49 protein-coding genes (2 of these 49 cut by a window edge) are annotated in these 56,863 nt (G+C 73.4%); 17 read left to right on the top strand and 32 right to left on the bottom strand.

The window, feature by feature from the left end:
* Positions 1-1,419: the 5' portion of a sensor histidine kinase gene (locus ACFYMO_RS18415; protein ID WP_388547396.1), read on the bottom strand. 306 nt of this gene lie to the left of the window's left edge; only the first 1,419 of its 1,725 coding nucleotides appear in the window; its start codon is at positions 1,417-1,419; its stop codon lies off the left edge, out of view.
* A gap of 110 nt (positions 1,420-1,529) precedes the next feature.
* Here ACFYMO_RS18415 and ACFYMO_RS18410 point away from each other — a divergent pair, with 110 nt between their 5' ends.
* On the top strand, positions 1,530-2,264 hold the full coding sequence (locus ACFYMO_RS18410) for a DedA family protein (protein WP_366773821.1): 735 nt from the start codon (positions 1,530-1,532) through the stop codon (positions 2,262-2,264).
* On the opposite strand, the gene proC is transcribed toward ACFYMO_RS18410, so the two are convergent.
* From proC to ACFYMO_RS18355, 11 genes are all read right to left on the bottom strand, one after another.
* Positions 2,261-3,064, bottom strand: coding sequence for a pyrroline-5-carboxylate reductase (gene proC / locus ACFYMO_RS18405; RefSeq protein WP_360300593.1), 804 nt, complete (start codon positions 3,062-3,064; stop codon positions 2,261-2,263). The genes ACFYMO_RS18410 and proC overlap by 4 nt on opposite strands.
* A gap of 159 nt (positions 3,065-3,223) precedes the next feature.
* Positions 3,224-3,961, bottom strand: a complete 738-nt coding sequence (locus ACFYMO_RS18400) for an ABC transporter permease (protein WP_366773822.1) — start codon at positions 3,959-3,961, stop codon at positions 3,224-3,226.
* Complete coding sequence (locus ACFYMO_RS18395) at positions 3,958-4,770, bottom strand: ABC transporter ATP-binding protein (protein WP_366773882.1); 813 nt, start codon at positions 4,768-4,770, stop codon at positions 3,958-3,960. The genes ACFYMO_RS18400 and ACFYMO_RS18395 overlap by 4 nt, the downstream gene beginning before the upstream one ends.
* Before the next feature lie 150 nt (positions 4,771-4,920).
* Positions 4,921-7,134 carry an MMPL family transporter gene (locus ACFYMO_RS18390; RefSeq protein ID WP_366773823.1) on the bottom strand — a complete coding sequence of 738 codons (2,214 nt, stop codon included), beginning with the start codon at positions 7,132-7,134 and terminating at the stop codon, positions 4,921-4,923.
* A 191-nt stretch (positions 7,135-7,325) separates the two neighbouring features.
* Entirely contained in the window at positions 7,326-7,616 is a 291-nt protein-coding gene (locus ACFYMO_RS18385) for a hypothetical protein (RefSeq protein WP_366773825.1), read from the bottom strand.
* A complete protein-coding gene (locus ACFYMO_RS18380; protein ID WP_366773826.1) occupies positions 7,613-8,029 on the bottom strand; it encodes a winged helix-turn-helix domain-containing protein in 417 nt (138 codons plus the stop codon). Before ACFYMO_RS18380 ends, ACFYMO_RS18385 begins: the two co-directional genes overlap by 4 nt.
* A 201-nt stretch (positions 8,030-8,230) precedes the next feature.
* On the bottom strand, positions 8,231-8,731 hold the full coding sequence (locus ACFYMO_RS18375; protein ID WP_366773827.1) for a hypothetical protein: 501 nt from the start codon (positions 8,729-8,731) through the stop codon (positions 8,231-8,233).
* A gap of 135 nt (positions 8,732-8,866) precedes the next feature.
* Entirely contained in the window at positions 8,867-10,720 is a 1,854-nt protein-coding gene (gene ilvD, locus ACFYMO_RS18370) for a dihydroxy-acid dehydratase (protein WP_360298942.1), read from the bottom strand.
* A gap of 185 nt (positions 10,721-10,905) precedes the next feature.
* Complete coding sequence (locus ACFYMO_RS18365) at positions 10,906-11,595, bottom strand: TetR family transcriptional regulator (protein WP_366773828.1); 690 nt, start codon at positions 11,593-11,595, stop codon at positions 10,906-10,908.
* Complete coding sequence (locus ACFYMO_RS18360; protein WP_366773829.1) at positions 11,592-12,482, bottom strand: sugar phosphate isomerase/epimerase; 891 nt, start codon at positions 12,480-12,482, stop codon at positions 11,592-11,594. Before ACFYMO_RS18360 ends, ACFYMO_RS18365 begins: the two co-directional genes overlap by 4 nt.
* Positions 12,483-12,577: 95 nt before the next feature.
* Positions 12,578-13,510 (bottom strand): Ppx/GppA phosphatase family protein, encoded by a 933-nt coding sequence (locus tag ACFYMO_RS18355; RefSeq protein WP_366773830.1) that lies wholly within the window; start codon positions 13,508-13,510, stop codon positions 12,578-12,580.
* Positions 13,511-13,729: 219 nt separating this feature from the next.
* Here ACFYMO_RS18355 and ACFYMO_RS18350 point away from each other — a divergent pair, with 219 nt between their 5' ends.
* On the top strand, positions 13,730-14,701 hold the full coding sequence (locus tag ACFYMO_RS18350; RefSeq protein WP_366773831.1) for a hypothetical protein: 972 nt from the start codon (positions 13,730-13,732) through the stop codon (positions 14,699-14,701).
* A 67-nt stretch (positions 14,702-14,768) separates the two neighbouring features.
* Here the strand turns inward: ACFYMO_RS18350 and ACFYMO_RS18345 are convergent, their stop codons facing one another.
* A complete protein-coding gene (locus ACFYMO_RS18345) occupies positions 14,769-16,406 on the bottom strand; it encodes a hypothetical protein (protein WP_366773883.1) in 1,638 nt (545 codons plus the stop codon).
* 289 nt (positions 16,407-16,695) lie between these two features.
* Between ACFYMO_RS18345 and radA the strand changes: the two genes are divergently transcribed.
* Positions 16,696-18,084, top strand: a complete 1,389-nt coding sequence (gene radA / locus ACFYMO_RS18340) for a DNA repair protein RadA (protein ID WP_366773832.1) — start codon at positions 16,696-16,698, stop codon at positions 18,082-18,084.
* 202 nt (positions 18,085-18,286) lie between these two features.
* Positions 18,287-19,408 carry a DNA integrity scanning diadenylate cyclase DisA gene (gene disA, locus ACFYMO_RS18335; RefSeq protein WP_360298960.1) on the top strand — a complete coding sequence of 374 codons (1,122 nt, stop codon included), beginning with the start codon at positions 18,287-18,289 and terminating at the stop codon, positions 19,406-19,408.
* A 150-nt stretch (positions 19,409-19,558) separates the two neighbouring features.
* Here disA and ACFYMO_RS18330 read toward each other — a convergent pair whose 3' ends face one another.
* Entirely contained in the window at positions 19,559-20,425 is an 867-nt protein-coding gene (locus tag ACFYMO_RS18330; protein WP_366773833.1) for a hypothetical protein, read from the bottom strand.
* Between the two features lie 302 nt (positions 20,426-20,727).
* Here ACFYMO_RS18330 and ACFYMO_RS18325 point away from each other — a divergent pair, with 302 nt between their 5' ends.
* A complete protein-coding gene (locus ACFYMO_RS18325; protein ID WP_366773834.1) occupies positions 20,728-21,699 on the top strand; it encodes an A/G-specific adenine glycosylase in 972 nt (323 codons plus the stop codon).
* 210 nt (positions 21,700-21,909) lie between these two features.
* Here ACFYMO_RS18325 and ACFYMO_RS18320 read toward each other — a convergent pair whose 3' ends face one another.
* Positions 21,910-23,640, bottom strand: coding sequence for an MDR family MFS transporter (locus ACFYMO_RS18320; protein ID WP_366773835.1), 1,731 nt, complete (start codon positions 23,638-23,640; stop codon positions 21,910-21,912).
* A 110-nt stretch (positions 23,641-23,750) separates the two neighbouring features.
* On the opposite strand from ACFYMO_RS18320, the gene ACFYMO_RS18315 reads away from it, so the two are divergent.
* Complete coding sequence (locus ACFYMO_RS18315) at positions 23,751-24,356, top strand: TetR/AcrR family transcriptional regulator (protein ID WP_366773836.1); 606 nt, start codon at positions 23,751-23,753, stop codon at positions 24,354-24,356.
* A 117-nt stretch (positions 24,357-24,473) separates the two neighbouring features.
* Here ACFYMO_RS18315 and ACFYMO_RS18310 read toward each other — a convergent pair whose 3' ends face one another.
* Positions 24,474-25,190, bottom strand: a complete 717-nt coding sequence (locus ACFYMO_RS18310) for a M23 family metallopeptidase (protein ID WP_388547426.1) — start codon at positions 25,188-25,190, stop codon at positions 24,474-24,476.
* A 410-nt stretch (positions 25,191-25,600) separates the two neighbouring features.
* Between ACFYMO_RS18310 and ACFYMO_RS18305 the strand changes: the two genes are divergently transcribed.
* Together ACFYMO_RS18305 and ACFYMO_RS18300 are read left to right on the top strand one after the other, a co-directional pair.
* Positions 25,601-28,801, top strand: coding sequence for an NACHT domain-containing protein (locus tag ACFYMO_RS18305; protein ID WP_366773838.1), 3,201 nt, complete (start codon positions 25,601-25,603; stop codon positions 28,799-28,801).
* 150 nt (positions 28,802-28,951) lie between these two features.
* Complete coding sequence (locus ACFYMO_RS18300) at positions 28,952-31,528, top strand: NACHT domain-containing protein (protein WP_366773839.1); 2,577 nt, start codon at positions 28,952-28,954, stop codon at positions 31,526-31,528.
* Between the two features lie 147 nt (positions 31,529-31,675).
* Here the strand turns inward: ACFYMO_RS18300 and ACFYMO_RS18295 are convergent, their stop codons facing one another.
* From ACFYMO_RS18295 to ACFYMO_RS18240, 12 genes are all read right to left on the bottom strand, one after another.
* Positions 31,676-34,201, bottom strand: coding sequence for an ATP-dependent Clp protease ATP-binding subunit (locus ACFYMO_RS18295; RefSeq protein ID WP_276478461.1), 2,526 nt, complete (start codon positions 34,199-34,201; stop codon positions 31,676-31,678).
* 610 nt (positions 34,202-34,811) lie between these two features.
* Positions 34,812-35,150: an Lsr2 family protein gene (locus ACFYMO_RS18290; RefSeq protein ID WP_388547379.1), complete on the bottom strand. Its 339-nt coding sequence runs from the start codon at positions 35,148-35,150 to the stop codon at positions 34,812-34,814.
* 159 nt (positions 35,151-35,309) lie between these two features.
* On the bottom strand, positions 35,310-35,834 hold the full coding sequence (locus ACFYMO_RS18285; protein ID WP_027761346.1) for an amino-acid N-acetyltransferase: 525 nt from the start codon (positions 35,832-35,834) through the stop codon (positions 35,310-35,312).
* 9 nt (positions 35,835-35,843) lie between these two features.
* Positions 35,844-36,254: a BlaI/MecI/CopY family transcriptional regulator gene (locus ACFYMO_RS18280; protein WP_366773840.1), complete on the bottom strand. Its 411-nt coding sequence runs from the start codon at positions 36,252-36,254 to the stop codon at positions 35,844-35,846.
* A 98-nt stretch (positions 36,255-36,352) separates the two neighbouring features.
* Positions 36,353-36,520: a hypothetical protein gene (locus ACFYMO_RS18275; protein ID WP_366773841.1), complete on the bottom strand. Its 168-nt coding sequence runs from the start codon at positions 36,518-36,520 to the stop codon at positions 36,353-36,355.
* Positions 36,521-36,667: 147 nt separating this feature from the next.
* On the bottom strand, positions 36,668-37,396 hold the full coding sequence (locus ACFYMO_RS18270; protein ID WP_388547374.1) for a hypothetical protein: 729 nt from the start codon (positions 37,394-37,396) through the stop codon (positions 36,668-36,670).
* Positions 37,397-37,546: 150 nt separating this feature from the next.
* Complete coding sequence (locus tag ACFYMO_RS18265) at positions 37,547-38,344, bottom strand: type III pantothenate kinase (RefSeq protein WP_019355666.1); 798 nt, start codon at positions 38,342-38,344, stop codon at positions 37,547-37,549.
* A complete protein-coding gene (nadC, locus tag ACFYMO_RS18260) occupies positions 38,344-39,360 on the bottom strand; it encodes a carboxylating nicotinate-nucleotide diphosphorylase (RefSeq protein ID WP_366773843.1) in 1,017 nt (338 codons plus the stop codon). The genes ACFYMO_RS18265 and nadC overlap by 1 nt, the downstream gene beginning before the upstream one ends.
* Complete coding sequence (locus ACFYMO_RS18255; RefSeq protein WP_366773844.1) at positions 39,357-41,186, bottom strand: L-aspartate oxidase; 1,830 nt, start codon at positions 41,184-41,186, stop codon at positions 39,357-39,359. Before ACFYMO_RS18255 ends, nadC begins: the two co-directional genes overlap by 4 nt.
* Positions 41,183-42,091 (bottom strand): pantoate--beta-alanine ligase, encoded by a 909-nt coding sequence (gene panC, locus ACFYMO_RS18250; protein ID WP_366773845.1) that lies wholly within the window; start codon positions 42,089-42,091, stop codon positions 41,183-41,185. Before panC ends, ACFYMO_RS18255 begins: the two co-directional genes overlap by 4 nt.
* Positions 42,088-43,101, bottom strand: coding sequence for a Rossmann-like and DUF2520 domain-containing protein (locus tag ACFYMO_RS18245; RefSeq protein WP_388547423.1), 1,014 nt, complete (start codon positions 43,099-43,101; stop codon positions 42,088-42,090). The genes panC and ACFYMO_RS18245 overlap by 4 nt, the downstream gene beginning before the upstream one ends.
* Positions 43,102-43,280: 179 nt before the next feature.
* Positions 43,281-43,553, bottom strand: coding sequence for a hypothetical protein (locus ACFYMO_RS18240; protein WP_366773847.1), 273 nt, complete (start codon positions 43,551-43,553; stop codon positions 43,281-43,283).
* A 163-nt stretch (positions 43,554-43,716) separates the two neighbouring features.
* Between ACFYMO_RS18240 and ACFYMO_RS18235 the strand changes: the two genes are divergently transcribed.
* Positions 43,717-44,838 (top strand): DUF5937 family protein, encoded by a 1,122-nt coding sequence (locus tag ACFYMO_RS18235; protein ID WP_366773848.1) that lies wholly within the window; start codon positions 43,717-43,719, stop codon positions 44,836-44,838.
* Positions 44,839-44,868: 30 nt separating this feature from the next.
* On the opposite strand, the gene ACFYMO_RS18230 is transcribed toward ACFYMO_RS18235, so the two are convergent.
* Complete coding sequence (locus ACFYMO_RS18230) at positions 44,869-45,549, bottom strand: response regulator transcription factor (protein ID WP_366773849.1); 681 nt, start codon at positions 45,547-45,549, stop codon at positions 44,869-44,871.
* Positions 45,550-45,678: 129 nt separating this feature from the next.
* Entirely contained in the window at positions 45,679-46,920 is a 1,242-nt protein-coding gene (locus ACFYMO_RS18225) for a sensor histidine kinase (RefSeq protein WP_366773850.1), read from the bottom strand.
* 300 nt (positions 46,921-47,220) lie between these two features.
* Here ACFYMO_RS18225 and ACFYMO_RS18220 point away from each other — a divergent pair, with 300 nt between their 5' ends.
* Positions 47,221-48,228, top strand: coding sequence for an SAM-dependent methyltransferase (locus ACFYMO_RS18220; protein WP_366773851.1), 1,008 nt, complete (start codon positions 47,221-47,223; stop codon positions 48,226-48,228).
* A 245-nt stretch (positions 48,229-48,473) separates the two neighbouring features.
* A complete protein-coding gene (locus ACFYMO_RS18215) occupies positions 48,474-49,865 on the top strand; it encodes a dihydrolipoyl dehydrogenase family protein (protein WP_388547366.1) in 1,392 nt (463 codons plus the stop codon).
* A gap of 59 nt (positions 49,866-49,924) precedes the next feature.
* Here the strand turns inward: ACFYMO_RS18215 and ACFYMO_RS18210 are convergent, their stop codons facing one another.
* Positions 49,925-51,106, bottom strand: coding sequence for a betaine/proline/choline family ABC transporter ATP-binding protein (locus tag ACFYMO_RS18210; protein ID WP_366773853.1), 1,182 nt, complete (start codon positions 51,104-51,106; stop codon positions 49,925-49,927).
* A 297-nt stretch (positions 51,107-51,403) separates the two neighbouring features.
* Between ACFYMO_RS18210 and ACFYMO_RS18205 the strand changes: the two genes are divergently transcribed.
* The 4 genes from ACFYMO_RS18205 to ACFYMO_RS18190 are packed head-to-tail and all read left to right on the top strand — an operon-like array spanning position 51,404 to position 54,857.
* Entirely contained in the window at positions 51,404-52,165 is a 762-nt protein-coding gene (locus tag ACFYMO_RS18205) for an ABC transporter permease (RefSeq protein WP_388547362.1), read from the top strand.
* A 4-nt stretch (positions 52,166-52,169) separates the two neighbouring features.
* Positions 52,170-52,859 (top strand): ABC transporter permease, encoded by a 690-nt coding sequence (locus ACFYMO_RS18200; protein WP_019355652.1) that lies wholly within the window; start codon positions 52,170-52,172, stop codon positions 52,857-52,859.
* 36 nt (positions 52,860-52,895) lie between these two features.
* Positions 52,896-53,891: an ABC transporter substrate-binding protein gene (locus tag ACFYMO_RS18195; RefSeq protein ID WP_366773855.1), complete on the top strand. Its 996-nt coding sequence runs from the start codon at positions 52,896-52,898 to the stop codon at positions 53,889-53,891.
* Between the two features lie 51 nt (positions 53,892-53,942).
* Positions 53,943-54,857, top strand: coding sequence for a hypothetical protein (locus ACFYMO_RS18190; RefSeq protein WP_366773856.1), 915 nt, complete (start codon positions 53,943-53,945; stop codon positions 54,855-54,857).
* Positions 54,858-54,944: 87 nt separating this feature from the next.
* On the opposite strand, the gene ACFYMO_RS18185 is transcribed toward ACFYMO_RS18190, so the two are convergent.
* Positions 54,945-56,093 carry an NADH-quinone oxidoreductase subunit D gene (locus ACFYMO_RS18185; protein ID WP_388547357.1) on the bottom strand — a complete coding sequence of 383 codons (1,149 nt, stop codon included), beginning with the start codon at positions 56,091-56,093 and terminating at the stop codon, positions 54,945-54,947.
* Positions 56,094-56,163: 70 nt separating this feature from the next.
* Here ACFYMO_RS18185 and ACFYMO_RS18180 point away from each other — a divergent pair, with 70 nt between their 5' ends.
* Both ACFYMO_RS18180 and ACFYMO_RS18175 read left to right on the top strand, forming a co-directional pair.
* A complete protein-coding gene (locus tag ACFYMO_RS18180) occupies positions 56,164-56,775 on the top strand; it encodes a PH domain-containing protein (RefSeq protein ID WP_388547354.1) in 612 nt (203 codons plus the stop codon).
* A protein-coding gene (locus ACFYMO_RS18175; RefSeq protein WP_388547351.1) for a PH domain-containing protein crosses the window boundary here: on the top strand, positions 56,772-56,863 show its 5' portion. It continues 1,378 nt past the right edge of the window; 92 of the gene's 1,470 nt are visible here — the first part of the coding sequence; it begins with the start codon at positions 56,772-56,774; the stop codon falls past the right edge of the window. Before ACFYMO_RS18180 ends, ACFYMO_RS18175 begins: the two co-directional genes overlap by 4 nt.

Genomic DNA, 56,863 nt, shown 5'->3' with positions numbered 1-56,863 from the left:
AACCGCCAGCGCCGCGGTGGCGGCTGCCGGGATCCAGAGCACGTTGACCACGCCGCGGTGTACGCGTCTGCGGGCCTGGGCCAGTTCCTCCTGTGAGCGGGACGGGCCGATCAGCGCGTCCGAGGGGGCACGCGGGAGCGGCCCGGGGGTGAGCGGGAGGCGGGCCGCCACTTCGAAGCCGTCCCGGGTGGGACGGGCCCGGAAGGTGCCGCCGAGCTGGCGGACGCGTTCGTCCAGACTGATCAGGCCGGTGCCGGAGCCGCTCTCCGGCACCGGCGGCACAGCGTCCGGCGGCACAGCGTCCGGCGGCGTGTCCGCCGCCGGGGAGTCGCGCACGCGAACGCTCAGGCAGTCGTCGTCCCGGCGCAGTTCGACGGCGATGCGGGACCCGGGCGCGTGCTTCGTCGCGTTGGTCACCGCTTCCTGCACCACCCGGTGGACGGCCCGGTCGACCATCGGGGGCAGCGGGGCGGACCGGCCTCCGGACGCTTCCGGCGGCGCGTCGGTGCCGTGCCGGTGGAGGACGATGTCGACTCCGGAGGCGGCGGTGCGCCCTACCAGTTCCGGGACGGTCTCGGAGGTGATCTCGGGGGCGTCCTGCGGGAGCCCGGTGGTGTCCTGGCGGAGGAGGCCGATGATCCGGTGGAGGCGTTCGGTGGCGTCGGCGGCGGCCTGCCGGAGTTCGGCGGCCGAGGCGCGAGCATCCTCGTCCACCCCCCGGGAGACCTGAAGCCCGGCGGCACGGACGGCGATGAGGCTGAGGTCGTGCCCGAGGGAGTCGTGCATGTCCCCCGCGATCCGGGAGCGTTCGCGCAGCCGGGTGCGCTCCGCGACCAGCTGCTGTTCCCGCTCCATGCGCGCGGCCAGCTCCCAGCCCGCGCTCTGGAGTTCGTACTGCTGGCGGCGGAAGCGGCCCAGCAGCCACGGCAGGACCGCGGCGAAGACGACCGTCGTGACCAGGGTGAACCAGTCCCACAGATCGCCGCCCGGCAGTGTGAGCGCGGAGACGAGTCCTGCCGCGCACAGCACTGCGGCGGCGACGATCGAGGGCCGCACGTGCTCCGCGCGGCGGCCGAGCAGAAAGCTGAGCGCGACCAGAGCCGGGCAGAAGGTGCTGGTGAACAGTTCTGGTGTGGCGGCGAGGCTGAGCGCGGCGGGTACGGCCGCGGCCGCGAGGGGGGCCCGACGGCTGAGGGCTGCCGCGAGCGCGAGCAGCGGGGCGGCCGGCACGCGGAGCAGGAGCGGGACGTCGTGCACCGTGGCCAGGGGCCAGGCCATGAGCAGCCACAGGGCGGCATCGTGCAAGGCCGCGCGGGCCCCGGGGCGGCGCAGGGTCGCACGCACACCCGCGCCGGGTCCCTTGCGTCCGGCCTTCCGCAGCCGGTCCAGGCGGCGGGGGACACGTGCGGGAGAGTTCACGCCGGTCACGGTACGCGGCGGGTGGGGAGCGCGCCTCTGTCGAAAGTGCAGGGCATCCGGCGACGATCGTGCGCTGCGGGCCGGCGGTGCCGCTCCGTACGTTCCGGGCCATGAATGACGCGATAGTGCATGCGGTCGAGGGGTTCGTCAGCACGCCGTGGGTGTATGTGGCGCTGTTCGGGATCGCGATGCTGGACGGGTTCTTCCCCGTGGTGCCGAGCGAGACGCTGGTGATCACGCTGGGGGTGTTCGCCGCGGCACAGGGCGAGCCGGCGCTGGCGCCGGTGATCCTGGTGGCGGCGCTCGGTGCGTTCGCCGGGGACCACGTCTCGTATGCGATCGGACGGCGCTCGGGGGCACGGGTGCAGGCGCGGTTGCAGGAGGGGAGCCGGGCGTGGCGGGTGTACGAGCGGGTGGGGCGGATGCCGGCCGAGCGGGGCGGGCTCGTGCTGGTGGCGGCGCGCTACATCCCGGGAGGGCGGACGGCCGCCACCCTCATCACCGGCGCGACGGGGTTCCCGCGCCGGTCGTTCACCCGGTACGCCGCCGTCGCAACGGTGAGCTGGGCGGTCTACTCGGCCTGTCTGGGGTATGCGGGCGGCGCGGCCTTCGAGGAGACGCCACTGTACGGGGTGGCGCTGGGGCTGGCCCTCGCGTTCACGATCACGCTGGTGCACGAGGGGGCCCGCACCGTCCGGCTGCGGCGCCGGGCTCGCACGTCCGCTCCCGGGGAGCCGGGGCCGGGACGGGCGGATCCGGGCCCGGCGCGGGCGCCGGGCCCGGGGGACAGCGCTGCTAGCCGCCTGCGGCCTGCCTCCGCCGGAGCCGGCCGGCGCCCGGGCTAGCCGCCGAGTTCGCGGCTGCGGTCGCGGGCGGCCTCGATGGCGTCGATGAAGGCGGCGCGGACGCGGTGGTTCTCCAGTTCGCGGATGGCGTTGATGGTGGTGCCGCCGGGCGAGGTGACGTTCTCGCGGAGGGTGACGGGGTGTTCGCCGCTGTCCCGGAGCATGGTGGCGGCGCCGACGGCGGCCTGGACGATCAGCTCGTGCGCCTTGTCGCGCGGGAGGCCGAGCTGGATGCCCGCGTCGGTCATGGCCTCGACCAGGAAGAAGAAGTAGGCGGGGCCGGAGCCGGAGAGGGCGGTGGCCGCGTCCTGCTGGTTCTCCGGGAGGCGGAGGGTCTTGCCGACGCCGCCGAAGATCTCGTCGGCGAGCTTGAGATGGTCCTCGGTGGCGTGGGTGCCGGGGGAGATGACGGACATGGCCTCGTCGACCAGGGCCGGGGTGTTGGCCATCACGCGGATGACCGGGGTGCCCTCGGCCAGGCGCTGCTCCAGGGAGCGGGTGGTGATGCCGGCCGCGCCGCTGATCACCAGGCGGTCCGCGGGGACGTGCGGGGCGAGTTCGTCCAGCAGTGCGGCCATGTCCTGCGGTTTGGGGGTGAGGATGAGGGTGTCGGCGCGCGCGGCGGCTTCGGCGTTGCCGACGGTCTCCACCTCGTAGCGTCGGCGCAGTTCCGCGGCGCGCTCCGGGCGGCGGGCGGTGACCAGCAGACGGGCGGGTGACCAGCCGCCCCTGAGCATGCCGGAGAGCAGCGCTTCGCCGATCTTGCCGGTGCCGAGGACCGCGACGTTCTGGGGGGTCATGGGTGCTTCACCTCGTGCCTCGTTGCGCGCGTCGGGCGGGCCCGTCTGCGTCCGCCCTGTCCACGTTCGTGGACGCGGTGCCCATCCTCGCACCGGCTCGCGCTCCGTAGCGGGGCCGTTCCACAGCGCGGACCCGCCCCGGCGGCCGGGCGGCCCGGGTCAGGTCGTGCGGCGGCGGAGGGTGGCGGCGCCGAGGAAGAGAACGAGGAGGGCGCAGCCGGCGACGACGGCCACGTCGCGGACGAAGTCCCCGGTGGCGTCGGGGTGTTTGAGCACCTCCGTCATGCCGTCGACGGCGTAGGACATGGGCAGCACGTCGGAGACCGCCTCCAGGGCCGGCTGCATGCTGCTGCGGGGTGCGAACAGGCCACAGAGCAGGAGCTGCGGGAAGATCACCGCGGGCATGAACTGGACCACCTGGAACTCGGACGCGGCGAACGCGGAGACGAAGAGCCCGAGCGCCGTGCCGAGCAGCGCGTCGAGCAGGGCGACGAGCAGCAGCAGCCAGGGCGAGCCGGCGATGTCGAGGTCCAGCAGCCCGACCGCGACGCCGGTGGCGGCGGACGCCTGGACGACGGCGAGGGCGCCGAAGGCCAGGGCGTAGCCGAGGATCAGGTCGGCCTTGCCCAGGGGCATCGACAGCAGCCGCTCCAGGGTGCCGGAGGTGCGCTCGCGCAGTGTGGCGATGGAGGTGACCAGGAACATCGTCACCAGCGGGAAGATGCCCAGCAGCGAGGCCCCGATGCTGTCGAAGGAGCGCCGGTCGGCGTCGAAGACGTAGTAGAGCAGGACCAGCAGCAGGACCGGGACGAGCAGCAGCAGTGCGATGGTGCGCGGGTCGTGGGCGAGTTGGCGCAGGACCCGGCGTGCGGTGGCGAAGGTACGGGCGGCGTTCACGGGGTGCCTCGCAGGGGGTGGTCGGCCGGCTCGGTGCGGGCGGATTCGACGAGTCGGAGGAAGGCGTCCTCGACGGTGTCGCTGCCGGTGGCCTCGCGGAGTGCCTGCGGGGTGTCGGCGGCGAGCAGGGTGCCGTCCCGGACGAGGAGCAGGTGTTCGCAGCGGTCGGCCTCGTCCATCACGTGCGAGGAGATCAGCAGGGTGGTGCCGTGTGCGGCCAGGCGGTGGAAGAGGTTCCACAGGTCGCGGCGGAGCACGGGGTCGAGGCCGACGGTGGGTTCGTCCAGGACGAGCAGTTCGGGGGTGCCGAGCAGGGCGACGGCGAGGGAGACGCGGGAGGACTGGCCGCCGGAGAGGTTGCCCGTCAGGTCGTCGGCGTGGGAGGTGAGGTCGACGTCGGTGAGGGCCCGGGTGACGGCGGTGGCGCGGTCGGCGCGCGGGATGCCGAGGACCGCGGCGTAGTAGTCGAGGTTCTGCCGGGCGGTCAGGTCCGCGTAGACGGAGGGGGACTGGGTGACGTAGCCGACGCGGGAGCGCAGCGGCGCGGAGCCCGCGGGCCTGCCCAGGACGTCGAGGGTGCCGGTGACCTTGGCCTGGGTGCCGACGACGGCCCGGATGAGGGTGGATTTGCCGCTGCCGGAGGGCCCGAGGAGGCCGGTGACGGTGCCGGGGGCGATGTCGAAGGAGAGCTGGTCGAGGACGCGGCGGTGGCCGCGGAGCACGGTGAGGCCGCGGGCGTGGACGGCGGGCGGGTCCGCGGCCGGGCCGGCGGTGGGCGGCTCGGCGGAGCCGGGCGGAGTTTTATTCATCACGCGATGAATTATGTGGTCGGTGGGACGGGAGCGTCAAGCGGCCGGACCGAAATCAAACGGCGGTGCCGGAGCCCCTGCGTGGCAGCAGGGGCTCCGGCACCGCCGATGGGACGGACGCGGCGCTCTCGGCCGGCGAATCCGGTCCGGTCAGACGCGCTCCAGCGCACGGCCTCCCGGGCCGCCGGGGCTCCCGGTTTCCCCGGCATCGCCCTCCTCCGGGCTGCCGGGCCCGGCAGCCGGCTGCGGGGCGCGGCCCAGCCGGCTCGGCCACCAGATACGGGCCCCGATGTCGAGTGCCAGCGACGGCACCAGCACGGTGCGGACCAGGAAGGTGTCCAACAGGACGCCGATCCCGACCAGCACCCCGAGCTGGGCCATCGACACCAGCGGCATCGAGGCGATGACCGCGAAGGTGGCCGCCAGCACGATGCCCGCCGAGGTGATCACACCGCCCGTGGAGCTGAGCCCGGTCAGCACGCCCGCGCGGTGGCCGCGCAAGGCCACCTCCTCGCGGACCCGGGTCATCAGGAAGATGTTGTAGTCGATGCCCAGCGCCACCAGGAACACGAAGCCCATCAGCGGGAGGGAGTTGTCCACGGCGGGGAAGTCCAGCAGGTACGCGAAGACCAGATGCGAGGCCCCCAGCGCGCCGAAGTAGGACAGCACCACCGTGGCCAGCAGCACCAGCGGCGCGAGCAGCGAGCGCAGCAGCGCCACCAGGACGAGCAGGACGACGGCGAGCACGACCGGGATGACGACCTTCAGATCGCTCTCCGCCGCACGCCGGGTGTCCAGCGACTCCGCCGTCGTACCGCCCACCAGGGCCTCGGCCCCGTCCACCCGGTGCACCGCGGTACGCAGCCGGTCGACGGTGCGCTCGGCGGCCGTGCTGTCCGGCGCGTCCCGCAGGACGACCGACAGGGAGGTCAGCGACCCGTCGGCGGTGCGGTCGGCGGTCTCGACGGACTCCACCCCGGGGACCGCGGCGGCGGCCCGCTCGGTCTCGGCCCGCTCCGCCGTCCGCACGACCACGGTGGCCGGGTCGGAGGAGCCGGACGGGTAGTGCGCGGAGAGCTTCTCCTGGGCGACCACCGACTCCGGCTTGTCCTGGAACATCTCCGCGTTCGTCAGGCCCATCGTGATCCCGGTCGCGCTCAGCGCCAGCACGGCGGTGACGGCCACGGACATCAGCCACGACCAGCGCGGACGGCGATCCAGCAGTGCACCGATCCGGGTCCAGACGGTGCGAGGGCCGGCGTCCTGCCCGGACTCCTCCCCCGCCGGAGCCCCGGTGCAGCGCGGGACGAACGGCCAGAACACCCAGCGGCCCGTCACCACCAGCAGCGCGGGCAGCACGGTGATCATCGCCAGCAGGGCGCAGACCACACCGACCGCTCCGACCAGGCCCAGCGAACGCGAGGAGTTGATGTCCGCGAACGCCAGGCAGGCGAGCCCGACGGCGATGGTGCCGGCCGAGGCCACGATCGCCGGGCCGGAGCGGCGCAGCGCCAGCCGCATCGCGTCGTGCCGGTCCTCGTGGCGGTGCAGCTCCTCCCGGTAGCGGGCGATGAGCAGCAGTGCGTAGTCGGTACCGACCCCGAAGACCAGCACCATGAGGATGCCCGCGCTCTGCGGATCGACGGGCAGCGCGGCGTACTTGGCCAGCGCGAAGGTGGCGACCTGGGTGAGGACCGCGGCGAAGCCGACCGACAGCACCGGGACGAGCCACAGCAGCGGACTGCGGTAGGTGAGCAGGAGCAGCAGCGTGACGACGGCGCCGGTGGCCAGCATCAGCGTGGAGTCGAGGTTGTCGAAGACCTCGATGCTGTCGATCAGCGACCCGGCCGGGCCGCCGACCTCGACATCCAGGCCGGGCGGCGCGTTGGCCGCCGCTACCGAGCGGACCTTCTCCACGTCACCGGTGACGTCGTCCCCGGCGGTGGAGAGCGGCACCACCAGCATCAACGCCTTGCCGTCCGCGGACGGGACCGGCCCGCTGATCTGCTCGCCGCGGGCCGCCAGCGGAGCGAAGGCGGCGCGGTCGGCGCGGGCCTCGGCGGCGTCGGCCGGAGTGGTGGCGGACCCGCGGGAGTAGACGACCACGGCGGGGATGATCTCGTCCTCGCCGCGGAACTTCTCCAGTTCGGTGTTGACCTGGGCCGACTCGGCGCTGCCGGGCAGGAACGCGTTGGAGCTGCTGTCCTCGACCTCGCCGAGCTTGCCGGCCAGCGGGCCGAGGGCCGCGACGAGGATCAGCCAGGCCGCGAGGACCAGCCACTTGGCGCGCCTGCCGCCGGGGGCCGTGGCCAGCCGGCGCGGCACGGGGGTTCTCCCGGCCGGGGGTCGGGGGCGGGCAGGCATGGGTAACCTCCATGGGTGTGGGTGCGGGACGCGAGGGGTTCGCGGAATGCTCGCGCTCACAGGTACGGCCGGGAGTTGCCGCTCCCGGCCGTACGAGCGCCGGTGGCCGCCGGGATGCGGCGGATGTGACGTCGTACGGGGCCGTACGGGCCCTGGAGTCCCTGGAAGTCCGTACGGGGTGCTGCAGGGGTCTACTCGACTTCGCGCATCAGCTTCTCCATCGAGGCGATCGACTGCCGGGCCTGCGTCAGCTCGTCCAGGGTGCGGCGGTGCAGCTCGACGTTGTCCTCCAGGAGCTGCGCGTACTTGTCGGTCAGCGCCTTGTACTGGTCCTCGCGGGCGGCCAGCATGCGGGCCCGCCAGGTGGCGGCGATCTGCCAGACGATGACGATCAGCAGGACGAAGACGCCTCCGGTGCCGAGCGCCGCCGCCCAGATCCCGGCCGGATCGACCTCTGCCGCGGTCATGAGCTGCTCGTTCACTGCGTTTCCTCTTTCTCGTCCGGGGCTGTCCCGTCCTGCGCTGTCCCGTCCTGCGCTCCACCGCCGCCCGGGGGTGCGGCGGTTCTCCCGTCCGGTGCCCGGTCCGTGAGGGTGCGCGCCGCCTCCGCGACGGCCTGCGGGGTCAGGGCGTAGCCGAACGGCGCCACCTCGAAGAACTTCATCGCCTTGCCGCTGTCCGAGAGCTCCAGCGTGCCGACCACGAGGCCGGCGGCCTCCAGCCGCTGGAGGTGCATGTGCAGCAGCGGACGGCTCATGCCGATCTCGCGGGCGAGTCCGCTGACGTAGTTGCGGCCCCCGGCCAGTGCCGCGACGATCCGCATCCGGTGCGGATTGCCGAGCGCCGCCAGGACCTTCAGCAGCTCGTCTCCGGAAGGGGCCTCGATCGCGCCCACCGCGGCCCCTCTCCCTCGGGTGTGTAAGAAGAATCTGACACGTGGCGGAACGGCGTGTCGAGCCCAACCGCCCGCAGTCCGGGGCAGTTCAGGGTTCCCCCTGAGACGGCTGCGGGAGGACCCTCGGGGTCCTCCCGCAATCAGGAAGCGTCAGGGAGAGTGCCGGGAAGCGCCGGAGTGCTTCGGGCCGTCGGCACGGGCTCAGCGCTTGCCCTTCCGGCGGCGTGCGGCGGGGTTCCCGGTGCGGGCGCTGCGCTGCCGTTCGTGGCGGGCGCGGGCCGCCTCGTACTCGGCGCGGTGCAGCTTCTCGCCGGGGGCCTCGACGCAGCTGCGCAGCGCGTAGGCGAGCAGCACCCCGATGAAGCCGATGAGCCGGATGCTGCGCATCGAGGACTCGGCCGCCGCGTCGCGCTCGTCGGGGCGGCGGCTGTAGGAGGTGAGGGTGCGGGAGAACGCCAGCGCGCTGCACACCGCGAACGCGGCGACCAGCAGCAGGCTCGCCCAGCTGCCGATGTCGGCCAGCACCACGCCCTGGTACGCGAAGCGCAGCACGACCGCGCCCGCGGCGGCCGCCAGCACCGCGCCCACCCCCGATGCGGCGCGGCGCAGCGCGTAGCCGCCGGAGTGGTCGACCCACGTGGTGCCGTAGAAGCGGAGCGGTTCGGGGGCCGGTGCGTCGGGGTTTCCGTGTTCCTGGGGCACGTCTCGATTATGGCCCGGGGGCGGCGGCGCGCTCCCGGGCCCCTCCGGCCCGCGGCCCGGCACTCCTCCGGGCCGCCGTCCCCCGGGCCGCTGTCTCCGGGGCCGCTGTCTCCGGGGCCGCCGTTCCTCGGGAGGTCAGCGCTCCAGCTGGGTCACGTCGCGGACGGCACCCCGGTCGGCGCTGGTGGCCATCGCCGCGTAGGCGCGCAGTGCGGTGGAGACCTTGCGCTCGCGGGCGACGGGCGCGTACCGGCCGGCCAGCGCCTCGCGGCGGGCGGCGAGCGTCTCCTCGGGGACGTCCAGGCGCAGCTGCCGTTCGGGGATGTCGATGACGACCGGGTCGCCGTCCTCCACCAGCGCGATCGTGCCGCCGCCCGCCGCCTCCGGGGAGATGTGGCCGATGGACAGCCCCGAGGTGCCGCCGGAGAACCGGCCGTCGGTGATCAGCGCGCACGCCTTGCCCAGCCCGCGGCCCTTGAGGAAGGAGGTGGGGTAGAGCATCTCCTGCATCCCGGGGCCGCCCTTGGGGCCCTCGTAGCGGATGACGACGACGTCGCCCTCCTTGACCGTCTTGTCGAGGATCTTCTGGACGGCCTCTTCCTGGGACTCGCAGACCACGGCGGGTCCGGTGAAGGTGAGGATCGACTCGTCGACGCCCGCGGTCTTCACCACGCAGCCGTTCTCGGCCAGGTTGCCGTACAGCACCGCCAGCCCGCCCTCGGCGGAGTAGGCGTGCTCGACGTCGCGGATGCAGCCGCCCGCCGCGTCCGTGTCCAGCGACTCCCAGCGCTCGGACTGCGAGAACGCCTCGGCGGAGCGCTTGCAGCCGGGCGCCGCGTGGAAGAGCTCCACGGCCCGCGGCGCGGGCGAGTCGCCGCGGATGTCCCAGGTCTTGAGCCACTCCTCCAGCGAGTCGGCGTGCACGGTGCGCACGTCCTCGTTGAGCAGCCCGCCGCGGTGGAGTTCGCCCAGGATGGCGGGGATGCCGCCGGCCCGGTGCACGTCCTCCATGTAGTAGGTGCCGCCCGGGGCCACGTTCGGGGCGACCTTGGCCAGGCACGGCAGGGCGCGGGAGAGCTGGTCGATGTCGTGCATCGTGAACTCCAGCCCGGCCTCCTGGGCCGCGGCCAGCAGGTGCAGGATCGTGTTGGTGGAGCCGCCCATGGCGATGTCCAGGGCCATGGCGTTCTCGAAGGCGGCGCGGGAGCCGACGTTGCGCGGCAGGACGCTCGCGTCGTCCTGGTCGTAGTAGCGCCGGGCGATCTCGACGACCGTACGGCCCGCCGTCTCGTAGAGCTCCTTGCGCGCCGTGTGGGTGGCCAGCACGGAGCCGTTGCCGGGCAGGGCCAGGCCGAGGGCCTCGGTGAGGCAGTTCATGGAGTTCGCGGTGAACATGCCCGAGCAGGAGCCACAGGTCGGGCAGGCGTTCTCCTCGATGCGCAGGATGTCCTCGTCGGAGACCTTGTCGTTGACGGCCTCGGACATCGCGTCGACCAGATCGAGCTTGCGGACGGTGCCGTTCACCAGCGTCGCCCGGCCGGCCTCCATGGGCCCGCCGGAGACGAAGACGGTGGGCACATCGAGCCGCATCGCGGCCATCAGCATCCCGGGGGTGATCTTGTCGCAGTTGGAGATGCAGATCAGCGCGTCCGCGCAGTGCGCCTCGACCATGTACTCGACGGAGTCGGCGATCAGGTCCCGGGAGGGCAGCGAGTAGAGCATGCCGCCGTGGCCCATGGCGATGCCGTCGTCCACCGCGATCGAGTTGAACTCGCGCGGGATGCCGCCCGCGGCCTTGACCGCCTCGCTGACGATCCGGCCCACCGGCTGCAAGTGGGTGTGGCCCGGCACGAACTCGGTGAAGCTGTTGGCGACCGCGACGATCGGCTTGCCGAAGTCCTCGCGCGCTACACCGGATGCCTGCATGAGGGCGCGCGCCCCCGCCATGTTGCGTCCGTGGGTGACGGTGCGGGACCTCAGCTCGGGCATGGCTGCCCCTCCTTGGTGCGGGCGGCCGCCACGGCGGTGGGCCCGGCGACCGCTGCGGTACGTATCCGAGATGATCCGAGATGAACACTGCCGTACGAGGGAATCGTGCGGTACGTGGAACATCCGAGCGTACGCCTACCGCTCAGGATCCGGACAGGGGGTCCGGATGGTGGACGGAATCGGGTTCAGCCAGTGGTCCGCAGCCCGCTGCCGCCCGCCGGGCCCGGATCGCCCGCCGGGTCCGGCCCGGTGAGATGGCGCTGGACGACCGGCGCCAGCCGGGCGGTCACGGTCGCCAGCGGCTCGGAGGCCAGCGGCTCCAGCTGGATGACGTACCGCAGCATGGCCGCCCCGACCAGCTGGGCCGCCGCCAGCGAGACCCGCAGCTCCGCGTCCGACTCCGGGAGCTGTACCGCCAGCCGATTCAGCAGATTGCGGGTCAGCAGCCCGCGGAAGACGGCCGCCGCCCGTTCGTTGTTGACCGCCGAGCGGAGGATCGCCAGCAGCGGCGCCCGGGTCGCGGGGTCGTCCCAGGTCTCCAGGAACCTGCGGGTGACCGTCTCCCCCACGGCGTCCGGCGCGGTCCCCCGGACCAGCTCCGGGACGATCAGCACGGGCGCGATGGCGCCCTCGACCGCGGCGGCGAACACCTGCTCCTTGGTGCCGAAGTAGTGGTGGACCAGCGCCGCGTCCACCCCGGCGCCGCGCGCGATGGCCCGGACGGAGACCTTGTCGTAGCCGTGCTCGGCGAACTCGCTCCGGGCCGACGCCAGGATCCGCTCCCGCGTCCCGGGCCCGTCCTCGGCGGCACGCCGCGCCGGGCGGCCCCGCCTGCGGGGTGCGGGCGCCGGCTCGCCGGCGGAGCCCCCGCTCATGCCTTCCTCCGGCCCATGCGGCGCCCGGCGGCCCGCCGGCCGCCGCCCTGCTCGCCGCCGGTCCCGTCGGCCGGAGCGGCGCCGGGGGCGGCGAGGTGCAGCCGGGTGTAGGCCAGGGCCTCCGCCAGGTCCTCCTCGCGCTCGGCAGCCGACATGGCACGCCGTGTGTTCACCTCGACGACCACATGGCCGTCGAACCCGCGGGCGGCCAGCCGCTCCAGCACCTCCGCGCAGGGCTGCGCGCCCCGTCCCGGGACCAGGTGCTCGTCCTTGGCCGAGCCGCTCCCGTCGGCGAGGTGCACATGACCCAGGCGGTCGCCCATCCGGTCCACCATGGCGAGGGTGTCGTTGCGGGCCGTCGCCGTGTGCGAGAGGTCGATCGTGAAGTGCCGGTAGTCGTTCCGGGTGGGGTCCCAGTCGGGTGCGTAGGCCAGCATCTCCCGGTCCCGGTAGCGCCAGGGGTACATGTTCTCGACCGCGAACCGCACGTCGGTCTCGTCCGCCATCCGCCACACCCCGCGCTCGAACTCCCGCGCGTAGCTGCGCTGCCAGCGGAACGGCGGATGCACCACGACGGTGGACGCACCGAGCGTCTCGGCCGCCGCCCTGGCCCGGACCAGCTTCGTCCACGGATCGGTGGACCAGACACGCTGCGTGATGAGCAGGCACGGCGCGTGCACGGCCAGAATCGGCACCCCGTGGAAGTCGGACAGCCGCCGCAGCGCCTCGACGTCCTGGCTGACCGGGTCGGTCCACACCATGACCTCGACGCCGTCGTAGCCGAGGCGCGCGGCGATCTCGAAGGCCGCGGCCGTCGACTCCGGGTACACCGAGGCCGTCGACAGCGCGATCTTCGCCTGGGGGACCCGCACGCTTTCGATGCCCACCCAGCCACCCTAAGCGCGGTTCGCCACCCGTGAGGGACCGGCCCCCGCCGCCCGGCCCCCGGGCCCAGCACGCCGGCGGCCGGCGCGAGCGGGGCTCACACCGTGCGGAGGCGGTCCAGACGGCGCAGGATGATGCCCTCGCGGAGCGCCCACGGGCAGATCTCGACCTCGGGGACGGCGAACAGATCCAGGGCCGCCTCCGCCACCAGCGCGCCCGCCAGCAGCTGGCGGGCCCGCCCCTCGGAGACCCCGGGCAGGGCCGCGCGCTCCTGCGCGGGCATCACCGCGAGCTTCGGCACCCACTCCTCCAGCGTCCCCCGGCCCAGCACCCGGCGGGCGTAGAGGCCCTCCGCGCTGCGCGGGGCCCCCGCCATCCGGGCGAGCTGCTTGAAGGTCTTGGAGGTGGCCACCACGTGGTCGGGCGGGCTGAACCGGTTGAACTCCCCCACCGTGCGGGCGATCTCCGCGCGCACATGCCGCCGCAGGGCCCGCACGTCCTCCCGGGCGGGCGGGTCGCCCGGCAGCCAGCCGGAGGTGAGCCGACCGGCGCCCAGCGGCAGCGACACCGCGGCGTCCGGGTCCTCGTCCAGCCCGTAGGCGATCTCCAGCGAACCACCGCCGATGTCCAGCACCAGCAGCCGCCCCGCCGACCAGCCGAACCAGCGCCGCACCGCGAGGAACGTCAGCCGCGCCTCGTCGGCGCCGGAGAGCACCTCCAGCTTGACGCCCGTCTCCGTGGCGATGCGGTCCAGCACCCGCTCCGCGTTGGCCGCCTCGCGCACCGCGGAGGTCGCGAACGGCAGCAGTGCCTCGACCCCCTTGTCCTCGGATATCTGCAGCGCCTCGGTGAGCGTGGCGCAGATCCGGTCGATGCCCTCCTCGCTGATCGACCCGTCCGCCTCCAGGAGTTCGGCCAGCCGCAGCGCCGTCTTGTGGGAGTAGGCCGGCAGCGGCCGGGCTCCGGGGTGCGCGTCCACCACGAGCAGATGGACCGTGTTGGATCCCACATCGAGGACACCGAGTCTCATACCCAGCACGCTAGCCTCCTCACCGGTCCGCCGCTGCGGGTACCTCCAGGTCGGGATCCGGGGCGTCTCCCGGCCGACGGTACGGGAGTTCCCCCGGCCGCGGCAGCCCGCCGCGGCACGCCGCTCCCCCCGGTGTGCCGCACCCCGTCCGGGCCGCGCCGCAGCACACCGGGGAGCGGCGTCCGGGCAGCGCGGCCCGCGGCCCGTACGCTGGGCGGTGTGGGTAAGACGAAAGCGGCGAAGCACAAGAAGCAGGACGGCGCGCGGCCGCTGCCTGCGCCCCGGGCACGCGACGAGGAGGTCGGTCTCGACGTCACCCGTGCCTGGGTGGAGTTCCCCGACCCGGCCGACGACGAGCAGGTCTTCCGCTGCGACCTGACGTGGCTGACGTCCCGCTGGAACTGCCTGTTCGGCAACGGCTGCCAGGGCATCACGCCCGGCCGCGCCGCCGACGGCTGCTGCACGCTGGGCGCCCACTTCTCCGACGAGGAGGACGAGCAGCGCGTCGCCGAGCACGTGGCCCGGCTGACGCCGGAGACCTGGCAGTTCCACGACGTGGGCACCGGCGCCCTGGGCTGGGCCGAGGTCAACGACGAGGGCGAACGGCAGACCCGCCGCTGGCAGGGAGCCTGCATCTTCAACAACCGGGCCGGGTTCGAGGGCGGCGCCGGGTGCGCGCTGCACACCCTCGCGCTGCGCGAGGACCGCGAGCCACTGGAGACCAAGCCGGACGTCTGCTGGCAGGTGCCGATCCGGCGCAGCTACGAGTGGGTGGAGCTGCCGGACGGCGAGGAGGTGCTGTACGTCACCGTCGGCGAGTACGACCGGCGCGGCTGGGGGTCGGGCGGACACGACCTGCACTGGTGGTGCACCTCGGCGCCGTCGGCACACGGCGCCGGGCAGCCGGTCTACGAGTCGTACCGCGCCGAGCTGACCGAGCTGATGGGCAAGCCCGGCTACGACCGGCTGGCCGAGCTGTGCGCCGAGCGGCTGGCCGGTCAGCTTCCGCTGCTGGCCGAGCACCCGGCCACGGCCCGCGCGGCGGCCGACCGCGCCGCCGCCGACCGCGAGCCGGCCGGCCGGGACGGGGCCGATGCTGCCGGGCCCGATCCCGCCGGGGCCGGCCCGGATGCGATCGGCCCGCACGGCGCCGGGGCCGGCCAGGGACGCACGGAGCCGCCCGGGGTGTGACGGCCTCGCTGTGACGGCCGGCGGCCTCGGCGGTGGACGAGCCGGACAGCGCGGGGCCCGCTCCTGCTCAGGACGGGGAACGGCTCGGCGCCCGGGGCGGCCCTGAGGGCGCGATGTCGGCGAAGGCGGGCCGGCTCGTCGCCGGTGGCGGCTCCGCCGCGGACGGGGTGGCGGTCGGTGCCGCGGAGCTGCTCCCGGAGGGCGGACCGCTGTCGGCGGGCGAACCACCGCCGGACGGGGAGGCCGCCGCGAGGCCCGGCGCGGCCACCGCGGGCCGCGACACCGGCACCGAACGGTGCGGCGAGGCCTCCGGATTCGACGCGGGCCGCCGCACCGTCGGCGCGGACGGCGAACCGGGCCCGCGCCCGGACGGCTCCCGGGCGTCCGAGCGGGACGGCGCCGCCCTGCCCACCGGGCCCGCTGCCGCGCCGTCCGGGGCCGCCTGCCCTGTGTGTGGGCCGGTCGGGGGAGCCAGGGTGCCCGGTCCGGCCGCACCGCCGCTCCAGCCGTCGTCGCCCGCGGTGTCCGGCGCGGTGGCCGACCGGTCGGCCTGCGGCTCGCCCGTGGCGGGCGCCCCCCGGTAGGCGGCCCACAGCGCGACCACCGGCGCCGCCAGCACCGCGGCGACGACGGTCGAGGTCAGCGCGCGGCTGCGCAGCCTGTCCCGGCGGGCCGGACGCGCCTGCTCGCGCTGGGGGTAGCCCGCCCGGTCGAAGCGCGGGGTGCGCTGGGCCCTCGCCCGGCGCGCCAGCGCGGCCGCCGCCTCGACGGCGGGCCGCGGCACCGCCACCACGGCCAGCGCGGCGGAGGCGGGCGCGGTACCCGGCCAGGAGACGCCGGCCATGGCGCGCTCGGCGGCGCGGCGGCACTGCGGGCACTCGTCCACGTGCTCCAGCAGCTCCCGGCGCAGCGCGGTGCCCAGCAGCAGCCGCTCGTCCCCCGCGAGCCGGGCGACCACGGCGCAGCCACCGGACTCGACGACGTGCAGCGCCGCCCTGGTCCGCTCGACCTCGCAGGCGGCGTGCAACAGCAAGTCCTCGGCCGCGGCGGGCGGCAGCGAGAGGATCGCCGCGATCTGGGCGGCGGACAGCCCGTGGCGGACGGACAGTTCGAGGGCCTCGCGCTGCACGGGTGAGGTGCCTGCGGCCTCGGGCCAGGCCAGTGCGGCCAGTTCGCGGCGGCGCCGGACGCTGGAGGGGAGGTGCCCGGCCGGGCCGGGGCCGCCGTCGCCGAGCAGTGCGGCCCGCTCGGCGGTGGGCGAGGCGGGCGGGCGGAGCGGAGACGCGGCGGGGGCCGGGGGCCGGACGGCCGCCCGGGTGCCTGTCCCCCGCCGCGCGGCAGCGGGGCCGGCGGCGCACTCGCGCGCGACGGGCGCTCCGCGCCCTTCGCCTTCCCGCTGGTCGGCGAGCCGCCGGGCACAGACCCAGCGGGCCAGCGCATAGAGCCAGGGCCGGAGGGCATGCTCGCCCTCGGGGGCGCGTCCGCGGGCGCGTTGGCGGTCCGCGAGGGCGAGCGCCTCACCCAGTGCCGCGAGGGCGGATTCGTGTTCGCTCAGCGCGGCGAGGCAGTAGGTGAACAGGCCGTTCAGGTCCGCGTCGTCGCACTCCGCCACGGTGTGCGCGACGTGGTGGTGCGTCGTCCTGCCCGCCCGGTGCGCTGGGGGTGCGCCGGGGGCGTTCGTCGGGTGCTCGCGCCTGCTGGTCATCACCCCGGCGACGGTAGGCGGATGATGGCGCTTTGCTGAGGGCCGCGACAGTTGATTCCTTCCTTCGAGTGAAGGACGTCGTCAAAACAAAACACGTCCGGTGGGTTTGGCGACACCAAGGGCACCAAGGGGCGCATGACAGGCGCACATCCTGCGCCCGGCCGACCGCGCACGTTCCGGAGGGCGGACCGGCACGCGTTCCGGACACCGCGGAGGCGCCGCCGGGGAGCGGGCAGCGCGTAACCGCCGTCGCGGACCGGCTGTCGGTGGCCCCCTATACGGTGAGGTCATGGCTGCCCGTAAGACGTCCGCCAAGGACCGCCCCACCTACCGCTGCACCGAATGCGGCTGGCAGACCGCCAAGTGGCTCGGCCGCTGCCCCGAGTGCCACGCGTGGGGCACCGTCGAGGAGACGGGCGGCGCCCCTGCCGTGCGGACCACCGCGCCCGGCCGGGTCTCGGCCTCGGCGCTGCCCATCGGCGAGGTGGACGGCAAGCAGGCCACCGCGCGCCCCACCGGCGTACCCGAACTGGACCGGGTGCTGGGCGGCGGGCTGGTCCCCGGTGCCGTGGTGCTGCTGGCCGGTGAGCCCGGCGTCGGCAAGTCGACGCTGCTGCTGGACGTCGCCGCGAAAGCCGCTTCCGGCGACCACCCCACCCTCTATGTGACCGGAGAGGAGTCCGCGGGCCAGGTGCGCCTGCGGGCCGACCGCATCGACGCGCTCGATGACGACCTGTATCTGACCGCCGAGACCGACCTGTCCGCGGTGCTGGGCCACCTGGACGAGGTCAAGCCCTCGCTGCTGGTGCTGGACTCGGTGCAGACGGTGGCCTCCCCCGAGATCGACGGGGCGCCCGGCGGCGTCGCCCAAGTGCGGGAGGTGGCAGGGGCGCTGATCCGGGCCTCCAAGGAACGGGGCATGTCCACGCTGCTGGTCGGCCACGTCACCAAGGACGGTGCCATCGCAGGTCCGCGGCTGCTGGAGCACCTGGTCGACGTGGTGCTGCACTTCGAGGGCGACCGGCACGCGCGGCTGCGCCTGGTGCGCGGCGTCAAGAACCGGTACGGCACGACGGACGAGGTCGGCTGCTTCGAGCTGCACGACGAGGGGATCACGGGCCTGGCCGATCCCTCCGGGCTGTTCCTGACCCGGCGCGCCGAACCCGTCCCCGGCACCTGTCTGACGGTGACGCTGGAGGGCCGCCGCCCGCTGGTCGCGGAGGTGCAGGCACTCACCGTCGACAGCCAGATCCCCTCCCCCCGCAGGACCACCTCCGGACTGGAGAACTCTCGGGTCTCGATGATGCTCGCGGTGCTGGAGCAGCGTGGCCGGATCAGCGCCCTGGGCAAACGGGACATCTACAGCGCGACGGTCGGCGGGGTGCGGCTCTCCGAGCCCGCCGCCGACCTCGCCGTGGCGCTCGCGCTGGCCAGCGCGGCCAGCGACACCCCGCTGCCGAAGAACCTGGTGGCGATCGGCGAGGTGGGACTCGCCGGGGAGGTCCGCCGGGTGACCGGGATCCAGCGGCGGCTGTCGGAAGCGGCCCGGCTGGGCTTCACCCACGCGCTGGTACCGGGCGACCCGGGCCGCGTCCCGGACGGTATGCGGGTGCTGGAGGTCGCCGACATCGGGGAAGCGCTGCGCGTGCTCCCGGCCCGCCCGGCCCGCACCGGCTGAGGCCGGGGCACCCGGCGGGGAGCGCACGCGGCGAGGGGTCCGCTCGGCGCGCCGGTAGACTTTGCCCCGGTCTCGACCGACCACGAGCACCACGGGGGCTGTGCGCGGCACCACGAGGGGGCGGGTACGGCCCGCGCCCGGGTGCGGTGGGTCCGGCGGTCGAGAGAATGCCGACAGGCACCCGCACGACCGAAGGAGTGCAGTGGCAGCCAACGACCGGGCAGCGGTCCCCGGCAGGGCCGAGGGGGCGTCCGGCCTGATGCGCGCCTCACTGAGCGCGGTCGCGCCCGGAACGGCGCTGCGCGACGGGCTGGAGCGCGTCCTGCGCGGCAACACCGGTGGGCTGATCGTCCTCGGCATGGACCGGAGCGTCGAGCACCTGTGCACCGGCGGCTTCGTCCTCGACGTGGACTTCAGCGCGACCCGGCTGCGCGAGCTGTGCAAGCTGGACGGCGCGCTCATCCTCGACAAGGACATCTCCAAGATCGTCCGGGCGGGGGTGCAGCTCGTCCCCGACGCGTCCATCGAGACGGAGGAGACCGGCACCCGGCACCGCACCGCGCAGCGGGTCTCGATCCAGACGGGCTACCCGGTCGTCTCGGTCAGCCAGTCCATGCGGCTGATCGCCCTCTACGTCGACGGGCAGCGGCGGGTGCTGGAGGACTCGGCGGCGATCCTCTCCCGCGCCAACCAGGCGCTGGCCACCCTGGAGCGCTACAAGCTGCGGCTGGACGAGGTCGCCGGGACGCTCTCCGCGCTGGAGATCGAGGACCTGGTCACGGTGCGGGACGTCACGGCCGTGGCGCAGCGGCTGGAGATGGTGCGCCGGATCGCGACGGAGATCGAGCAGTACGTCGTCGAGCTGGGCACCGACGGACGGCTGCTCTCGCTCCAGTTGGACGAGCTGATCGCGGGGGTGGAGCCGGAGCGCGAGCTGGTGGTCCGGGACTACGCGCCGCAGACGGTGGGCGCGGGCCGCCGGGTGCGCTCGGTACCCGACGCGCTCAGCGACCTGGACCGGCTCACCCACACCGAGCTGCTCGAACTGGCCACCGTGGCCCGGGCACTGGGCTACAGCGGCGCCCCGGAGACCCTCGACTCGGCCGTCTCGCCCCGCGGCTTCCGGCTGCTGGCCAAGGTGCCGCGGCTGCCGGGCACCGTCATCGACCGGCTGGTGGACCACTTCGGCGGGCTGCAGAAGCTGCTCGCGGCGAGCGTGGACGACCTCCAGGCGGTGGACGGGGTCGGGGAGGCGCGCGCCCGCTCGGTCCGCGAGGGCCTCTCGCGGCTGGCCGAGTCCTCGATCCTCGAACGGTACGTCTGACCGTTCCCCGCACCGCACCGGCGGACCGCGCCGGGGCGGCACGTGCGTCCCGTCGTCCCCCGGTCCCGGACGCGGGCGGCTGCGGAGCGGCAGCACGGCGGAGGTCCCGCCGGCGGTTCGCGAACGTCCCGCTGCCGGTTCGGGGGCCCGCTACTTCACCAGGGTGAAGGACGTGCGGACCGTCTTCTTCAGCCCCTTGACCTTCACCTCGACCTCGTAGGTCCCCGGCTTGGGCGCCTCGAAGGTGGGGGTACCGCAGTTGGCGGCGCTGGCCTTGCGGAACCAGGTGAGGGTGTGCGTCGAGCTGCCGTCGCCCGGCACCAGCCGCGGCAGCGGCTTCCTGGTCGGAGGGCAGTCGTCGGAGGCCCAGAACTTGGCGTCCTCCGGGTTGTTGATCGTCACGACCGTCGCGGTGCGGCCGAGGTCGATCCGGCAGTCGCTGTCCCGCTTGTTGGTGACCGTCAGCTCGAACCGGGGCTTCTCGTCCGGGCCGTACTTCTTCTTGACGCTGTGCAGCGCCACGGTCACCGCGCCGGGCCGGCAGGCCGCCAGGTCCGGCGGAGCCGGCACACCCGCCGCTCCCCCGCCGCCGGTGCCGCCCGAGCCCGATCCGCCCGATCCCGAACCGTCCGCGCCCGAACCGTCGTTGCCCGAGCCGGCCTCGCCGTCCGAACCGTCGCCCGCGCCCCAGCCGGTGCCGCCCGCCGAGGACCGGTCCTCCTCGTCGGAGCCTCCGGAACCGCCCGCCCCGTCGGAGCCGCCGTCCTCCTCGTCCCTGCCGCCCGGGCGCTCGCTGATCGCCGGGCCGGAGTCGGTGGGGCCCGGAGTGATGGTGCTCGCGGGGCCGTTGCCCTTGCCGTCGCCCTTGCCCTCGTTCCGGGACGGATCGCCGCCGAACGAGGTCACCGCCCAGACGACGATCAGGACCAGCAGCGCGAGGACGGCAAAGGCAACTGCCCTCCGGCGCCAGTAGATGGAGGAGGGAAGCGGCCCGATCGGATTGCGCAGAGATCCCACGCGGAAACCTTACGAGACATCAGCCACACCACAGGACCACACCCACCGCTAGGAGTACCAATTGTTGTGATGAGCGGAAGCGGACGGCCGCCCGGATGGCGCTCCGCACCGCTTGACATTGCTTTGCTACTTCTTTTCCCATTGGTGAGATTAAAGGCTGTAACGGGGCTTGTGCGGCTTCTCCGGTGTTTGCGGCACCGTGCCCGAAACCCGCCGGACACGCGGGCGGGAGCAGCGGACAGGCTTTCGTACCGCGTGTGCGTTTTTCGGATGAGGGACGCCGTGCCAGGATCGGTCGTGCCATGACTGCGACCACCGAGACTTCCCAAGCCGCTTCGGCCGGCGCCCCGTCAGCGCGCGCCGCGGAATCCGAAGCCGTCGACCCCGCCCTGCGCGAGACGGCGCGCGCCCTCCATGCTCCCGTCGTCGACTGGTTCGCCACACACGCCCGCGACCTCCCCTGGCGCCGCCCGGAAGCGGGCGCGTGGGGCGTCATGGTCAGCGAGTTCATGCTCCAGCAGACCCCCGTCAACCGCGTACTGCCGGTGTACGAGGAGTGGATGAAGCGCTGGCCGCGCCCCGCCGACCTGGCCGCCGAGGCGCCCGGCGAAGCCGTACGCGCCTGGGGCCGGCTCGGCTACCCGCGCCGTGCGCTGCGGCTGCACGGGGCCGCCAAGGCCATAGCGGAACGGCACGACGGAGAGGTCCCCGTCGAGCATGCCCAGTTGCTGGCGCTGCCGGGCGTGGGCGAGTACACGGCGGCCGCCGTGGTGTCGTTCGCGTACGGCAAGCGGCACGCGGTGCTCGACACCAATGTGCGCCGGGTCTTCGCGCGTGCCGTCAGCGGCCGGCAGTACCCGCCCAACGCGACGACCGCGGCCGAACGCAAGCTCGCCCGTGCGCTGTTGCCCGAGGACGACGAGACCGCCTCGCGCTGGGCGGCGGCCACGATGGAGCTGGGCGCGCTGGTGTGCACGGCACGCAGCCCGGAGTGCGGCCGCTGCCCGATCGCCGCACAGTGCGCCTGGCAGCGCGCGGGCGCCCCCGCCCACCAGGGGCCCGCCCGGCGCACCCAGGCGTACGCCGGGACCGACCGGCAGGTGCGCGGACGACTGCTGGCGGTGCTGCGGGCCGCCAAGGAGCCGGTACCGCAGTCGGATCTCGACCGCATCTGGCACGAGCCCGTCCAGCGCGCCCGGGCGCTGGACGGGCTGGTGGCCGACGGGCTGGTCGAGCCGCTGGACGGGAAGCGCTACCGGCTGCCGCTCACCTGACCCGGCCCAGCCTGTCAGGTCCTGGCCTGTCAGGACCTGGCCCGGCCAGGCCGACGAGGCCGGGCCGCGTCGGACCGAGGCGCCTCCGGGCGCCACCCGGCCCGCGTGCGGGGACGTCGTCACGCCGCCGCCCCCGCGGGTCGGGCTTCCTGCGCGGGGGCGGCGGCGGAGTGCGGGGTGCGGGCGGGCGAGGGCGCCGCGCACCGGCTGCTACTTCTGGGCCTCCGCGTCCTTGAGCGGGACCTCCTTGATGAACCACGCGGCCACGAAGGTGAGCAGCGCGACTCCGGTGGCCAGCAGGAAGACCCCGTGGGTGCCCCCGGCCACCGCGTGCTCGTACGCCTCCCGCACCTGGGCGGGGAGCTTCTCCAGCGAGGCGGCGTCGAGCTGGGGGCCGGTGTCGGCGAGCTGCTTCCCGCCGCCGGACCCCCCGGAGGCCGCGGCGCTCTTCCGCATGGAGTCCTCGACCTGCCGGGCGAAGACCGTGCCCATCAGGGCCACGCCGAAAGAGCCTCCGATGGTGCGGAAGAGCGTCGTCGTCGAGGAGGCGACGCCCATGTCCTTGAGCTCCACACTGTTCTGCGCGATGAGCATGGTGAGCTGCATCAGGAAGCCCATGCCCGCGCCGAGCACCGCCATGTAGAGGCCGGAGGTCAGCCTGCTGGTGCCGACGTCCATCTGCGCCAGCAGGAACAGGCCGACGGGGATCAGCGCACCGCCCATGATGGGGTACATCCGGTACTTGCCCGTCCGGGTGGTGGCCCGGCCGGTGACCACCGAGACGACCATCATCGGCAGCAGCACGGGGAGCAGCAGCAGCCCGGAGTTGGTGGCCGAAGCGCCCTGGACACTCTGCTGGAAGAGCGGCAGGAAGGTCATCGAGCCGAACATCACGAAGCCGAGCACGAAGCCGATGAAGGCCATCAGCGAGAAGTTCCTGCTGTGGAAGACCCGCAGCGGGAGGATCGGCTCGGCGACCCGGCGCTCGACGAAGGGGAAGGCGGCCAGCGCGACCACCGCGAGCAGCGCGAGCCCGACGATGGTGGCCGAGCCCCAGTCGTACTCGGTGCCGCCCCAGCTCGTGACGAGCACGGCCGAGGTGATGCCGGCGGTCAGCAGCCCGGCGCCGAGGTAGTCGATCCGGCCCTTGGCCGGCTTCTTCGGCAGGTGCAGGACGGTGCCGACCATGGCGAGCGCGACGGCGCCCAGCGGCAGGTTGATGTAGAAGGCCCAGCGCCATCCGAGGTGGTCGGTGAGCGTACCCCCGACGAGCGGGCCGCCGATCATGGCGAGGGACATCACCCCGGCCATCAGGCCCATGTACTTGCCGCGCTCGCGGGGCGGGATCAGATCGCCCATGATCGCCATGGCCCCGACCATCAGCCCGCCGGCGCCCAGGCCCTGCACGGCGCGGAAACCGATGAGCTGGCCCATCGTCTGGGCCGCGCCCGAGGTCATCGAGCCGATGAGGAAGAGCACGATCGAGGTGAGGAAGACGCCCTTGCGCCCGAACATGTCGCCGAGCTTGCCCCAGAGCGGCGTCGAGGCCGCGGTGGTGAGGGTGTAGGCGGTGACGACCCAGGAGAGGTGTTCGAGGCCGCCGAGCTCGCCGACGATGGTGGGCATGGCCGTACCCACGATCATGTTGTCCAGCATGGCGAGCAGGACGGCGATCATCAGGGAGAGCAGGATCAGGCGCACGCTGCGCGGCTTGCGTCCTCCGGCCCCCGCGCCGGAGGCGGATCCGGCGCCGCCGGTGCCCTCCGCGTCGGCCGCCGCGACCGGGGCGGTCTCGGTCCCGGGAGCGTCCTGCGCCTCAGGGATCGTACCGGAGGCGTCCTCGGCCGCCTTGGGGATTCCTTGGCCCGGACTCGGCGCTTCCTTGACGCGGAGATCCTCCGTTTCCTGTTCTGCCCCGTTTGTCGCGCTGCTCGCACCCATGCGCGGCCACTCCCTTTGCTCGCCACTTACTTGCCGCACGGCTAGTTCAGTACGATGGACAAAGTAGGGCGCCACTAGCCGGGCGTCAAGTAAGTTCCGAAGGGGCCGACATGAGCAGGGGAAACACCCGTCAGCGCATCCAGGACATCGCCCTGGAGCTGTTCGCTGAGCGCGGTTACGAGAAGACCTCGCTCAGGGAGATCGCCGAACAGCTCGGTGTCACCAAGGCCGCGCTCTACTACCACTTCAAGACCAAGGAGGACCTGGTCACCAGCCTCTTCGAGGACCTGGTGCTGGGCCCGGCCGACGAGGTGATCGCCTGGGCGGAGGCGCGGCAGCCGACCACCCTGGAGACGAAGCTGGAGATCCTCAACCGCTACAGCGCGTGCATCAGCAAGGCCACGCCGCTCGTCCGGTTCATGCACGAGAACCAGGCCGCGCTGCGCGAGCTGTCCGTGGGCGAGCAGATGAAGGCGCGGATGTTCACGCTGCTGAGGCTGATCAAGGACGAGGACGCCGCCCTGTCCGACCAGGTGCGCTGCAGTTCAGCCCTGTTCACCATGCACTCGTCGCTCTTCGCACTGGAGAGCTCCGGCGCGGGCGTCGAGGAGAAGCGCCAGGCCGCCCTGGAGGTCGCCCAGGAACTGGTCACCTCGGCCCACCACGGCCCGGCGTCGCGCCCCCGTGCGGAGACGAGCAGCGCCCGTCACGGATGACGAGCGCTGCTGCCGACTCCGGCACGTCCCCTGGGCCGGAGTGTCCTGGGGTGGCGCGGGCCGCTCGGCACCGACCGGGGGCCGGCGCCGCGGCGGGCCGCACCGCGGGGGCGTGGGTCAGAAGGTGACGCCGACCGCCCGCATGGCCGCCACCGGGTCGACCGCCGTGCCGTAGTTCGGGCCCTTGCGGACCTCGAAGTGCAGATGCGGCCCCGAGGAGTTACCGGTGTTGCCGGACTTGGCTATGTTCTGCCCGGTCTTGATCTGCTGACCGGGCTTGACGTTGATCTGCGACAGGTGCGCGTACTGCGAGTACGCGCCGTTGTCGTGCCGGATCACGATCGCGTTGCCGTACGCCGGACCGTCGCCGGCGCCGTTCGGCCCCGCCTTGACGACGGTGCCCTTGTGCACGGCCTTGACCGGGGTGCCGACGCCCACGGCGAAGTCCTGGCCCGAGTGGTTGTGCGCCCAGCGGCCGCCCGCCTTGCCGTAGGAGGCGCTCAGCTCGTACTCGCCGCCGACCGGCTTGATCCAGGACGCCTGAAGGCGCTTGGCGTCCCGAGCGGCCTTCTGGGCCGCGCGCTTCTTCGCCTCGGCGGCGCGCTTCTCGGCCTTCTCGGCGGCCGCGACGGCCTTGCGGTGCGCGTCGGCCTGCTGCTGCGTGGACTTCGCGAGGCTGCTCGCCGTGCCGGTCGCGAAGATGTCGTGCTGGGCCGTGTTCGCCTCGGCCTTCGCAGCCGCCAGCGCCGTGCCGGCCCCCAGGGCCATCGACGCGCCCATTCCGACGGCCAGCGCCGTCGTGTAGGTACGGGCGCGGTTGGTGGTCCTCGACATCGCCATAGGGGTGCTACCTCCGGAAGGGGGTTCGTGGAGTGCGCCTCGAAGCGGACGCGCCCCCTTGGTAACCCGCACAAAAATGGGCATCAAGGGCCCCTTCTACTAAACGGCTCCGTAATGGGACGAGAGACCCAGATCACTCCGCGCCGCCGCACCGGGTCCCGCGCGCCCGCCGGGGCCACGCGGCAGCTCCCGGCCTCCTATCGGGCCTCGTAGCCCCCTCCGGCCCTGTGCCGCACCTCACGGCGGACCCACGCCGGACGTGGCCGGGCTCATATGGCCCCGCTCACTCGACGGACCCCGGTGGGGCGAGGGGCCGTCATCGACGTGGCGTACCCGGCCCTCTACGCTTGCTCGCCGTACGCGGCCCCGTACTGCGGGGAGTCGAGCGCCGAAGGGGGGTGGGGATGGACGCGGGGGTCGCCGGGCTGCGCATCGCCTCCAGCGTGCTGGCACCGCTGGTCAAGCGGCTGTTCACGGCGGAGAGCGCGGGGGCCGGGCTGGTGGACCGGCCGGTGCGCGTCTCGCGGCTGGTCGCCTTCCCGGGCGAACGCCGTGAGCTGGGCAGGCGGCAGTTGGAGAAGCTCGCCGGGGAGCTGATCGACCGGGCGGTACGGGACATCGGACCGCACGAGGCCCCCTCGCCGGGCGAGGCGGAGCGGGCCGCGGAGCGGCTCGCCGACACGCTGCACGCGCTCGGGGACATCGGCCTGAGCGACGTGGAGGCGGTCAGTCTCGGCCACACCGACTTCGCCCGCGCCCTGCACGCGCAGGCCGCCATGCACGACCCGCACCGGGACGTCACTCCCGCGGAGGAGACGCTCTACCAGCGAGTGCTGGAGACGGCCTGCCTGCACATCCTGCACTTCCTCACCCAGCGCTCCACCTTCGTGGCCCGCACCCTGGTCGAACAGAGCCGCAAGCTCGGGGACCTGGTCACCCTCGTCGACGTCCTGATCGAGCGCGTCCCCTCCCAGTCCGCGCAGGACGCCGGGTTCGAGCAGCAGTACGCCCGCTACATCGCCAACCGGCACCGCACTCTCACCATCTACGGCATCGACGTCCAGCAGGCCAGCGAGTGGCCGCTGGACACCGCCTATCTGAGCCTGGAGGCGACGGCCGACGGGCCGGGTACCGGCGCGTTCGACGACCTGGAGGGCATGGCAGCCGCCTCCGCCGCTGTCGAGGCGCTCCCCGCCGACCAGGCGCTCGCCGAACACCGACGGGTACTGCTGCGCGGTGTGGCGGGCTCCGGGAAGACCACCCTCGTCCAGTGGCTCGCCGTCACCACCGCACGCCAGTCCGAGCTGACCGGACGACACACCCATCTGATCGGCCGGGTGCCTTTCGTGCTGCCGCTGCGCACTCTGACGCGTGGTACCGCGCCGCTGCCGACACCCGCCGACTTCCTGTCCGCCGTCGGATGCCCGGTGACCGGAGCACAGCCGCACGCCTGGGCCGACCGCGTGCTGGCCGCCGGGCGCGGGGTGCTGCTGATCGACGGCATCGACGAGGTACCGGAGCAGGAGCGCGCCCTCGCCCACGCCTGGCTGCGCGATCTGACGATCGCGTACCCGGACAACCTCGTCCTGGTGACCTCGCGCCCCTCCGCCGTACGGGAGGACTGGCTGGGCCGGGAGGATTTCACCGAGCTCTCCCTCTCCCCCATGCGCCCCGCCGACGTCGACCTGTTCATCGGCCGCTGGCACGCGGCGGCGGAGGCGGACGAGGAACTGGCAGCCGCGTTGCGTGCGGCCGTACGCACCCGCTCCGACCTGTCCCTGCTGGCCACCAACCCCCTGATGTGCGGCCTGATCTGCGCCCTCCACCGGGAACGGCACGGCTTCCTCCCCCGGGGCCGCAAGGCCCTCTACGACGCCGCGCTGGCAATGCTGCTGGAGCGGCGCGACCGGGAGCGCGCCGTCTACGCCGCACATCCGGCCGGCGTCGAACTGGACGAGGCATCCCAGGTGGAGCTTCTGCAGAAGCTCGCCTACTGGCTGATTCGCAACGGCCGCTCCGAGATGGCGCAGAGCGACGCGGTCGGCCTGGTGGAGCGGATGCTGCCGGCCATGCCGTACGTCGCCGACCAGGGCTCGGCGACGGCGATCTTCCGCTTTCTGCTGGTGCGCTCCGGCCTGCTGCGCGAGCCGGGGCCCGAGGCGGTGGATTTCGTCCACCGCACCTTCCAGGACTATCTGGGAGCCAAGGCCGCCGTGGAGGAGCGCGACTTCGGCGTACTGGTGCAGAACGCGCACCTGGACCAGTGGGAGGACGTGCTGCGGATGGCCGTCGCACACGCTCGCCCCGACGAGCGGGCCCGCCTGTTGCGGGGTCTGGTGGAGCGAGGGGACACAGAGCCGCGGTGGCGGACCCGGTTGCACCTGCTGGCGACGGCATGCCTGGAACACGCCACGAAGCTGGACCCGGCCGTACGGGGCGAGGTGGAAGAGCGCGCCAGGGAGCTGATTCCGCCGCAGAGCGTCGACGAGGCGAAGAAGCTCGCCAAGGTCGGCCCGGTGGTGCTCGAGCTGCTGCCGGGACCGGAGAGCCTCGGGGTGCACGAAGCCCTGGCCGTGGCCCACACCGCGGCCCAGCTCGGCACCGACGCCGCACTCGCACTCCTGACCCGGTTCCGTGACCACCCGTCCTCCGCCGTGCTGCAGCAACTGGCCGGCCACTGGGAACGTTTCGACGCGGACGCCTACGCGCAGCAGATCATCGCCCACCTTCCCGACCGGCCCGAGGTACAGGTCACGGCGAGCACGCCACAGCATCTGGCGTGGCTGCGCAGGCTGGGCGAACGGACGACCTCATACGTCCGTGGCGAGTTCTCCGTCGACGACCTCGTCCAGGCCCATGGCTCGGGGACTGAACTGGTCGAGCTCGGCCTCGCACGCAACCCCGCACTGAGCCGGCTGGATTTCGTCCAGTCCTTCCCGCACCTGCATACGCTCCACTTCCGTGAATGCCCGGTGGCGGACCTCGCTCCGCTGGCCGCGCTGCCTTTGGAAGTCCTGTACCTGTGGGACGTGCAGACGCTTGCGCGACTGGAGGGGATCGAGGCACTCACCGGCCTCCGCCGGCTGTGTCTGCGGGAGAGCACCCCTTGGCCGGGCGTCTCCCATATCGCTCATCTCTCCGAACTGACCACGCTGCTCCTCCCGGAGGACGCGGAGACGTTCACCGGGATATCCCGCCTCCGCAGTCTCAAGGCGCTGAACGTCTTCATGACCGCGCATCCACTGCCGCCCGAGGACTGGTCCGAACTCGCCGAGCTGCCCGGGTTCGAAGAGCTCACCTGCGAGCCGCACCACCTGGACAACATCAGTTGGAGCCGGACTCCGCTGCCGCAGGTGACACAGATGCAGGTGCTCAGCAATGTCCCGTTCGACCTGGGCGTGCTGCCCGAGTGCTTCCCCAGCCTGCGCAGGCTTCAGCTGACACAGGCGCGTGCGTCCCTCGACCTCGCACCGCTGGCAGCACTCTCCCGACTCGAAGAGGTGACGCTGGTCCGCCCCGAGAACCCAGCGATCGCCCACCACCTCCCCTCGCACATCGAGGTCACCACCATCCCCGGCCCCCGGCAGGGTCGGGCCCAACCCTGACGCGAACGCAGGGTGACCGGCACCACACGGACGGCCTACGCTGGTCATCAACCAGTCAACAGACGACCACCAGAAGCCGATCCGGGATCCGCCACCTCGCCCCTCACCCCACACCCGTCCCGCACCGCCCCCGTCAGGGAGCCCTCATCCATGGACCCCGCCGTCCGACTCGCCTCGACCGTCGCCGATCCGCATGTCAGCCAACTCCTGCTCCCCGTCGAGTCCACCCCCGACCAGGCCCAGTCCGAAGGGGAGCTGCTGGCGCGGCTCGTCTCCTTCCGCGGCGAGAACCCGCCGCTGTCCTACGAGTCGCTGCTCTCGCTCGCCCGGGAACTGGTGGGCCTCGCCGCACCCGCCCACCGGCTGCCGCACCTGGACGAGGGACCCGTCGCCGCGATACTCGCCCGCACCCTGTGGATCATCGGGGAGCTCGACACCACCGATGAGCAGGCAGTACGGCTGGGCCCACAGGACTTCGCCCGCAAACTGCGCTCCGCGCTCCCGGGCGCCGACCGCGAACTGTCCACGGACGCGGCCTGGTTCCACGACCGGCTCCTGGTCACCGTCTGCCTGCATCTGCTGCACCACCTCATCCGCCGCTCCCCCGTCCTCTCCGACCGCATGCCGGAACGCGCCCACCGCATCCGCCAGTTGATCGATCTGAACGATGTGGAGGCCGTACGGGGCCGACCGGAGCCCTCCGCCGTGGACGCCGGGTTCGAGACCCGCTACGCCCGTTCCATTGCCGAGCAGTACAACCGGGTGACCATCTACGGCATCGATCTGCCCAACCCCAACACCCCGGACAACTGGTCGCTGGACGCCACCTACCTCAGCCTCAGCGCCGAGTTCGACAACCCGGACCGGCGCGAGGAGGACGGGGGCAGCGGCGAGCCGGTGCTCCCCGCCGACCGGGCGCTGGGCGGCCACGAGCGGGTGCTGCTGCGCGGTGTGGCCGGATCGGGCAAGACGACGCTCGTGCAGTGGCTGGCCGTCTCCGCGGCCCGCGACGTGCTGCCGCCCGAACTGGCCTCGCTGCGCGGCCGGATCCCACTGGTGCTGCCGGTGCGCCGGTTCGCCCGCGAGGGATTCCCCTCCCCGGAGGACTTCCTGCGGGCCGTGCGCCATCCGCTGGCCGAGGAGGCGCCCGACGGCTGGGTGGCCCGGGTCCTCACCGAGGAGCGGGGGCTGCTGCTGGTCGACGGCATCGACGAGGTACCCGAGTCCGAGCGGGCGGCGCTGCGGCACCAGCTGCGCCGTCTGATGCGGATCTACTCGGGAAACTTCTGCCTGGTCACCGCGCGCCCCTCGGCCGTGGAGGCGAACTGGCTGGCCGACGAGGGCTTCGACGAGCTGGCGCTGGCACCCATGAGCCGCGACCAGGTGGCCGCCTTCATCACCGCCTGGCACACCGCGGCCGCCGACGACGAGGGCAAGGACCACCAGCGGCTGGCCGACTACCGCGACCAGCTCCTCTCCTCCATCCCGCTCTACCGCGAACTGCGCGGCCTGGCGACCAACCCGCTGATGTGCGGGCTGATCTGCGCCCTCAACCGGGACCGGTCCGGCTCGCTGCCGCAGGGGCGCAAGGAGCTGTACGAGGCCGCGATGGAGATGCTCCTGCAGCGCCGCGACCCCGAGCGCCGCGTCCTGTACGCCGACGCCGTGAAACTGCGGCGCGGTGCCCGCGAGCGGCTGCTGCGCAAGCTCGCCTACCGGATGCTGGTCGCCCGGCGGGCCGAACTGACCATGGCGGAGGCGCTGGAGGAGATCGCCCGGCAGCTCCCCGCCATCCCCTCCACCTCCGGCCAGGGGCAGCCCGAGGACATCTTCAACCACCTGCTGCTGCGCACCGGGCTGCTGCGCGAACAGTCCGACCACTCGGTCGAGTTCGTGCACCGCACCGTGCAGGACTACCTCGCCGCCAAGGAGTCCGTCGAGCAGGGCGCCTTCGAGATGCTGCTCGACCACGCGCACGAGACCGAGTGGGAGGAGGTCATCCGGATGGCCGTCGCGCACTCCCGCCCCGCGGAGTGCGCACGGCTGCTGGGCGGGCTGCTGGCGCCCGGCCGCAAGGGCATGCAGCGCAACAGGCGGCGGCTGCTGGCCGCCGCCTGCCTGGAGCATGTGACGGAGCTCGACCCGGAGACCCACGCCCGTATCCGCCGCGAGACCCGCAACATGGTGCGGCCCACCACCCTGGAGGGCGCCCGCAGCCTGGGGTGGGTGGGGCCCATCGTGCTGGAGATGCTGCCGGACCCCGGCACCGTCCCCGACCGGGAGGCGCACCGGCTCGCCGTGACCACCACCCGGATCAACGACGACGCGGCCATCCACTACCTCGCCCAACTGCGGAACCGGGCCTCGCTGGAGCTGCGCGCCGAGCTGGCCCGCGGCTGGCGGAACTTCGACACCGACCGGTATGCCGAGGAGATCATCGCGCACCTCGACCCGGAAGGGCTGTACTTCCCGGTCTCCGACCGCTTCGAGCTGGCCGCGCTGCGGAAGCTGGGCGGGCGGGCGCGAGTGCAGATCGTCGGGCCCTTCACCCCCGACGAGCTGCTGGAGGGGCTCGCCCACGAGCAGCTCACCCATCTGTGGCTCGCCTACGACCTGGGCGTGCCGATGGGGTGGCTCGCGGCCTTCCCGCACCTGACGACTCTCCGCGTCAATCCGCGGCTCCCCCGGGTCAGCGGGGTGCCGGACGGAATCCGCATCCTGTCCTGAGAGGCTGAACGGCGCTGAGCGGCCCTGAGCACCCCGCCGGCGGACGGCCCGAGCACCGGGCCGGACCGGGCCGGAAACACCGGTGGGGACCGACCCCGGACGGGTCGGTCCCCACTCGGATGATCCGGCGTGCGGGCGCTGCGGCCCTCACGCCTCCTTGCTGAGGTTGGGTCCGCCGCCCGCGGCGGACTCCACCGGCGGAGCGTCCGGCAGCGCGGACTTCTCCTCGCCCCGGAAGGTGAAGGTCTTGCCCTCGCCCTCGCCCTCGGTGTCCACGACCACGATGTGACCGGGCCGCAGCTCGCCGAAGAGGATCTTCTCCGACAGGATGTCCTCGATCTGGCGCTGGATCGTCCGGCGCAGCGGCCGGGCGCCCATCACCGGGTCGTAGCCCTTCTCGGCGAGCAGTTCCTTGGCCTCGGTGCTCAGCTCGATGCCCATGTCGCGGTCCTTCAGCCGCTCGTCCACCTGCGAGATCATCAGGTCGACGATGCGGATGATGTCGTCCTGTGTGAGCTGGTGGAAGACGACGGTGTCGTCGACACGGTTGAGGAACTCCGGCCGGAAGTGCTGCTTGAGCTCGTCGTTGACCTTCGCCTTCATCCGCTCGTATCCCGCGCGGACGTCGCCCTGGGCGGTGAAGCCGAGGTTGAAGCCCTTGGAGATGTCCCGGGTGCCGAGGTTCGTCGTCATGATGATGACCGTGTTCTTGAAGTCCACGACCCGGCCCTGGGAGTCGGTCAGCCGACCGTCCTCCAGGATCTGCAGCAGCGAGTTGAAGATGTCCGGGTGAGCCTTCTCGACCTCGTCGAAGAGGACCACGGAGAACGGCTTGCGGCGCACCTTCTCGGTGAGCTGGCCGCCCTCCTCGTAGCCGACGTAGCCGGGCGGGGAGCCGAAGAGCCGCGAGACGGTGTGCTTCTCGCCGAACTCCGACATGTCGAGGGAGATCAGCGCCTCCTCGTCCCCGAACAGGAACTCGGCCAGCGTCTTGGACAGCTCCGTCTTACCCACACCGGAGGGACCGGCGAAGATGAACGAGCCACCGGGGCGCTTGGGGTCCTTCAGGCCCGCACGGGTGCGCCGGATCGCCTGGGAGAGCGCCTTGATGGCGTCCTCCTGGCCGATGACGCGCTTGTGCAGCTCGTCCTCCATGCGCAGGAGCCGGCTGGACTCCTCCTCGGTGAGCTTGAAGACCGGGATGCCGGTGGCCGTGGCCAGGACCTCGGCGATCAGCTCCTCGTCCACCTCGGCGACGACGTCCATGTCGCCGGCCTTCCACTCCTTCTCCCGCTTGGCCTTCTCGGCCAGCAGCTGCTTCTCCGTGTCGCGGAGGGAGGCGGCCTTCTCGAAGTCCTGCGAGTCGATCGCGGACTCCTTGTCCCGGCGCACGTTCGCGATCTTCTCGTCGAACTCGCGCAGGTCCGGCGGAGCGGTCATCCGGCGGATGCGCATCCGGGAGCCCGCCTCGTCGATCAGGTCGATCGCCTTGTCGGGCAGGTAGCGGTCCGAGATGTAGCGGTCGGCGAGGGTGGCCGCGCCGACCAGGGCTGCGTCGGTGATCGAGACGCGGTGGTGCGCCTCGTACCGGTCGCGCAGGCCCTTGAGGATCTCGATGGTGTGCGGCAGCGACGGCTCCGCGACCTGGATGGGCTGGAAGCGGCGCTCCAGGGCCGCGTCCTTCTCCAGGTACTTGCGGTACTCGTCCAGCGTGGTGGCACCGATGGTCTGCAGCTCGCCGCGGGCCAGCATCGGCTTGAGGATGCTCGCCGCGTCGATGGCGCCCTCGGCGGCGCCCGCGCCGACCAGGGTGTGCAGCTCGTCGATGAACAGGATGATGTCGCCGCGCGTACGGATCTCCTTGAGCACCTTCTTCAGGCGCTCCTCGAAGTCGCCCCGGTAGCGGGAGCCGGCGACCAGCGCGCCCAGGTCGAGGGTGTAGAGGTGCTTGTCCTTGAGGGTCTCGGGCACCTCACCCTTGACGATGGCCTGCGCCAGCCCCTCGACGACGGCGGTCTTGCCGACGCCGGGCTCACCGATGAGCACGGGGTTGTTCTTCGTACGGCGGGACAGGACCTGCATGACCCGCTCGATCTCCTTCTCGCGCCCGATGACCGGGTCGAGCTTGGACTCGCGGGCGGCCTGCGTGAGATTGCGGCCGAACTGGTCCAGCACCAGCGAGGTGGACGGCGTGCCCTCGGCGGGTCCGCCGGCCGTGGCGGCTTCCTTGCCACCGGAGTAACCGGACAGGAGCTGGATCACCTGCTGGCGCACCCTGTTCAGGTCGGCGCCCAGCTTGACGAGGACCTGGGCGGCGACGCCCTCGCCCTCGCGGATCAGCCCCAGCAGGATGTGCTCGGTACCGATGTAGTTGTGGCCGAGCTGAAGGGCTTCGCGGAGCGACAGCTCCAGCACCTTCTTGGCACGAGGAGTGAAGGGGATGTGGCCGGACGGCGCCTGCTGGCCCTGCCCGATGATCTCCTCCACCTGCTGGCGGACAGCCTCAAGCGAGATCCCGAGGCTCTCCAGTGCCTTAGCGGCGACACCCTCACCCTCGTGGATCAGGCCCAGAAGGATGTGCTCGGTGCCGATGTAGTTGTGGTTGAGCATCCGGGCTTCTTCCTGAGCCAGGACGACAACCCGCCGCGCGCGGTCGGTGAACCTCTCGAACATCGTTAATCGCTCCTCAGAGCGGTCAGGCAGTGAGGGGACGCTCCCCTCGCTGTCCTTCCGCAGCTTAGTCCCGCAACGGGGGACCGCTCATTCCAACTGCCGACTGCGGCCCGGTCGACCCGGTCGATCATGCGCCTCCTGCCCGGACAGCCGACACCAGTTCCAACCCGATGGTGCGAGACGATGTTCCCGCAGGCCAGGCGTATTCACCTGGATCCACTACGCCGAAGGCGAACACCTCCGCACCGGCCCCCCGGCCGTGCGGTGGCACCTGTCACTCAGCACCCCCGATCCGCCGCCGCCACCTGGGGCTTCCTGGCTGTCAGAGCCTTCTTACCCGCTCGGTGTGACAATCCATGCGGCTTCCGCCGGATACGGCACCCCGCATCCGCTGAGGGCGAACAGACGGGTGCCCTTTCCGTGGACACCTTCCGCGCACCCCGTAGGAGCGGACACACCGGGTGACGCGGCACAGCAGCGCGTGACGGGTCCGGTGCGCGACGGGACCCGCCGACCAGGGGTCGGCCGGCCCCTGGGGAGGCCGCCGCGAGGGGGCCTCCCGAACCGGGACGGCCATCGGGGTCAGGGTCGGCCCGTGAGCCGGAACGCCTCAGCCGTTGGCCTTCTCGTACGCCTCGCGAATACTGGCCGGAACACGCCCGCGGTCATTGACCTCGTAACCCTGCTCCTTGGCCCACGCGCGGATCTTCGCGGTGTCCTGGCTGTTGCTGGAACCCGATCCCGAGCGGCTCCCCTTTCCGCGCGAGGAACGGCCACCGGTACGCCGGCCGCCCTTCAGATAGGGCTCCAGAGCGGATCGGAGCTTGTCCGCATTAGCGGTCGTGAGGTCGATCTCGTAGGACTTACCGTCCAGCGCGAACGTCACCGTCTCGTCCGCCTCGCCGCCCTCGAGGTCGTCGACAAGAAGAACCTGAACCTTCTGTGCCACCTGCTACTCCCATTCGTCCTGGATAACGGATTACAGATACCGACGTGGAAAGCAAACCGCTTTTCCCTGGGAAACACAAACCCTGTGCCGAGTTTGACCGCCGGCTCCGCTGGGATTGGCGGGATCTTTCGGACATAGTGACGGGCCTTCGCCCCCGGATCACAGATGCAGCAGCATCCGGCTGTTGCCCAGGGTGTTGGGCTTCACCCGTTCGAGACCGAGGAACTCGGCCACTCCCTCGTCGGGGGAACGCAGCAGCTCGCTGTAGACATCCCCGTCCACCGGGGTCTCGCCGATCTCCGTGAAGCCGTGCTTGGCGAAGAACTCGACTTCGAAGGTGAGGCAGAAAATGCGGCGCACCCCGATCCAGCGGGCGGTGCGCAGGAGCTTCTCCAGCAGCAGATGCCCGACGCCGGTTCCACGCCGGGAACGGTCCACGGCCAGGGTCCGGACCTCCGCCAGGTCTTCCCACATGACGTGCAGCGCGCCGCAGCCCACGACTTCCGCATCCGCGTCCCGTTCCGCCACCCAGAACTCCTGGATGTCCTCGTAAAGGGTCACGGTGGCTTTGTCGAGCAGGATGCGGTCGCGCGAGTAGGCGTCGAGCAGCTGGCGCACCGCCGGGACATCGGCCGTGCGGGCCCTGCGGATGGTGATCTCGGATAGCGGTGCGCGTTCTGTCATGAACGGACGCTATCGACCCTCGGTCTCGCCGTCCGCAGCGGGGGGATCGAGATGGACACCGTTCAGATGTGCGACTCGCAAGGCGGTCCGCAACACCTCGGCCTGTTCCGGGGACATCATCCCGAAGAAGTCGACAAGAGCGGCGGCGGGGTTGTCACTCGCCGACCACGCCTCATGCATGAGAGCGGCCGAGTATGCGGCCCGGGTGGAGACGGCTGCATAACGATAGGCGCGGCCTTCTTGATCCCTGCGGAGCCAGCCCTTCTGGCGCAGGTTGTCCATTACGGTCATCACCGTCGTGTACGCGACGGTGCGTTCCTTCTGGAGATCTTCGAGGACTTCCCGCACGGTGACCGGGCGGTTCCAGCGCCACACCCGGGTCATCACGGCGTCTTCCAGCTCTCCCAATGGCCTCGGCACAGAAGAACAATAGTGGAAAATGTCCGAATCGAGGAAATTACCCGGACAGTGGGCGGGGTGCACCGGAGTGCGGAGTCCGGCGCGAGGGGCCCCGGGGCTCAGCTCCGGCGCTGCTGCCCGGCGCCATCGGCGCGCGCGGCGGCGTCCACGATGCCGTCCTCCTTGGCCTTGTTCGCACCGCCCTGGGTCCGGACGATCGTCACGATGAGCGCCGTGAAGGCCACCGCCATCACGAGCGGCGGGGTCAGTGCGGCGACGTAGTCCATGCCAGGGCCTCCTCGGTGAACGGAGTCCCCAGGGTAACGCCGCCCCCCGCGGCAGGACCGGCAGGGCGGATCGGCGGGGCGGGGCGGCACGGGGCCCCGGACGCGGTCGAGCCCCGGCGGCGCGTGACCGCCGGAGCGCGTACCGCGTCACACAGGGACGGCACGCGGCGGCAGCAGGGCCATCGGCGGGCGGCCCCCGGCGGCCCGCTGTTCGGTGCCCGGCTCCGCGTCCGGCTCCGCGGACGGCTCCTCCGGGGGCTCGGGCTGGGTCCGGCGGCGCCGGGGAGGAAAGACCTCGGCGGGGGTGGGCACGGGCCGCGAGGGGGTGGCGGGGCGCTCGGCCGGAGCGGGCTCGGCCGGAGCGGGCGAGGGCTTCCCGGGGCGCCGGGGCGCCGGTTCCGGCCCGTCGCCGTCCTCCTGCTCGCCGGCCCGCACGGCGGGTACGCGGGGCGCCTGACGGCCGTCGTTGGGCCGGGGCAGCCGGGGCACCCGGGCCTCCTCGGCGCGCCGCAGCAGGCCCGCGCGGCGGGCGGCCTCGCTCGGGCCCACGGGCTGGGCGCACAGCCCGCGGAGCGCGGCGAGGTCGGCGGGAGCGGGGAGGTACCCGGCGGCGAGGGCGTCCTCGAACTGCTCCAGATAGCCGGCCGCGGCACCCGGCAGCGCCGCGCGGTGGCGGGCGAGGTCAGCACGCACGAAGGAGCGCAGCCGGGCGCCCTCACCGATCGCCTCGTCCACGGCCCGGACGAGCCGCAGATACTCCTGGACCCGCTCGGGCGCGGGGTCGGACTGGAGGGCGATGGCGAGAGCGCCGCCGAGCACACGCAGCTCGTGCGGGCCGAACGCCACGCCGCCTCGGGAACCGTATGGCGTGGGCATGCGGCGACGATAGAAGAGATGCGGGATAAATGTACGTATTGCCTGATTTACGGCGTGGCGACCCGGACCGCCCGCCACGCGGACCGCGGGCACCGCCCATCCCGCCGAGCGGACCCCGCGGGCACCGTCCCCCGACGCACGGCCCCGCGTTCAGCCCCGTTCGACGTTGCGCTCGTACACCAGCCGGAGGCCGATCAGCGTCAGCCAGGGCTCGTGCTCGTCGATCACCGTCGACTCGCCCAGCACCATCGGGGCGAGCCCGCCGGTCGCGATGACGGTGACATCCTGCGGATCGTCCGCCAGCTCCGCCGCCATCCGGTTGACGACCCCGTCCACCTGGCCCGCGAAGCCGTAGACGATGCCCGCCTGCATCGCCTCGACGGTGTTCTTGCCGATCACGCTGCGCGGCCGGGCGATCTCGATCTTGCGGAGCTGCGCACCCCGCATGCCCAGCGCGTCCACCGAGATCTCGATACCGGGTGCGATGACGCCGCCGACGTACTCGCCGCGCGCCGAGACCGCGTCGAACGTGGTGGCCGTGCCGAAGTCGACCACCACGCACGGACCGCCGTACAGCTCGACCGCCCCCAGCGCGTTGATGATCCGGTCGGCCCCGACCTCCTTCGGGTTGTCCATCAGGATCGGCACGCCGGTCTTGACCCCGGGCTCCACCAGCACCGCCGGGATGTCCCCGTAGTAGCGCCGGGTCACCTCGCGCAGCTCGTGCAGCACGGAGGGGACGGTCGAGCAGATGGCGATGCCCTCGATGTTGTCGCCCAGCTCCTCGCCGAGCAGCGGGTGCATCCCCATCAGCCCGTTCAGCAGCACGGCCAGCTCGTCCGCCGTGCGGCGCGCCTCCGTCGAGATCCGCCAGTGCTCGACGATCTCCTCGCCGTCGAACAGGCCCAGCACGGTGTGGGTGTTGCCCACGTCGATGGTGAGCAGCATCAGCGCTGTTCCTCCCGCAGGTCCAGGCCGATGTCGAGCACCGGCGCGGAGTGGGTGAGCGCCCCCACCGCGAGGTAGTCGACACCGGTGGCCGCGTACTCGGCGGCGTTGGCGAGCGTCAGCCGCCCGGAGGACTCCAGCCGCGCCCGGCCCGCCACCAGGGTGACCGCCTCGGCGGTCGTCCCCGGGGTGAAGTTGTCCAGCAGCAGCAGATCGGCCCCCTGGTCGAGCACCGGCGGGATCTGGTCGAGGCTGTCGACCTCCACCTCGATGGGGATGTCCGGGAACTCAGCGCGCACCCGCGCGAACGCCTCGGCCACCCCGCCCGCGGCGATCACATGGTTGTCCTTGATCAACGCCGCGTCGGACAGCGACATCCGGTGGTTGACCCCGCCGCCGCAGCGCACCGCGAACTTCTCCAGAGCGCGCAGCCCCGGCGTGGTCTTGCGGGTGTCGCGCACCCGCGCCCCGGTGCCCTCCAGCGCGTCCGCCCAGGCGCGGGTCGCGGTCGCGATCCCGGAGAGCCGGCACAGCAGGTTGAGGGCGCTGCGCTCCGCGGTGAGCAGGTCGCGGGTGCGGGTGCGGACCGTCAGCAGCCGCTGCCCGGCCACCACCCGGTCCCCGTCCAGCGCGTGCCGCTCCACCTCGAACTCGTCGGTGCACACCACCGAGAGGACCGCCTCGGCGACCCGGAGCCCGGCGACGGTGCCCGCCTCCCGGGCCGTGAAGTCGCCCGTGGCGACGGCCTCCTCCGGGATGGTGGCGACGCTGGTGACGTCCACACCGCGGTCGAGGTCCTCCTCGACCGCCAGGTGGGCGATGTCCTCGACGTGCACGGGGTCCAGGCCGGAGTCGCTCAGCAGCTGCGCCAGATCGGGGTCCAGGCCGCACTCCAGTGGGTCGAGCCCGTCCGGGCCCGGCTCGGCCGAGCAGCCGCAGCCGTCGCCGCAGCCACCGCCCTCGGACGGCGCCGAGGGGCCCCGGCCGATCTGGAGGAGGGGGAGGTCGTCGGTCACTGTTGCTCCTTGGGCAGGGCGACAACCGGCGGGAAGACGGTCGTCCGGGTGGTACGGAGAGTGAAGCGGGCGTCGGGCCGTGCCGCGCCTTGGGGACTGTCGGGCTGTGCCGCGCCTTCGGGACTGTCGGGCTGTGCCGCGCCTCCGCGGCCGGTGCCGAGGCTCACGACGAGGTGGCGGGACCACGCCTCGTCGTCGCGGTCCGGGAAGTCCTCACGCCAGTGGCAGCCTCGGGTCTCCTCGCGGCGGAGGGCCGCTGCCACCAGGACCTGCGCGACCAGGTGGAGGTTGGTCGTCTCCCAGGTGTCCACGCCCGGCTCGGGACGCTTCCCGGCCGCCGCACCGGAGAGGGCCGCGAGCTGCTCCGCGGCGCCCGCCAGGGAGGCGCCGGACCGGAGCACTCCGGCGCCCTCGCTCATGACGCGCTGGACGCGGGTCCGCGCGGAGGCGGGAAGCAACGCCGCCCGCGCCGAACCGGCGCTGTCCGCGGGTCCGGCGGGCGCCGCGGACCCGGCGCCCGGACCCGCGGCCGGGTCGACCGGGTCGAGCACGGCCTGGGCGATCCGCTCCGCGAACACCAGGCCCTCCAGCAGGCTGTTGGAACCCAGACGGTTGGCTCCGTGGACGCCGGTGCAGGCGGCTTCGCCGCAGGCGTAGAGGCCGGGGACCGTGGTGCGGCCGGTCAGATCGGTGCGGATGCCGCCGCTGGCGAAGTGGGCGGCCGGGGCGACCGGGACAAGCTGCGTCACCGGGTCGATGCCGTGCGCCCGGCAGGCGGCCAGGATGGTGGGGAAGCGGGTCTCCCACATGGCGGCGCCGAAGTGCCGGGCGTCCAGATACATGTGGTCGGTGCCCTGCTGCGCGGCGTGCCGCATGATGCCCTTGGCGACGATGTCGCGCGGCGCCAGCTCGGCGAGGGGGTGGGCGCCCTGCATGAAGCGGACCCCGTCGGCGTCCACCAGATGGGCTCCCTCGCCGCGCACGGCCTCGGAGATGAGCGGCTGCTGCCCCTCGGCGTCCGGGCCGAGGTAGAGCACCGTCGGATGGAACTGCACGAACTCCAGGTCGGAGACCTCCGCGCCGGCGCGCAGTGCGAGGGCGACGCCGTCGCCGGTGGAGACGGCCGGGTTGGTGGTCGCGGCGAAGACCTGGCCCATGCCGCCGGTGGCCAGTACGACAGCGGGGGCGCGGACGGCGCCGACGCCGTCGTGCTGCCCCTCGCCCATCACGTGCAGGGTGACGCCCGCGGTGTGCCCGTCGGCGTCTTTGAGCAGGTCGAGGACGAGGGCGTTCTCGACGGTGCGGATGCCCTGTCCGCGTACGGCCTCGACCAGTGCGCGGGAGATCTCGGCGCCTGTCGCGTCGCCGCCCGCGTGCGCGATGCGGTTGCGGTGGTGGCCGCCCTCGCGGGTCAGCGCGATCTCACCGGTGTCGGAGGAGAGGTCGAAATCGGCACCTGCCGCGATGAGCCGCCGTACGGCCGCGGGACCCTCGGTGACCAGGGTGCGCACCGCGCTCTCGTCGCACAGTCCGGCACCTGCCTCCAGGGTGTCGTCCAGGTGCTGCTCCGGGCTGTCGCCCTCGCCCAGCGCGGCGGCGACGCCGCCCTGGGCCCAGCGGGTCGATCCGGCGTTCAGCCGGGCCTTGGTGACGATGACGGTACGGCCGCCGCCCGCCGCGCAGCGCAGCGCTGCCGTCAGCCCGGCGACCCCGGAGCCGACGACGACCACATCGGCGTCGAGGGTCCAGCCCGGGTCGGGCGCGGGCAGCGCGGTGCCGGCTATGCCGGGTCCGACGGCTTCGGGGTACCGGCTGTGGGCGGTCATCGGGCTTCTCCGAGGTTCGAGTGGCCGGACTTCGAGTGGCCGGGGTACGCGTGGCCGAAGTGCAGGGGGGCGTTGTCGATCAGCCGGGTGGTGCCCACGCGGGCGGCGACGGCGAGCACGGCGTCGCCCTGCCGTGCCTGGTCGGTGATCTCGGCGAACCCCTCGGGGTCGATCAGCGCGACGTAGTCCACCTCCAGGCCCTGCGAGGCGGCCGGCTCCAGCACCTGCTGTGCGGCGCGCAGGGCTGCTGCCGGGCCCTGCGGCGCGGCCTGCTCACCGGCGCGCAGGGCACGGGAGAGGGCGAGGCCGCTGGCGCGCTCCGCGTCGCTCAGGAACCGGTTGCGGCTGGAGAGGGCGAGACCGTCGTGCTCGCGGACCGTGGGAACCGCGACGATCTCCACCGGGAAGTTGAGATCCCGCACCATCCGGCGGACGAGGGCGAGCTGCTGGGCGTCCTTCTGCCCGAAGAAGGCCGCATCGGGTGCCGTCAGATGGAGCAGCTTGGCGACGACGGTGAGCATCCCGTCGAAGTGCCCGGGCCGGAAGGCGCCCTCCAGCACGTCGCCCATCGGCCCCGCGGAGATCCGCACCTGCGGCTCGCCGCCCGGGTAGACCTCGGCCGCGGACGGGGCGAAGACCACGTCCGCGCCCTCCTTCCCGGCGACCTCCAGATCGGCCTCCAGGGTGCGCGGGTAGCGCTCCAAGTCCTCACCGGCGCCGAACTGGAGCGGGTTGACGAAGACCGTCACGACGACCTGGCCCCGCGGACCCACCCGGTCCCGGGCCGCGCGCACCAGCGCGGCGTGGCCCTCGTGCAGCGCGCCCATGGTCATGACGACGGCCCGGTCGCCCGCGCGCGCCAGGGCGCGCAGTTCGGCAGCCGTACCGATGACGCGCGGCGTCATGCGCCCGCCTCCCCGTCCCGGCCGTCTCCCCGGTCCGCTTCCCCGTCGTCGTCCCGGCCGTCGCCCGGGTCTTCGCCCGGCGCCTGCGGGGCGCCGCCGGCCGGTCCGGCACCGCCGGACGAGCCGTCGTCCGGGGGGCCGCCGCCGGGTGCGCCCGCCGCCGCCAGCACGTCCAGCAGCGCCTCGGCGGGCTCGGGCCGCAGCAGGCCGTGCGCCAGGGCCCGGTCGGCGGTCGCGCGCGCCATCGCCAGATATCCGGCCACCGTCTCCGGTGCGCTGCGGGCCAGCTCCTCGACGTGCGCCGCGACGGTGCCCGCGTCGCCGCGGGCCACCGGGCCGGTCAGCGCGGCGTCACCGGAGCGCAGCGCGTTGTCCAGGGCGGCGCCCAGCAGCGGGCCCAGCATCCTGTCGGGGGCCTGCACCCCGGTGGCGCGCAGCAGGTCCATCGACTGGTTGACCAGCGTGACCAGATGGTTGGCGCCGATGGCGAGGGCCGCGTGGTACAGCGGGCGGGCTTCTTCGGCGACCCACTCCGGCTCGCCGCCCATCTCGATGACGAGGGCCTCGGCCGCCAGCCGCAGCTCCTGCGGCGCGGTCACTCCGAACGCGCATCCGGCCAGCCGCTGCACGTCCACGGCCGTGCCGGTGAACGTCATCACCGGGTGCAGCGCGAGGGGCAGCGCCCCGGCCCGCAGCGCGGGCTCCAGCACCGAGATGCCGAACCGGCCGGAGGTGTGCGCAACCAGTTGGCCGGGGCGCACGGCGCCGGTCCGCGCCAGGCCGGACACCAGGTCCGGCAGCGCGTCGTCGGGCACGGTCAGCAGGACCAGCTCGGAGCGGGCCAGCACCTCGGCCGGGTCCACCAGCGGCACACCGGGCAGCAGTTCGGCCGCCCGGCCGCGGGACGCGTCCGAGACCCCGGAGGCCGCGACGGGGCGGTGCCCGGCCAGCCGGAGGGCTGCGGCCAGCGCCGGGCCGACCCGTCCGGCGCCGACGACGCCCACGGACAGCCGCGCCGGGCGGTCCTCGGCGCGGGCCGGGGCGGCGGGCTCGGGCCTGCCCCCGGCGCCGGGCCGGGAGGCGTCCCCGGTGCCGTCCGGGGGCGGGGAGTGGTGTGCGTTCACGAAAGCGGCCTTCCGTATGCGTTCCGGTCCGCTCAGTGGCCGGTACCGGACGAGACCACGCCATGCTAAGCCCTCCGTGCCCGGCGCCGGAGGGGCCGGGGTGCGGTCCGGGAGGCCCGCTGCCGTGTCCCGTCCCGGTCCGCGCGCGGGCCGGCGGAGGGCGCCGCGTCCCGGTCCGCGGTGCCGCCGCCGGACCCGAACTCCTGCCCGGCCTCCCGGCGGGCCACCCACCAGGCCCGCAGGAGCTTCGCCTCGTGGCTGCCGGGTGCCGGGGGCGGTGCCTGACCGTGCGAGCCGAGCCGCCAGATGTCCAACGCGTACTGGTCCATGAGTGCCATGCGCACCACGGTGCGGCGCTTCCGGTACCGGAGCACGCGGGTTGACCGGGGCCGTCAATCGGCCCGGCGTGGATTGACGACCCTGGTCAATCGGGGAAGAAGCCGCAGCGGAAAGCCGGGTTCCGGCAGGGGCGGTGTCCGGCCGGGAAGGCACCATGGGGGCATGAGCGTCACCATCGACATCGCCGGGCTGCCGCTGGAGCGCATCGTCTTCGCCCCCTCCCCGCTGGCGGAGCTGGGCGCCGCGCTGCACACCCTCGCCGAGCCCGGGCACCATCCCCGGGCGCACAACTGGGCGACCGCCGTGAACGCCGCCCTCCCGCCGGAGCTCGCCGACCGGCTGTGCGAGGCGGACTTCCTGTGGCGTACGACGTTCTCCGACCTGCTGATGGGCTTCGCCGGGCTGGGCGACGCCGCCGCCCGGCCCGGCGCGACGCTCGCCGAGGACCTGGACGTGGTGGACAAACTGGACGACGAGCAGTTCGTCACCGCCGCGCTGGAGTTCACCTGCGGCGCCGACTACGCGGCCGCCGCCGGGCTCTCGGCGCTGTCGGACGCGGCACTGCGCACCCGGGCGGTGGAGCTGGCCGCCGCACGGGGGCCGCAGCAGCGCCGGTTCACCGAGCGGCTGCTGGAGGATCCGCCCGCCGTGCGGGCCTGGGTGCGGCGCCTGTTCGAGGACTGCGAGCGGGCGTTCTTCGCCGACACCTGGAACCGGGTCGGCGGCCAGCTCGCGGCGGACGCGCGGCAGAAGACGGAACTGCTGCGCCGCCGGGGGCTGGCGGCGACCCTGGAGGCCGTCTCCGCGGCGCTGTCGACCGACGAGCGGGGTTCAGTCATCGCCGTGGACAAGCTCGTCAGCGGGCGCACCACGGCCGTCGACCCGGCGGTGGGCCCCGGGGTGACCTTCGTCCCGTCCGTCCACCAGTGGCCGCATCTGATGGTGCTGTACCGGCACGGCTGGCGGCCCGTCGTGCACTATCCGCTGGCGTCGCGGGAGCTGTCCGGGCCGCTGTCGGTCGAGCAGTTCAAACTGCGGATGGAAGCGCTGGCGCACCCCATGCGGATGCAGCTGTGCCGGAGCCTGGCGCGCGGCCCCTACACCACCGGCGAGCTGGCCGACCACCACTCGGTCAGCTCCCCGGAGATCTCCCGGCACCTGACCGTGCTGAAGAAGGCCGGTCTGATCACCGCGCGGCGGCGCGGGCGGTACGTCCAGTACCAACTGGAGCTGAAGGTGGTGGGACGGCTGGGCAGCGACTTCCTGGAGACGGTGCTGCGCTGACCGCGCCCGGCGGTGCCCCCGCCGGGCGCCTCACTGGCTCCCGGCGCGCACCAGGCCCGTCTCGTACGCCAGCACCACCGCCTGCACCCGGTCCCGCAGCTCCAGCTTGGCCAGGATGCGGCCCACGTGCGTCTTGACCGTGGCCTCGGACAGCACCAGCCGGGCGGCGATCTCGCTGTTGGACAGCCCCTGCGCGATCAGGGTCAGGACCTCGCGCTCGCGGTCGGTGATGCGGCGCAGCTCCTTGGCGACCGGCTCCGAGGACGAGGCCGGCAGCACGGAGGAGAAGCGGTCGATCAGCCGCCGGGTGGTGCTGGGGGCGACGACCGCGTCCCCGCTGCGCACGGCCCGGATCGCGGCCAGCAGGTCGCCGGGCGGCACGTCCTTGAGCATGAAGCCGCTGGCCCCGGCCTTGAGCGCGGAGAAGGCGTACTCGTCCAGGTCGAAGGTGGTCAGTATCAGCACCCTGGGGTCGCCCGGCCCGCCCTCGCCGCCCTCGCAGATCCGGCGGGTGGCCTCCACGCCGTCGACGCCGGGCATCCGCACGTCCATCAGCACCACGTCCACCGGCTGCTCCCGCAGCACGGCCAGCGCCTCGGCACCGTCGCTCGCCTCCGCCACGACCTCCATGTCCTGCTGCGCGGTCAGCACCATGCGGAATCCGGTGCGCAGCAGCGCCTGGTCGTCGACGAGCATCACGCGGATGGTCATGGCAGGTCCTCGGGTTCTTCTCGGCTCGGGCAGCGGATCGGCGGGTGCGGCGGGGCGGGTGGGAACGGTGGAAGGGTGGGTTCGGCGGAAAGGACGGGGACGGGGACGGCGGGGAATCGACGGGCGGCCTCAGTCCGCGCCCTTGAGGGGGAGGGCGGCGCGGATGCGGAACCCGCCTCCGGAGCGCGGCCCGGCCTCCAGCGCGCCTCCCACCATGCCGACCCGTTCGCGCATCCCGATCAGCCCGTGTCCGAGGCCGTCGGCACCGCCGTCCTGGTACAGCTCACGCTGGGCGCCGCGGCCGTCGTCCTCGGCGAGCACGGACAGTTCGTCGTCCCGGTAGCAGAGCTGCACGGTAGCGCCCACGTGCGGACCGCCGTGCTTGCGGGTGTTGGTCAGCGCCTCCTGCACGATGCGGTATGCGGTCAGCTCGACGCTGCTGGGCAGGGGATGCGGGTCGCCCTCCACCCGGAAGTCGACCGTCAGACCGGCGCCGCGCACCTGCTCGACGAGGTCGGCGATCTGCTCGACGCCGGGCTGCGGCACATACGCGTCCCCGTCCCGCTTCGCGGTGTCGCCGCTGCGCAGCACGCCCAGCAGCCGGCGCATCTCGGCGAGGGCCTGGCGGCCGGTCCCGGAGATGGTCTCCAGCGCCATCCGCGTCTGATCGGGCGAGGCGTCCAGCACATAGGAGGCGCCGTCGGCCTGGACGACCATCACCGAGACGTTGTGCGCCACCACGTCGTGCAGTTCGCGGGCTATCCGGGCGCGCTCCGCGGCGACGGCGACCTTGGCCTGGGCCTCGCGCTCCTTCTCCAGCCGCTTGGCGCGCTGCTCCAGCTCCAGGTAGTAGGCGCGGCGGGTGCGCAGCGAGTCGCCGAGCACCCAGGCCAACACGAACGCCAGGGTCATGAAGAGGGTGCCGAAGACGTCGGCGGTCGGATTGTGCGGCGAGCTGGGCCAGCGCAGCGTGTCGATGGTGGGGGCCAGCAGCGCCCCGGCCAGTGCCCAGCGGGAGGCCCAGCGGGTGTGCCGGGAGGCGACGGTGAAGAGGATGACGAGGAAGGCGAAGTTGCCGGGGAACGGGCCCACGTCGGCGATCACCTGCGCGACTCCGGCGCCCGTCGCCAGCAGCAGCATCTTCTCCGGCGCCCGCCGCCGCAGCGCCACCACCATGCTCAGCGCGAGCGAGATCGGGACGATGGCGATCAGTTGGCCCGTCCCCCGCGGCAGCGGGTCGGAGGCGTCCGGGCCCGGGGGTGTGGACACGCTCGCGACGATCCACAGCGACGACAGCATCAGCAGGAACACAGCCCAGAGGCTGTCCACCCAGGTGGGGTGCCTGCGGATGAAGTCGTAGAGCCGATTCACGTAACTAAGCGTATGCAGGGCAGGCACGTGTGGAGGTCAGCCGGACGGCCGATCCCTGGCCGCCCGCCTACTCCGCAAGGTGGAGGGCGGGGGTCCGCACCAGCGGTGAGACCGGCCCGGGCCGGTCGTCCGCGCCCCGGCCACCGGACGCCGGCCACCGGTCATCGGCCCCGGTCATCGGCCCCGGTCATCGGCCCCGGTCATCGGCCCCGGTCATCGGCCGCCGCCTGGGTCCGGTGCCGTGCCGGCATCCGGATCCGCGAGTCGGCACGGCCTCCGCGGCGGCCCTAGGGTGAGGCCGTGCACAACGAGCCGCCCGGGTGGCGCACGGCCACCGAACACGCGCTCTACGGGCCGGACGGCTTCTACGTCCGCCAGGTCCCGGCGGCGCATTTCCGCACCTCGGTGCACGCCTCGCCGCTGTTCGCCGACGCCGTGGCGCGCCTCCTGCTGCGGGTGGACGAGGCCCTGGGGCACCCCGAGCCGCTGGATCTGGTGGACGTCGGGGCGGGCGAGGGCGAACTGCTGACCGGGGTGCTGGCGGCGCTGCGGACCCGGGAGGCGGCCGGTGGCGAGGTGGCGGCCCGGCTGCGCCCGGTCGCCGTCGAGCGGCGGGCCCGGCCCGCGTCGCTGGACCCGGCGATCGGCTGGCAGCGGGAGCTTCCGGAGCCGGGGACGAGCACGGGGCTGCTGTTCGCCAACGAGTGGCTGGACAACGTCCCCGTGGACGTCGCCGAGTACGACGCGGCGGGTACCGCGCGGCTGGTGCTGGTGGAGCCGGACGGCACCGAGCGGCCCGGCCCCCCGGTGTCCGGCGCGGACGCGGACTGGCTGGCCCACTGGTGGCCGCCCGCGGGGGACGGCGCGCGGGCCGAGATCGGGCATCCGCGGGACACCGCGTGGGCGCGCGCGGTGAGCGCGCTGCACCGGGGTGCCGCCGTCGCCGTCGACTACGGGCACCGGCGCTCCGACCGGCCGCCCTTCGGCACCCTGACCGGCTTCCGCGCCGGGCAGGACTGCCGGCCGGTGCCGGACGGGTCCTGCGATCTGACCTCCCATGTCGCCCTGGACGCGGTGGCCGCCGCCGCGCCGGGCAGCAGCACGCTGCTGACCCAGCGGGCGGCACTGCGGGCGCTGGGAGTGACCGGGCGGCGCCCGCCGCTGTCCCTGGCCTCCGGCGACCCCGCGGCCTATGTGCGGGCGCTCGGTGCGGCCGGTGCGGCCGCGGAGCTGCTGGACCCTGGGGGGCTCGGCGGATTCGGCTGGCTGGTGTGCGAGGTGGAGTGCGCCGCCGGTCCCTGGGAGTGAACCGGGCCCGGGGGAAGGAACGGACCGCGCGGGAGACCTGGACCGTGCGAGAAGCGCGGACCGTGCGGAAGGCGAAGGCGCGGCCCTGGAGCGGACCGGTGTCCGAAGGCGGTCCGGCCTCCGGTGCGGGAGCGCGCCCGGAGTGCCCGCCGGCGCCTGGGCTCTTATGCTCGCCGGAGGCCCGGCACCGGCCGGGCGGCGGGCAGCGGCGCCCGGCCGGGCCGACGAGCGGAGGAGTCCGGGGTATGGCGCGGGAATGCGATGTCGTCGTGCTGGGGATGGGACCGGGCGGCGAGGAGGTCGCGGGGCGGCTGGCCGAGGCCGGCCTCGACGTGGTGGGCGTCGAGGCGGAGCTGCTGGGCGGCGAGTGCCCGTACTGGGCGTGTGTGCCCAGCAAGATGATGGTGCGGGCCGGCGATCTGCTCGCCGAGGCGCGGCGGGTGCCCGGGATGGCGGGCACGGCGCGGGTGGAGCCGGACTTCACCCGCGTCCATGCCCGGATCCGGGACGAGGCGACGGCCGACTGGGACGACGCGGCGGCCGTCGAGCGGTTCACCGCCAAGGGCGGCCGCTTCGTGCGCGGCCGCGGCAGGTTCACCGGACAGGGCCGGGTCGAGGTGGATGCCGCCGCCGGGGCGGAGACGTTCGCCGCGCGGGTCGGCGTCGTCCTGGCGACCGGCAGCGCCCCAGCGGCGCCGCCGGTGCCCGGCCTCGACCAGGTGCCGTACTGGACGAACCGGGAGGCGGTCTCCGCGGTGGAGGCCCCGGAGTCGCTGCTGGTGCTCGGCGGCGGCGCGGTGGGGGTGGAGCTGGCCCAGTCCTACGCCCGCTTCGGCACCCGGGTGACCCTGGTCGAGGCGTCCGAGCGGGTGGTCTCCGCGGAGGAACCGGAAGCCGGCGACCTGCTGCTGGAGGTCCTGCGCCGGGAGGGGCTGACGGTGCTGACCGGGGCGCGCGCCCGTGCGGCACGGTACGCGGACGGCGCCTTCGTCCTCACCCTGGACGGCGGCGAGGAGGTGTCCGCGGAGAAGCTGCTGGTGGCGACGGGACGGCGGCCGCGGCTGGACGCGCTGGACCGCGCGGCGCTGGGCCTGGAAGCGGAGGCCCGCCGGGTGCAGGTGGACGCGCACCTGCGCGCGGCACCCGGCGTCTGGGCCCTGGGGGACCTGGTCGGCGAGGGCGCCTTCACCCACGTGGCGATGTACCAGGCGGACGTGGCGGTACGTGCCGTGCTGGCCGCGGCGGGCCGGGGCGAGGCGGGCCCCGGCGCCGACTACCGCGCGGTGCCCCATGTGACCTTCACCGACCCGGAGATCGGTTCCGTGGGGCTGACCGAGGCCGCGGCGCGCGAGCGGGGGCTGACGGTCCGCACCGGGACGGCCCGGGTGCCGGACGGGATCCGCGGCTGGATCCACAAGGCGGGCAACGACGGTCTGGTCAAACTGGTGGAGGACGCCGAGCGGGGCGTCCTGGTGGGCGCGACGGCCGCCGGGCCGATGGGCGGTGAGGTGCTCTACGGGCTCGCCGTCGCCGTCCGCGCGGCCGTTCCCACGGCGACGCTGCGCGACATGATGTTCGCCTTCCCCACCTTCCACCGCAGCGTCCTGGAAGCGCTCGGCGACCTCGCCACGGACTGACCGCCCCGCGGGCCGTCCATCGGGTACAGGTGACGGCCCGCGGGGCGGCTCCCGCCCGCTCAGGAGCTCTCGATCGTCTCCAGTTCGACCTCCTGGCGGGCCACGGCGCGGGCGTCGGCGTCGACCGAGCGGCGCAGCGCCTCGTGCAGCTTGGCCGGGGTGAGCACGCCGACGAACCGGTCCGCGGCGTCCAGCACGGCGATCCATCCGGCGTCGTGCTGGAGCATCGTGCTGAACGCCTGCTTGAGGGTGGAGCCCAGCGGCAGCCACGCCTCCATCCGCTGCGCGTGGTCGCCGACCGTCCCCGAGCCGTCCCCGCCCCGGACCGACGCCTCGACCAGGGCGGCGGCCGAGACCCAGCCGTGCAGCTCCTCGGCGCCGTCCAGGACCACGGCCCAGCGGGCACCGTCGGTCGCCATCCGGGCGGCCGCCTCGGCGAGCCCGTCGCTCAGGTGGAGGGTCGGCGGCTGCTCCAGGTCGCCGGGCTCTATCGGGGTGACGGACAGCCGCTTGAGGCCGCGGTCGGCGCCGACGAAGTCGGCCACGTACCCGGAGGCGGGAGCGCCCAGCACGGTGGCGGGGGTGTCGAACTGCTCGATCCGGCCCTCCCCGTAGACGGCGATCCGGTCGCCGAGGCGGACGGCCTCCTCGATGTCGTGCGTGACGAACAGCACCGTCTTGTGCAGGCGCGACTGGAGCCGCAGGAACTCGTTCTGCAGGTGCTCGCGCACCACCGGGTCCACGGCGCCGAAGGGCTCGTCCATCAGCAGCACCGGCGGATCGGCGGCCAGCGCCCTGGCCACCCCGACCCGCTGCCGCTGGCCTCCGCTGAGCTGCTCGGGGTAGCGGTCGCCGAACACATGCGGGTCCAGGCCCACCAGATCCAGCAGTTCGCGGGCGCGCTCCCGCCTGCGCGCCTTGGACCAGCCCAGCAGGTGCGGAACGGTGGCGGTGTTGTCCAGCACCGTGCGGTGCGGGAAGAGACCGGTCTGCTGGATGACGTAGCCCATCCGGCGGCGCAGCTCGACCGGTTCGACGCGGGCGATGTCGGCGCCGTCGACCAGGATGCGCCCCTCGGTCGGTTCGATCAGCCGGTTGACCATCTTCATGGTGGTGGTCTTGCCGCAGCCCGAGGGCCCGACGAGGGTGACCAGTTCCCCGTCGGCCACCTCGAAGGAGAGCCCCTCGACCGCGACGGTCCCGTCGGGGTAGCGCTTGGCCACGTTCTCGAAGCGAATCATCTGCCCATCCTCGTCTCCGGCCCGTTCCCGGCTGTTGCCCCGGCCGCTCCGGTCGTATGCGGACAGCGAAACACAGCCCGCCGACAATCCTCCCGGCAGCCGTGCTGATCCCGCGGACAGCGGATGAACCGAACGGTTCCGGGGTACGGCACTCCGGACTGATTGTCAGTCCGCCGGGATAGGGTCGGCCGTCATCGTGGCATGACACTTCACAACGTCGTCCGAACGGCGACCGTCCGGGCACCCGCCGTCCGAACAACGCAGTTCCGAGCACCGCACAGCGCGGGGAGGTGACAGATGAGCAGCATCGCAGCAGGCGGCCCGCAGGGCTGCCTCGCGCAGAACGACTGGCTGTGCTGGACGTATGTGCGCACCCGGCAGAGCGAACTGCTCGACGCGACGGTGGAGCACGTCTGGATCACCGCGCTCTCCGTCGCGATCGCCCTGGCGCTCGCCCTGCCGCTGGCGGTGGCGGCCCGGCGCTGGCGCGCGGCCCGCGCCCCGGCGCTCGGCGTGACGACGATCCTCTACACGATCCCGTCGCTGGCGATGTTCGCGCTGCTGCTGCCCGTCTTCGGGCTGTCGGCCGCCGTGGTGGTGACGGGCCTGGTGCTGTACTCCCTCACGGTCCTGGTGCGCAACATCCTGGCGGGGCTGGACGCGGTGCCGGGCGAGGCCCGGCAGGCCGCCGAGGGGATGGGGTACGGGCCGGGCAGGCTGCTGCTGGAGGTGGAGCTGCCGCTGGCGCTGCCCGCGCTGCTGGCGGGGGTGCGCATCGCCACCGTCACCGCGGTCTCGCTCACCACGGTCGGCGCCATCGTCGGCTACGGCGGGCTGGGCAACCTCATCTACGACGGCATGGAGAGCTACTTCAAGGCGCAGGTGCTGACCGCCTCGGCCATCTGCGTCGTCCTGGCGGTCGTCGCGGACCTGCTGCTGCTGTGGCTCCAGCGGGTGCTGACCCCCTGGACCCGGGCGGGCGCCCGCAAACGGGCAGTCCGCGCCCCGTCCGCGCCCGCCGCGGCCGCCGCGCAGGACCTCGTGGGGAAGGCGGACTGAGCACATGGGCATCCTCACCGACGTATGGACCTGGCTGACGACCGGCTCCCACTGGACCGGGACCGGCGGTGTGCTCCAGCGGCTCGGGGAGCACATCTATCTGACGGGCGTCTGCCTGCTGCTCTCCTGCGCGCTGGCGCTGCCGCTCGCGCTGTGGCTGGGCCATGTGGGGCGGGGCGGCGCGCTGGCGGTCAACCTCTCCAACGCGGGCCGGGCCGTGCCCACCTTCGCCGTGCTGGTGCTGCTGTCGATGGGCCCGCTGGGCCGGTACGGCGACTGGGCGACGATCGTGGCACTGGTGCTGTTCGCGCTGCCCCCGCTGCTGACCAACGCGTACACCGGCGTGCGCGAGGCGGACCGGGAGGTCGTCGAGGCCGCCCGCGGCATGGGCATGACGGGCGGGCAACTGCTGCGCCAGGTCGAACTGCCGCTCGCCCTCCCCTTGATCATGACCGGGGTGCAGACCGCCGCCGTGCAGCTCGTCGCCACGGCGACGCTCGCCGCGCTGCCGGGCGGCGGCGGCCTCGGCCGGCTGATCACCGCCGGATTCGGCAACTACGACACACCGCAGGTGGTCGCGGGCGCCCTGCTCGTGGCCGCGCTGGCGCTGCTGGTCGAGCGCGTCCTGACCCTCACCGAGCGGCTCCTGGACCCGATGCGGCGGCAGCCGGCCCGCCGCACGACGCCCGTCTGACGGCCCCACCAAGAACGACTCCGGACGAATGGACGCATGATGGCTCGCTCCCGCACCACCCCCGACCCCACCGCTCCCCGGCGCAGCACGGCGGCCCGGCGCGGTCTCGCCGCCGTCGGCACGGCCTCCGCGCTGGCCCTGACGCTGGCCGCCTGCGGCGGCAGCGACCTGGAGGAGAAGGACTCCGGCTCGGGCGGCGGCAAGGGAAGTCTCGTCATCGGCTCGGCAGGCTTCACCGAGTCGGAGATCCTCTCCGAACTCTACTCCGGAGTGCTGTCCGAAGCCGGTTGGAAGACCACGGTCAAGAAGGTCAAGAACCGCGAGCTGTACGCTCCCGAGCTGGAGAAGGGCCGCATCGACGTCGTACCGGAGTACGCGGCGACGATGGCCGAGTTCCTCAACGCCAAGAAGAACGGCGCCAAGGCCGAGCCGGTCGCCTCCAACGACGCGGACAAGACCGTCGAGGCGCTCCGCGACCTGGCCGGACCGCGCGGTCTGAAGGTGCTGGAGGCCGGCGACGCGGTGGACCAGAACGCGTTCGCCGTCTCCGCGGACTACGCGAAGAAGCACGACCTCAAGACCCTCAGCGACCTGGGCCGCTCCAAGGAGCGCGTCACCGTCGCGGCGGGCGACGAGTGCGAGACCCGGCCGTTCTGCCGCCCCGGCCTGGAGAAGACCTACGGGATCGACGTCAAGGGCATAGACCCCAAGGGCGTGGGCACCAGCCAGTCCAAGCAGGCCGTCAAGGACGGCAAGGACCAGCTCGTGCTGACCACCACCACCGACGCCACCCTCGACCAGTTCGGCCTGGTGCTGCTGGAGGACGACAAGAAGCTGCAGAACGCGGACAACATCGTGCCGGTCGTCAACGCGAAGGACGCCGGTGACAAGAAGGTGGCGGACGCGCTCGGCAAGCTCACCCGCACCCTCACCACCGAGGACCTGACCGAGCTCAACCGCAAGGTCGACCAGGACCGGGAGAAGCCCGCGGACGTCGCCGACGAGTACCTGAAGAGCAAGGGACTGGCGTGAGACGGTTCGTCCGGTGTCGTCCCCCCGGCGGAACACGGTAAATTCCCAGCCATGCCACGTGGACGTCATCGCCATTCCCCGCCGCTGCACCGACGGCTGCCCCCGGTGTCCGTGGCGGTGGCCGCACTGGCCTGCGCCGGCGGTGCCTGGCTGATCGGTGAGCCGGGCGTCGCCGACCTGGAGACGGTGGCGCTGCGCGCGCTCACCGCGGCAGCGGCGGCCGCCGCCGTCACCGGAGCCGTGCTGCTGCGCGGCTGGGACCGCGCGGCGGGCAAGCAGGTCGGCGACCTCAAGGCACAGCTCGCCAGCTCGGCCTGGCGGGCCGAGGAGAAGCAGGCGGACCTGGAGGGCGAGGTCGAGGAACTGCGCGAGCTCCGCACCAAGCTGGACGGCAGGCTGCGCGAGAAGCGCGCCGAGCTGACCGGACTCCGCTCCGAGCACGCCGACCTGCTGCGCCGCTACGCAAACGCCCAGACGGAGCGGGCGAGTGCGCTGGAGGGGCGCAGGGTGCTGGAGCTGGAGGCGGGCACGACGGCCTCCGCCAAGGCCCTCACCACCTCGGCGACCGACCACCGGCACACCTCCGGCGCGCCGACCCCGCTCACCTACCGGCAGGCGGCCGAAGCGCTGGACGCGCTCGCCCGCAACGCGGTCCGGCAACGGGCCGCCGCGCGGCTGTCGAACAGCCGCGCGGCCACCGTGGTGCCCCCGCAGGCCCCGCCCCGCTCCCGGCCGGTGGCCCCGCGTACCGCGACGCGGCGCACGTCCGGGCCCGCGGCGCGGGACGGGTCGGCAGCCGGACCGGGCGGGTCCCGGGACCCGGAGGACGCGGAAGGGCCGGAGCCCGGTTCGGCCGGGGCGGCCGGGACAGCGGGCTCAGCACCCGAGCCGGACGGCCGCGAGGGCGGGACGGGCGGCTTCGACTTCTTCGGGCGGAGCAGGCGCCGGACGCACTCGCCGTCCTGACCCGCGGCCCCCTGGGTCCGGACTCAGGGCTCAGAGGCGCGGCGAGCCCGAATGCGCGCCCCCGAGAGCCATGTGGCGCTGTGCGGCTCACTTGTCGATGTCGCCCACCACGAAGAAGAACGACCCCAGGATCGCGACCATGTCCGCCACCAGCGTCCCGGGCAGCAGCTCGGTCAGCGCCTGGATGTTGTTGAACGAAGCGGAGCGGAGCTTGAGCCGGTGCGGGGTCTTCTCGCCCTTGGAGACCAGGTAGTAGCCGTTGAGACCCAGCGGGTTCTCGGTCCAGGTGTAGGTGGCGCCCTCCGGGGCCTTGAGCACCTTGGGCAGCCGCTGGTTGACCGGGCCCGCGGGCAGCTCGGCGAGCCGGTCCAGGCAGGCGTCGGCCAGGTCCAGGGAGTTGTGCGTCTGGTCGAGCAGCAGCTCGAAGCGGGCCAGGCAGTCGCCCTCCGTACGGGTGGCCACCCGCAGCACGTCGGCCAGCTCGCCGTAGGCCAGATACGGCTCGTCGCGGCGCAGGTCGAAGTCGACCCCGGAGGCGCGGGCGATCGGCCCGCTGACCCCGTAGGCGTGCACCAGCTCCGGGCTGAGCACACCGATGCCCCGGGTGCGGCCCCGGAAGATCTCGTTGCCGAGCACCAGCTTGTCGAAGGTGTCCATCCGGCCGCGGACGGCGGCCACCGCCTGCCGCGCCCGGTCCCGCCAGCCCGCGGGGAGGTCGTCCTTGAGCCCGCCGACCCGGTTGAACATGTAGTGCATCCGGCCGCCCGAGAGCTCCTCCATCACGTTCTGGAGCACCTCTCGCTCCCGGAAGGAGTGGAAGACCGGCGTGATCCCGCCCAGCTCCAGCGGGTAGGAGCCCAGGAACATCAGGTGGTTGAGCACCCGGTTCAGCTCGGCCAGCAGGGTGCGGGTCCACACCGCGCGCGCCGGGACCTCCATGCCGAGCATCCGCTCGACGCCGAGCACCACGCCCAGCTCGTTGGAGAACGCCGACAGCCAGTCGTGGCGGTTGGCGAGCACGATGATCTGGCGGTAGTCGCGGGCCTCGAAGAGCTTCTCGGCTCCCCGGTGCATATAGCCGACCACCGGCTCGGCCCGCTCGATCCGCTCGCCGTCCAGGACCAGCCGCAGCCGCAGCACCCCGTGCGTGGAGGGGTGCTGCGGGCCGATGTTGAGCACCATGTCGGTGCTCTCCGCGGCACCGCCGATACCGACGGTCGTCTCCGTCTGAGTCATGACGCTCATCCTGTCAGCTTCCTCCTGCGGACGGACACGGGCTCCGGTCGCCCGCACGTACGCTGAACGGATGACCGACCCCATCCCGGCACCGCCCGCCCCACCGGGCCCCGGACAGCCCGGCGACAGCCCGGACCGAACCGGCCCCGCGGGGTCCGGAGCCGGCCCCGAGCAGACGGAACCCCAGGAGCCCGGCGCCGGCCCGGCCGGGACGGGAACGGACCCCGCATGGCGCGGCGTGGAGCGGGAACTGCTGCCGCTGCGCCGGTGCGTGCTGCTCGGCTGGCTGCTGCCGCTGGCCGCGGCGGCGGGGGTGGTACCCGGTCTGACGGCGGGACCGGTGTGGGCGCTGTGCGCGCTGCCGCCGCTCGCGGCGGCCGGGTGGGGCTGGGGAGCGCTGGCGCGCAACTGGCGCTCGTGGTGCTACCGGGAGCGGGCTGACGACCTGCTCGTCTCGCGCGGTGTGCTGTGGCGCGAGACGACGGTGGTGCCCTACGGGCGGATGCAGCTCGTGGAGGTGACCTCGGGGCCGCTGGAGCGGCGTTTCGGACTGGCCTCGCTGCAACTGCACACGGCCGCTGCGACCACCGACGCCAGCATCCCGGGTCTGACCCCCGCGGAGGCCGAACGGCTGCGCGACCGGCTCACCGAGCTGGGCGAGGCCCGATCGGCGGGCCTGTGACCGGCGACCCCGCGGCCGACGGCCCCGCAGCCGGGGGACCGGACCGGACCGGCACCCCGGCGACCGGCAGCGGCGCCGGCACTCCGGC

Origin of the sequence: Streptomyces sp. NPDC007025 (assembly GCF_042869455.1) — a bacterium.
In the GTDB taxonomy this organism is placed as follows: domain Bacteria; phylum Actinomycetota; class Actinomycetes; order Streptomycetales; family Streptomycetaceae; genus Streptomyces.
This window is presented reverse-complemented; position numbering and strand designations above follow the sequence as displayed.

What these genes read in the sequence shown, in the direction of transcription:
- ACFYMO_RS18410 (WP_366773821.1), top strand. Translation starts at nt 1,530, where the DNA reads ATGAATGACGCGATAGTGCATGCGGTCGAGGGGTTCGTCAGCACGCCG.
- proC (WP_360300593.1), bottom strand. Translation starts at nt 3,064, where the DNA reads ATGACCCCCCAGAACGTCGCGGTCCTCGGCACCGGCAAGATCGGCGAA.
- ACFYMO_RS18395 (WP_366773882.1), bottom strand. Translation starts at nt 4,770, where the DNA reads ATGAATAAAACTCCGCCCGGCTCCGCCGAGCCGCCCACCGCCGGCCCG.
- ACFYMO_RS18390 (WP_366773823.1), bottom strand. Translation starts at nt 7,134, where the DNA reads ATGCCTGCCCGCCCCCGACCCCCGGCCGGGAGAACCCCCGTGCCGCGC.
- ilvD (WP_360298942.1), bottom strand. Translation starts at nt 10,720, where the DNA reads ATGCCCGAGCTGAGGTCCCGCACCGTCACCCACGGACGCAACATGGCG.
- ACFYMO_RS18365 (WP_366773828.1), bottom strand. Translation starts at nt 11,595, where the DNA reads ATGAGCGGGGGCTCCGCCGGCGAGCCGGCGCCCGCACCCCGCAGGCGG.
- ACFYMO_RS18355 (WP_366773830.1), bottom strand. Translation starts at nt 13,510, where the DNA reads ATGAGACTCGGTGTCCTCGATGTGGGATCCAACACGGTCCATCTGCTC.
- ACFYMO_RS18345 (WP_366773883.1), bottom strand. Translation starts at nt 16,406, where the DNA reads ATGACCAGCAGGCGCGAGCACCCGACGAACGCCCCCGGCGCACCCCCA.
- radA (WP_366773832.1), top strand. Translation starts at nt 16,696, where the DNA reads ATGGCTGCCCGTAAGACGTCCGCCAAGGACCGCCCCACCTACCGCTGC.
- ACFYMO_RS18325 (WP_366773834.1), top strand. Translation starts at nt 20,728, where the DNA reads ATGACTGCGACCACCGAGACTTCCCAAGCCGCTTCGGCCGGCGCCCCG.
- ACFYMO_RS18320 (WP_366773835.1), bottom strand. Translation starts at nt 23,640, where the DNA reads ATGGGTGCGAGCAGCGCGACAAACGGGGCAGAACAGGAAACGGAGGAT.
- ACFYMO_RS18315 (WP_366773836.1), top strand. Translation starts at nt 23,751, where the DNA reads ATGAGCAGGGGAAACACCCGTCAGCGCATCCAGGACATCGCCCTGGAG.
- ACFYMO_RS18310 (WP_388547426.1), bottom strand. Translation starts at nt 25,190, where the DNA reads ATGTCGAGGACCACCAACCGCGCCCGTACCTACACGACGGCGCTGGCC.
- ACFYMO_RS18305 (WP_366773838.1), top strand. Translation starts at nt 25,601, where the DNA reads ATGGACGCGGGGGTCGCCGGGCTGCGCATCGCCTCCAGCGTGCTGGCA.
- ACFYMO_RS18300 (WP_366773839.1), top strand. Translation starts at nt 28,952, where the DNA reads ATGGACCCCGCCGTCCGACTCGCCTCGACCGTCGCCGATCCGCATGTC.
- ACFYMO_RS18295 (WP_276478461.1), bottom strand. Translation starts at nt 34,201, where the DNA reads ATGTTCGAGAGGTTCACCGACCGCGCGCGGCGGGTTGTCGTCCTGGCT.
- ACFYMO_RS18285 (WP_027761346.1), bottom strand. Translation starts at nt 35,834, where the DNA reads ATGACAGAACGCGCACCGCTATCCGAGATCACCATCCGCAGGGCCCGC.
- ACFYMO_RS18275 (WP_366773841.1), bottom strand. Translation starts at nt 36,520, where the DNA reads ATGGACTACGTCGCCGCACTGACCCCGCCGCTCGTGATGGCGGTGGCC.
- ACFYMO_RS18270 (WP_388547374.1), bottom strand. Translation starts at nt 37,396, where the DNA reads ATGCCCACGCCATACGGTTCCCGAGGCGGCGTGGCGTTCGGCCCGCAC.
- ACFYMO_RS18265 (WP_019355666.1), bottom strand. Translation starts at nt 38,344, where the DNA reads ATGCTGCTCACCATCGACGTGGGCAACACCCACACCGTGCTGGGCCTG.
- ACFYMO_RS18255 (WP_366773844.1), bottom strand. Translation starts at nt 41,186, where the DNA reads ATGACCGCCCACAGCCGGTACCCCGAAGCCGTCGGACCCGGCATAGCC.
- panC (WP_366773845.1), bottom strand. Translation starts at nt 42,091, where the DNA reads ATGACGCCGCGCGTCATCGGTACGGCTGCCGAACTGCGCGCCCTGGCG.
- ACFYMO_RS18240 (WP_366773847.1), bottom strand. Translation starts at nt 43,553, where the DNA reads ATGGCACTCATGGACCAGTACGCGTTGGACATCTGGCGGCTCGGCTCG.
- ACFYMO_RS18235 (WP_366773848.1), top strand. Translation starts at nt 43,717, where the DNA reads ATGAGCGTCACCATCGACATCGCCGGGCTGCCGCTGGAGCGCATCGTC.
- ACFYMO_RS18230 (WP_366773849.1), bottom strand. Translation starts at nt 45,549, where the DNA reads ATGACCATCCGCGTGATGCTCGTCGACGACCAGGCGCTGCTGCGCACC.
- ACFYMO_RS18215 (WP_388547366.1), top strand. Translation starts at nt 48,474, where the DNA reads ATGGCGCGGGAATGCGATGTCGTCGTGCTGGGGATGGGACCGGGCGGC.
- ACFYMO_RS18210 (WP_366773853.1), bottom strand. Translation starts at nt 51,106, where the DNA reads ATGATTCGCTTCGAGAACGTGGCCAAGCGCTACCCCGACGGGACCGTC.
- ACFYMO_RS18205 (WP_388547362.1), top strand. Translation starts at nt 51,404, where the DNA reads ATGAGCAGCATCGCAGCAGGCGGCCCGCAGGGCTGCCTCGCGCAGAAC.
- ACFYMO_RS18200 (WP_019355652.1), top strand. Translation starts at nt 52,170, where the DNA reads ATGGGCATCCTCACCGACGTATGGACCTGGCTGACGACCGGCTCCCAC.
- ACFYMO_RS18195 (WP_366773855.1), top strand. Translation starts at nt 52,896, where the DNA reads ATGATGGCTCGCTCCCGCACCACCCCCGACCCCACCGCTCCCCGGCGC.
- ACFYMO_RS18190 (WP_366773856.1), top strand. Translation starts at nt 53,943, where the DNA reads ATGCCACGTGGACGTCATCGCCATTCCCCGCCGCTGCACCGACGGCTG.
- ACFYMO_RS18185 (WP_388547357.1), bottom strand. Translation starts at nt 56,093, where the DNA reads ATGACTCAGACGGAGACGACCGTCGGTATCGGCGGTGCCGCGGAGAGC.
- ACFYMO_RS18180 (WP_388547354.1), top strand. Translation starts at nt 56,164, where the DNA reads ATGACCGACCCCATCCCGGCACCGCCCGCCCCACCGGGCCCCGGACAG.